Genomic DNA, 52,944 nt, shown 5'->3' on the forward strand with positions numbered 1-52,944 from the left:
AGATGGTGATGCCAGGGGACAGCGTGAACGTAGACGTGCAGTTGATCGTGCCGGTGGCGCTGGAGCAGGGCAGCCGGTTTGCGATCCGCGAAGGCGGGCGCACGGTGGGCGCGGGCGTCATCACCCAGATCGTCGAGTAAATAACGCAATTGCCGGGCCGGCGCGACAGCAGATTGCCTGCGCGCCGGCCTGCCAGAACAGGTGTGGTATGGCCAAGAAACTGAATCGCGAAGTGGTGACGCTCGCCTGCACCGAGTGCAAAGAGCGCAACTACACGACGGCAAAGAACAAGAAGAACGATCCGGGCCGCATGGAGATGAACAAGTTTTGCCCGCGCTGCCGCGTCAAGCGGCTGCATCGCGAAACCCGGTAAACCAGTCATCAAGCGGGGCGGGAGGCCAATCCCGCCCCGTGGACTCTATGACGGGGCTCCAGGCGGTCTGGACTGTGCTGGGGCCTCGTTGATTGCAGGAGCGCGGTACACTCATGTCCAATCTGATGAACAGCGACAACGCGGTGATTCGCTATCTGCGTGAAACGCGCGCGGAGATCGGCAAAGTCGCCTGGCCCACGCGCCAGGAAACGCAAAACCTGAGCCTGATCGTCATCGCCGTGACCGTGGCCATGAGCGTGCTGCTGGGCCTGCTGGATTTTGTGTTTGCGTCGCTGGTTCAGCTGCTGCTGAACCTGATCAAGTAGCGGGACAAAAAGTTAAAGCATGTCCGAGCAAGATCAACTCCCTCAGGAAGCATTGAAGCCGACCGAGCCAACCGAGTCGGCCGAACTGGTGGTCGCGGAAGCGCCGGCGGAAGATGCTGTCGCGCCTGTTGTGCCTGCCGCGCCTACGCGTCGCCGCGTCTGGTACGTTATCCACACGTACTCCGGCTACGAGGTTAAGGTCAAGAAGGCGATTGAGCAGCGCATCACCGAAATGGCGATGCAGAACGAAATCTTCCAGGTCGTGGTGCCGACCGAGGAAGAGGTCGAGATCAAAGATGGTCACAAGCGCACGGTCGAGCGCCGCGTCTTCCCGGGCTATGTACTGGTCGAGATGTTGGAGTTCGTCGACAACGACCCGAAGTCGGACGACGCGTGGTACCTGATCCGGCAGACCAACGGCGTGACGAGTTTCGTCGGCGAGGGCGCTACGCAGCCGACGCCGCTGTCGGCGTCGGACGTCGAGAAAATCATGGGGCGCATGCACCAGGCCCAGCCGAAGGTCAAAATCAATTTCAAGGTCGGACACAGCGTGCGCATCACCGACGGCCCATTCGCCGATTTTGTCGGCACCGTAGACGAGTTGATGGTGGACAAAGGCAAGGTCCGTGTGCTGGTGAACTTCTTCGGCCGCGAGACGCCCGTCGAACTGGACTTCATCCAGGTCGAGAAACAGTAACCTGCGACCGGCGCGGCGCAGGCCGCCGCCGGCCCATTAGTCAGGGGAGTGCACGCGCGCCGTGCACGCCAGCACCCTCAAGGAGAAGCGATGGCGAAGAAAGTTCTCGTCGAAGTCAAACTGCAGATACCGGCCGGCAAGGCCACGCCCGCGCCGCCCGTCGGCCCGGCGCTGGGCCAGCACGGCATCAACCTGATGCAGTTCTGCAAAGAGTACAACGCCCGCACGGCCCAGTCGGCCGGGCAGGTTATCCCGGTCGTCGTGACGGTCTACTCGGACCGCTCGTTCACGTTCGTCACGAAGACGCCGCCCGTCAGCGACATGATCAAGAAGGCGATCGGCGCGGCCAAGGGTTCCGGCGCACCGAACAAGACCAAAGTCGGCCAGTTGACCCAGAAGCAGTTGCGCGAGATCGCGCAGGCCAAGATGCAGGACCTCAACGCCAGCAGCGTCGAGGCGGCGATGAATTTGATTGCAGGCACCGCGCGCAGCATGGGCGTGGACATCCAGTCCTAGTCCGCGCGCGAGCGTGGGAGAGCCGCAGGCTCGCCAACACCACCAAGGAGAACAGATGGCAAAGCACGGAAAGAAGTACCTGGCGGCCGCCAAGCTGGTCGATCCGATGAAGGAATACACCCTGTCGGAAGCGGTCGGCCTGATGAAGCAGATCGCCTACACGAAGTTCGACAGCACCGTCGAAGTCCACATGCGCATGGGCATTGACCCCAAGCAGGCGGACCAGTTGGTGCGCGGCGTCGTAAGCCTGCCGAACGGCACCGGCAAAGTGGTGCGCATCGCGGTCTTCGCCGATGGCGAAGGCGCGACGCTGGCGCAGGAAGCCGGCGCCGACGTGGTCGGCGGCGACGATCTGATCAAGCGCGTGCAGGAAGGCTTCACGGATTTTGACGTGGCGGTCGCGATCCCGTCGATCATGGGCAAGCTCAGCCGCCTCGGCAAGGTGCTCGGCCCGCGCGGCCTGATGCCGAGCCCGAAGGCCGGCACGATTGCGCCGGCGCAGGACCTGCCGCGGCTGATCCGCGAACTGCGCGGCGGCCGTGTCGAGTTCAAGGTCGACAAGACCGCCAACATTCATGTCGGCGCCGGCAAGACCTCGTTCAGCGAGCAGGCGATGCACGACAACCTGCAGTCGCTGTTCGACGCCATCGCGCGGGCCAAGCCGGCCGCGGTCAAGGGGCAGTACGTCAAGAGCATCTCCATCGCACCGACGATGGGCCCCGGCATCAAACTGTCCGTCAACGATGTGATCAAGAGCTAGTATTCCCGCGGGCCGCGCGCGGCCCGCGTTTCCCAACCGCATACTGACTTTGCTGTTGACCGCAGGCGCCCCTTTGGGGCTTAATTCTGGCCTGCCGAAGTGAAGACCCGAATCACCCGCGGCGGCCGGCTGGCCGCCCGGCCTGAAAAGTCTTTGCGTCGGCACGGCGCAAAGACTTTTCTATTTGGAGAGGAGGTGAATCCATGACCTTTACCAAGCAGGAGAAGGAAGAGCGGATTGTCGAAATCCTGGAGCAGGTCAAGAAGAGCCAGGTTGTCTTTGTAACCAACTACCAGGGCATGACCACCAAGCAGACCGACTCGCTGCGCGGAAAGCTGAAGAAGGCCGATTGCGGCTACCGGGTCGTCAAGAACACGCTGGCGGCGCGCGCGCTGAAGGACGCGGGTCTGCCGGTGCCGGACAAGATGTTCGACGGGCCGGTCGGGCTCGGTTTTGCCTACAGCGACATCGCGGCGTCAGCCAAAGCGTTCGGCGAGTTCGCCCGCGAGGCGGACAAGTTCCAGATGAAGGGCGCCATCCTCGGGCAGCAAGTGATCGAGGGCAAAGCGGCGATCGAGCGGTTGGCGAGCATGCCGACCCTGCCGCAGGCGCGCGCGCAACTGATCGGACTGATCAGCGCGCCGGCCAGCCGCCTGGCGGGAGTTATCGCCAGTGGTGTGCGCCAGGTCGTCAACGTCGTCAAGGCGTACGCGGACAAGGAAAACGCGCCGGCCACTGCGTAAGCACGGCCCGCAGACTAATCAATCGAACTGCAAATCACGAAAGGAAGATGTCATCATGGCAGATCTTGCCAAGCTCGTCGAGGAACTGTCGACGCTGTCGGTCCTTGAGGCCGCGCAGCTTACGAAGATGCTGGAAGAGAAGTGGGGCGTGAGCGCCGCCGCGCCGATGGCGATGGCCGCCATGCCGTCCGGCGCCGGCGGCGCCGTCGCGGCCCCGGCCGCCGTCGAGCAGACCGAGTTCGACGTGGTCATCAAGGCGGTCGATGCCGCCAAGAAGATCCAGGTCATCAAGGCCGTGCGCGAACTGACCAACAACGCGCTCGGCTTGAAGGAAGCCAAGGAAGCGGTCGAGACGCTGCCGAACGCCTTCAAGAAGGGCGTCAGCAAGGAAGAGGCCGAAGCGGCCAAGACCAAGCTGACCGATGCCGGCGCGACGGTCGATATCGTCTAGTCTCCGTCCGGACTGAAGTAAATAGCCCCTTCGGGTTTCCTAAACCCGAAGGGGCTTTTTCGTCGACTGTCAGGCTGAACGCGAAGGCTCATCCTATTTTGTTGGCTCTCCTGACTTGAACGGGATAGATGCGTCGGCTGAGCTTGTCGAAGCCACGCGAAACCGTCGCCGCCGGAACAACTGGCCTACGACAAGCTCAGGCCACGGCAGCTTGCGTCGGCTGAGCCTGTCGAAGCCGCGCGAAACCGTCGCCGCCGCAACAAGTGGCCTTCGACAAGCTCAGGCCACGGCATCTTGCGTCGGCTGAGCCTGTCGAAGCCACGCGAAACCGTCGCCGCCGCAACAAGTGGCCTTCGACAAGCTCAGGCCACGGCATTTAGCGTCGGCTGAGCCTGTCGAAGCCGATTCGTGCATGCCTGGTCAGAAACTTCGGCGCGCTAACCAGCCACTGGCAAGCGATGCGGCAGATTTTAGATCCTTCGCGCACGCGGCAAACGCAAGGCACGGGGCATTGCCTTCGCGCTCAGGATGACAGTTTCTGCCGCATCGCCTACCGGCCCCAGTCGCGCGTGTACAGGAAGTCCGCGCCGATGGTCCGTCCGCTCACTTTGGCGATGAGCGGCAGTGCGCGCTTGAACTGGAAGCCGCGTATGCGCGCGTTCAGCCCGCGCACGACCGCCGGGTTGAAGCCGGCGGCGATCACGCTGTCTTCAGGTTGCCGCTCGTCCACGAGCATATACAGGATCTGGTCGGCCAGCTCGTAGGTCACGCCCAGTTCCGTCTCGTCGGTCTGCCCGGCCCACAGGTCGGCGGTGGGCGGCTTATCGATGACGGCGGCCGGCACACCGAGCGCGCGCGCCAGTTGCCGGATCTGCGTCTTGTACAGGTCGCCGATCGGGTTGAGCGCCGACGCCATGTCGCCGAACAGCGTGCCGTAGCCGAGCAGCAGTTCCGTCTTGTTGCTGGTGCCCACCACCAGCCCCTTGAACGCCTCCGACTGGTCGTACAGCACGATCATGCGCGTGCGCGCCATCACGTTGCCGCGCCGCACGTTGCTCAGGTCGAGATTGGCCTGCAGGTATGGCTCGACCATCGGCGTGATCTCGATCTTGCGCACGGTCACGCCGAATGCCTCGGCAACCGCTCGCGCGTCGCCCTCGCTGGCCGGGCTGCTCGTGCGGTATGGCATCAGCACGGCCAGCACGTTCTGCGGGCCGAGCGCCTGCGCCGCCAGCGCGCACGAGACGGCCGAGTCGATGCCGCCGGACAGCCCGATCACCGCGCGCTGGAAGCCGACCTTATGAATCTCCTCGCGCAGGAAGTTGACGAGCACCGCTTGCACCAGTTCCGTGTTAATGGACAATCGTTCGAGTATGGTGGACATGGGGGCTACCAGTTGGATTGCCGGACACGCTCAAGCTCGCCGATGACCAGATCGAGCTTTTCGTCGCGCAGGATCGGCAGCGTGGCGCGCGCATGGCGCAGCGTCGCGCGGTCGATGGTCACCGGCACCAGCGCTTCTTCCAGCAGCGGCGCGGTGGCGGCGGTGCGGCCGTCGGGCGCGGTCACGCTGCTGTGCCCGAAGAACGTCACACCGTCCTCCACGCCGACCCGGTTGACGTGCACGACCCAGACCGTCAGCAGTTCCGCGTAGGCGCGGTTGATCAGGTGCAGGTCGTCGGTGTTGGCCAGCGTGGACAGGTCGGCGCGCACGCCGTAGCCAGGATTGGCGGCGATGTGCAAGATGATGTCGGCGCCGTCTTGCCACAGCACCACGCCCGACGAGAGATGCCAGGCATCCTCGCAGATCAGGAAGCCCATGCGCCCAAAGCGCGTGTCGAAGGCGCGCAACTGGTCGCCCGCGCCGAAGAAGCGCGCATCGTCGAACAGCCGGTAGGTGGGCAGGTAGACTTTGTGGTGCAGGTGCAGTAGTTCGCCGCTCGACAGGTATGCCGCGGCAATCGTGAAGCGGTGCCGCTCGTCCTCGCACACAAATCCGACCGCGATGTCGATGGCGTGGCTGGCGCTCAACAGTTGCGCGAACACCGGGTCATCCATGTCCGGCCGGATGGCGGCCTGCGGCACGAGGTCGCGCAAGTAGTAGCCAGTCAGCGACAACTCGGGAAAGACGATCAGATCGGCGCCGTCGCTCGCGGCGCGCTGGATCCATTCCAGGTGCGTCTTCAGATTGGCCTCGATGTCGCCGAGGCGCGGGCTGATCTGCGCCAGCGCCACGCGGAAACGCGTTTCGTCGCCGCCCATTGATTGCGGCCCGTTATCCGGGATGCTCATTCAGTGGTTCCTCTCCGCGCCGGCGCGTGACCGCGCCAGCATACCGGCCATTATAACACAGGCGCGAACATGCAGGGCGACTCACAGCAATTCTCATTTTGGCTTTGGACGGGTACTTTCCAATGCCGGCTTGCTATGAACTGGCCCCCTGGTGCTTGTGACGCAAGCTGGCTCGACAAGAAAGCGGCGTTGCCCTCCCCCGTTAGCTTTTCCCCTGCTCCCCCGCGCGCGCGGGGGAGCAGGGGCCAGGGGATGAGAGGGCAACCTGGCGGCCGGCTCCAAAATAAGAATTGCTGGGCGACTCAAAAGTCGTTTGACAATGTGAGAACCCGTGCCCTGAGCGGCACACGACGCCGTCGAAGGGCACGACAATGCACGCACGCTTCGACAGGCTCAGCGTGCGGCTCGGCGCATTATGGCTATACACTACGACAATTGATTGGCCCTGCGCGGACATGGCGGTGGTATAATAAACGAACGAAGCTTGACGCACAGCGGGACGGCGAACCGCATATCCGAATCAGCGAGGGCGACTATGGTAGGGCCGAAATTTGCGTTTTTCCACAACCGGATTGTGCCGATCGGCGAGGCGCACGTCAGCATCATGACGCATGCGTTCAACTATGGCACCGGCGTGTTTGAGGGCATTCGCGGCTACTGGAATGAGGAGCAGTCGCAGCTGTATGTCTTCCAGTTGCAGGCGCACTACGCGCGCTTCCTGCGCTCGTGCAAGACACTGATGCTCAACATTCCGTACAGCGCCGACGAACTGTGCGCCATCACGCTCGACCTGCTGCGCCGCGAGGAGTACAAGACCGACGTGTACCTGCGGCCGCTCGCCTATGTCGCCAGCGAGGGCATCGGCGTGCGCCTGCACGACATGAAATACGACTTTGCCCTGTTTGCCCTGCCGTTTGGCAAGTATCTCGACGCGGGCGGCGGCGCGAAAGTTGGCGTCTCGTCGTGGCGGCGCATCGATGACAATATGATCCCGGCGCGCGCCAAGGTGACCGGCGCGTACGTCAACTCCGGCTTCGCCAAGTCCGAGGCGATGATGAACGGCTTTGACGAGGCGCTGGTGCTGAATCAGGACGGGCACGTCTCCGAAGCGAGCGCGGCCAACTTCTACATGCTGCGCGACGGGCGCGCCGTCACGCCGCCCGCGTCGGACAATATCCTCGAAGGCATCACCCGCGAGGTGGCGCGCGACTTGCTGCGCCGCGATATGGGCATCGAGGTCGTCGAACGCTCGATCGACCGCACCGAACTGTACCAGGCCGACGAGGCGTTCTTCTGCGGTACTGGCGTCGAGATCGTGCCGATCATCGAGATCGACCGGCGCGCGGTCGGCGAGGGCAAGACCGGCCCGGTCGTCAACCGCCTGCGCCACTTGTACAATGAGGCGGTGCGCGGCAAGCTCCCGCAGTACGCGCACTGGTGTACGCCGGTCTATGCGACGGTGGTTGTGGCACCGGCCGCGGCCGCGACAGTGGATGTCTAGTAAGCTCCCGTAAGACCGAAAGACAGCCTCGCCGGCGCATTGAGCGCCGGCGAGGCTGTCTTATTCCACACGGACCGCGTCGCCCACCTGCGCTTTGAGAGTGCGGGCGGCGTCTCCTTCGCACACGGCAATCTCAAGGTAGCCGGTGCTGCCGATCAGCGCCATCACCTCGCCCGGCGCGCCGTCGGCGTATGTTCGCTTGACGCCCGACACGAGGCGCGCGCCCAGCCACACGCTGGCTGCCGCCGGCACCTGCTCGGCGGCGATGTTGCTGATGCAGTTGCCGAAGTGGTCGATGTGCACAATTTCGCCGGCCAGTGCGCGGCCGTCGGCGCGCGGCAGCGGGAACGACGCATTGACGTAATCACCGATGACCGTGCCGAGCAGGGTGATTGGCACGCCGAGCGACAGGTGCGCCGCCACCGGCGCGAAGACGTCGCGCCCGTGGAAGGTCGGACTGACATACGGACGCCAGTACCGTTGCGCGGTCAGGTGTACCACGTACCAGGCCGCCTCGCCGCCGCCGTGCTGCGCGGCGGCCAGCGGCAGCAGTCCGTTGTCCGGGCCAATGAAGATCTGCCCGTCGCGTTCCAGCGCGATCGGCCGGCGCGGGCCGCCCACGCCGGGATCCACGACGACTACATGGATCGTCCCGCGCGGGAAGTAGGGCGCGGCGTTCATCAGCGCAAAGCCGCCGGCCTGGATGGCCCGGGGCGGGACGTCGTGGGTGACGTCCACGATAGTGACGCCAGGATTGAGGCTCAGGATTACGCCCTTCATGGCGGCGACGTAGCCGTCGCGCGTGCCGAAGTCGGTGGTGAGGGTGATCGTGCGCATAGCGACCATTATACAACAGATGGCTGCGGCGAAAGGGTATACCGCCAAACAGTCGAAACCCGCGAGTCCGTCACGCCGGCATGTCGTTGTCCGCCGACCATCGCTGGCATCCAGATCAGCATATGGCAAGCGCGCAGGCTGCGGACGGGTACGCCTGGATTCCGGTGTGCGCCGGAATGACGTCTGGCTGAGCGCGCTCCGGCAACATGCGGATGTTCCGACACCGTGTGCCCGCGCCATGATGGAAACGCCAATAGAATCAGGGCAAAACGCATTTTGAGCATTTCCGGCGCCACCGCTTCTCTGGTATAATAGAACAGATGAACAGGTCGAAGATGGGCGTCATCGACGCACTCGGCCTCGGCTTCGAACTGGTGCTCCGCTCCCTGTGGGTGCTGGTCATTCCCGTCGCGCTGGACCTCTTTTTCTGGCTCGGTCCGCGTTTGTCGGTGCGGCCGCTGTTCGACCGGCTGGTGCGTTTCATGGCGCTGGGCGCCACGTCGGCGCCCGGTCTGTCGGTCAGCCCTGAGGATATCCAGCGCTTTGTGTCGCAGATCGGCGCGAGTTTCAATTTGTTCGGGCTGTTGGCTACAGACTTTCTGGGCACGCGCTTCCTGCCGGTGCCGGTGATCAAGGCGTTTGTGCTGGCCGATGCCGATGCGCCGGGCACGGCGGTGATCGGCAACCCGCCGGTCTTCGTGCTGGATAATCTGGCGCAGGTCGCGCTGCTGGCGGCGCTGTTACTGCTGGCCGGCCTGCTGATCGGCGCGCTGTACATGACGCAACTGGCCGACCGGGTGCGCCCGGCCGGCGTGTCGCAGCGCTCGTTCCCGCGCCGGGTGCTGGGCGCTTGGTTCTGGTTTGTCTGCCTGGGCCTGCTGGTGCTGGGCGCCTATGCCGTCATCGGCATCCCGTTTGCACTCGTGCTCGGCCTGGTGTCGCTGTTTAGCGCGGGGCTCGCTTCGGTGTTTCTGATGATCGGCTGGGTCGCCGCGATCTGGGTGATCCTGTACGCCTGGTTCGTCGTCTACGCGATTGTGCTGGGCGAGACCGGCCCGCTGCGCGCGTTCTGGTGGAGCGTCAACGTCGTGCAGCGCAACCTAAATGCAGTGCTGTTCTTTATCCTGCTCAACGTGCTCATCGCTGCCGGGCTTTCGATCGTGTGGGGCATGCTGGAAGCGTCGTGGCTGGGCAGCCTGGCCGCCATTGCGGGCAATGCCTTCATCGGCAGCGGGTTGACCGCCGCGACCTTCCTGTTCTTTCAAGACCGGTTGATCTTTTGGCAGGAAAGCATCGCGCGCTCGCGCGCTGCCGCAGCCAACGGGCGGCCCGGTGGGGCGCCGCAGTCCATGGGTCGTTGATTCACTGATTCGGAGGGGTGGCGTGACGAACGACGTACAACGATACGACGCTTCTAGTATCCAGGTGCTCGAGGGGCTTGAGGCTGTCCGCAAGCGCCCCGGCATGTATATTGGTTCGACGGACATCCGGGGCCTGCACCATTTGGTGTTCGAGGTCGTGGACAACGCAATCGACGAGGCGCTGGCCGGCGTCTGCGACACGATCACGGTCACGATTCACAAGGACCTGAGTGTGTCCGTGCAGGACAATGGCCGCGGCATCCCGGTCGGGCCGCACCCGACGCAGAAGGATGGGCAGGGCAAGCCGATGGACACGCTCGACGTGGTTATGACGATCCTGCACGCGGGCGGCAAGTTTGGCGGCGGCGGCTACAAGGTCGCCTCCGGCCTGCACGGCGTCGGCGTCAGCGCCGTCAACGCCCTCAGCGAATGGTTCGTCTCCGAAGTGCGCCACGATGGGCATATTTACCAGCAGCGCTATGAGCTTGGCAAGCCAACCGGTAAGGTTAAAGAGGCCGGCAAGATCAAGAAAGACGACAGCTACGAGCATGGCACGCTGCAGCGCTTCAAGCCCGACCGGGGCATCTTCAAAGAGGCAATCGACTACAAATTTGACGCTCTGGCGCAGCGCTTTCGCGAGATGGCGTTCCTGACGCGCGGTATCACGATCTCGCTGACCGACGAACGCGACGGGCGCGAGGCCACCTGGCACTTCGAGGGCGGCGTCAAGTCGTTCGTGCGCTTCATGAACAAGAACCGCAACGTCCTGCACGACAAGCCGATCTACATCGAGAAGCAGGTCGAGGGCACCAACGTCGAAGTCGCTATCCAATACACGGACGGCTTCAGCGAGTCGACCTTTTCGTTCGCCAACAACATCAACACCGTCGATGGCGGCACGCACCTGACCGGCTTCCGCTCGGCGCTCAGCCGCACGCTGAACGCCTTCGCGCGCAAGGTCAGCATGCTCAAGGAGAACGAGGAAAACTTCTCCGGCGACGACGTGCGCGAAGGGTTGACGGCGATCATCAGCGTCAAGCTGACCGATCCGCAGTTCGAGTCGCAAACCAAGTCGAAGCTCGGCAACGCCGAAGTGAAGGGGCACGTCGAGTCGGTGACGGCCGAGGCGCTGCAGACGTTCCTGGAAGAGAACCCGCGCGAGGCGAAGTCGATCGTCGAGAAGGCAGCGCTGGCGTCGCGCGCGCGCAACGCGGCGCGGCAGGCGCGCGACCTCGTCATCCGCAAGTCGGCGCTGGAAAGCATGACGCTGCCCGGCAAGCTGGCCGACTGTTCCGAGCGCGACGCGGCCAAATCCGAGCTCTACATCGTCGAGGGCGACTCGGCCGGCGGCTCGGCCAAGCAGGGCCGCGACCGCCGCTTCCAGGCGATCCTGCCGCTGCGCGGCAAGATTCTCAACGTCGAGAAGTCGCGGCTCGACAAGATCCTCGGCAACAACGAGGTCAAGGCGCTGATCACCGCGCTCGGCTGCGGCGTGGGCGAAACGTTCGACCTGAAGAACCTGCGCTACCACCGCGTCTTCATTATGACCGACGCCGACGTGGACGGCGCGCACATTCGCACGCTGCTGCTGACGTTCTTCTTCCGCTACATGGAGTCGCTGATCGAGCACGGGCACCTGTATATCGCCCAGCCACCGCTGTACCGCGTGCAAGTGGCTAAGGACGTGCGCTGGGTATATAGCGACGAGGAGAAGGATCAACTGGTCAAGAAGGCCGACGGCAAGAACGTGTCGATTCAGCGCTACAAGGGTCTGGGCGAGATGAACCCCGAACAGCTCTGGGACACGACGCTGAACCCGGAGAACCGCACGATCCTGCAGGTGTCGATCGAGGACGGCGTCAAGGCCGACAGCACCTTCGACATGCTGATGGGCAATGAGGTGCCGCCGCGCAAGCGCTTCATCCAGACGCACGCGCGCAGCGTGCAGAACCTCGACGTGTGACAACGGACAAAGGAACGGACAAACGGACAGCGGGGCCAGAGTTCCCTGGAGCGTTCAAGCCGCGAAGATGCACGCGTGCGGAACCTCAACGCGTGATGCGAGGTCGATGCTGAAGAACAGACATGCCGTGCCGGGTCTCCCGCCACGGCATGTCTGTTTTGGGAGGCGTCACGATGGTCACGGCCACAGAGGCGTTGCAGCAGTTGCTCGACGGCAATAACCGTTTCGCATTGTCGCGGGCAGCCCATCCGCGCCAGTCGGGTGTCGACCGCATCCGGATCGCACGTGATCCGCAGCCGTTCGCGGCGATCCTCGCCTGCGCGGACTCGCGCGTGCCGCCCGAACTGGTCTTTGACCAGGGGCTGGGCGATCTGTTCGTCGTGCGTGTGGCGGGCAACGTCGTGGACGACGTAGTGCTGGGCAGCCTGGAGTACGCCGTCGAGCGCTTTGGCATTCCGCTTGTGGTCGTGCTCGGCCACCAGGAGTGCGCCGCCGTGGAGTCTACGATCCAGGCCGAGCGCGTCGGGCACATCGGCAACCTGGTCGACGCGATCCGCCCGGCGGTCGAGCAGGCCCGCCGTCAGACCGGCGATCTGCTCGAGAATGCGATTACGACCAATATCCAGATGGGCGTCCAGCAGTTGCGGAAGGCGCAGCCGCTCCTCGCGCGCATGAGCGACGCCGGGACGTTGCGCATCGTGGGCGCGCGCTACGCGTTGTATACGGGGCTGGTCGAGGTGGTGTAGGGCGGGACAACGGACGGGTCAACGGATGAGAAAACGGATAAACGGATCGGTCCGACCGGTAGGGGGCGTATCGCGGCGCGTCCGTCATTCCGTCGCAAGCCGGAATGACGGACGCGCCGGAGTGACGTACTACTCTGGAGTGTTGCCGCCGATCTCATCCGTCTATCCGTTCAGCATCCGTTGTCCCATTCTGATGACGTTACGCTTCAAAATCCCCAAGCATCACGACGATCACAGCTTGTAATGGCGGCAGGTCTTCGTGAACGGTGCGCCAGACTACTTCTGCATCTACACCGAAGTAGTCATGGATCATCTTGTCACGCATGCCGGTCGCGCCGCGCCAGTTCAGCAGCGGGTACCTTGCGCGCACGTCCGGGGGAATGTGACGCGCTGCCTCGCCAATGATCTCCAGGGCGCGGACAACGGCATATAGCTTCTCTTCGTTTTGCAGAAACTCCTCGCATGTGATGTCGCGCACAAATCGCTGTGCTTTGTCAGCGTTCTCCGCGATATCGCGAAGGAAATCGCCGATGGCGCGTGGCGTGCTCATACGGCGATCATTTCGGCCAGGATGCGCCGGCCGATTTGCGGTTTGAGCGCGCGCTTCATGACGAGGTCTACTTTGAAGCTGGTCGCCTCGCTCAGGAGGTCTTCCAGCGCGATGTACTCGAAGAACGACGGCGCACGGTCGAACTCGACCAGCACGTCGAGGTCACTATCGGGGCGGGCATCGCCGCGCACGCGCGATCCGAAAAGCCACAGCGCGTTGACGCCGAAGTGGTCCCGCAGTTCCGGCAACAGCGCGTGCAATTTGGCTAGTAGGGCGTCGGTGGTTAGGTCGGTCACGGTCATAGGCGTTCTCGTCACCTGCAGTAACTGATGCGGCGTGTCCCATCTTGGCACGGCGCGACCATATTGTAGCCCGAATCGGGACAACGGATAAAACAACGAACAAAACGGACGGGTCAACGGATGAGCTAACGGATAAACGGATGACACGCGTCCGGCGACTGCGTCCGTTTGTCCGTTTGCTGTCCGTTGTCGCATCCGCTTATCCGTTCAATATCCGCTGACAAACCGCTTCCACCATCGCCGGCGAATCATCGAACGCCGCAATGGTGCACGGCGCGTCGGCGAACAGGTCGAGGTCGTAGGGGTCGCGCATGGCGACGAGCACAACCGGTTTGCCGGCGGCGAGCGCTTCGCCTGCGAACGCCTGCTGCGCCGGGAAGTGCAACGCCTGTCGCAGCGCCACGATCAGCCCGCGCGCATCCACCAGCATGCGCTGCGCCTCGGCCATCTGTGCGTCGTCCGGGCCGAACGGCAGAACGAGGCCCGCCAGTTCGGGGTGTTCTCGCTGCAACTGCGCCAGCAGTTTACCCTGCCCGGCTGCAATGCCTTCGGCGATGGTCGCCTTGCCCAACGCAAACTCGACGCACACCCAGTCCCGCAGATCGCGTACTGGCAGCAGCCTTCCGGTATCGCGCACTTGGATCGCCCGCGCGGCAATCTGCCGCGCCGTTTCCCAGTGTTCCGCCGCACCGAGACCGGCCAGATCGAACGCGGCCGGCACGCGCACCTCTGCCCGCAGGCGCCGCGTGCGCTCTACGGAGCGCTCGACTTGTGCCATCGATAATCGTCCCTCGCGCACGGCCTGCTCCAGTACGGCGAGCGTCTCCGCGTGCTGCACGATCGGCACCACAAGGTCGCACCCGGCAATGGCCGCCTCTGTGGCCGCTGTGGGTATGCCGTATGTGGCGGCCACAGCGTCCATGTCGAGCGCGTCGGTGATCACGACCCCATCGAAGCCGATTTCGCCGCGCAATAGGCCGGTCAGGATGGCGCGCGAGAGCGAGGCCGGGCACTCGGCATCGAGTGCGGGCATCAAAAGGTGTCCTGGCATGACCATGCGCACGCTCGCCGCGACCGCCGCGCGGAACGGCGCCAGTTCGACGTGTTCCAGCCGAGTGCGGTCGGCCTCGATACGCGGCATCGCCGCGTGCGAGTCCACGCGTGTGTCGCCGTGGCCGGGGAAGTGCTTGGCGCACGCCGCGACGCCTTCTGCCTGCGCCCCCCGCAGCCACGCCACGCCGATCGCCGCGACGCGCTCGGGCGTTTCGCCGAATGAGCGTGTGCCGATGACCGGGTTGGCGGCGTTGATGTTCACGTCGAGCACTGGCGCCAGCGCGACGTTCAGCCGCATGGCGCGCAGTTCGCGGGCGGTCGCCTGCCCGGCAGCGCGCGCCAGTGCGGGGTCGTTGGCCGCGCCGACAGCCATCGCGCTCGGCAGGTGCGTGGCGGGCGGTGGCAGGCGCGTCACGCGCCCGCCCTCCTGATCGGCGGCAATCAGCGGCTCCGGCGCTAGTTCGTGCAGGCGGGCGATCAGCGCGCGCGCCGACTCGATATCCGGCGTGTTGCGCGCGAACAGCACGAACGACGTGATGCCGTTGCGCGTGATGAACGCTTCCTCGTCCGCGCTCAACGTCGCGCCGAGCGGGTTGAAGCAGATCAGTTGTGCGAGCAGGCTCATGGCTTCACGATCTTGCCCATCACCACCGCGCGGCGCGCACCGGTGACCGATGGCAGATTGTTCGGTTCGCCGCGCCAGGCGCAGTACGCGAGAATCGCGAACGCAAACGCCTCTTTGGCCTGCGCGGCGATGCCGAAGTCCTCGTGGCGCATGATGCGCGTGTGCATCAACTGCGCTCCGATCATGCGCACCAGCGTCGCGTTGTGCGCGCCGCCGCCGCCGAGGATCAACTCGTCAGGCTCGGCGGGCGCGCGGCCGGGCAGCGGATGCCGCAGGGCGTCGGCGATCGACTGTGCGGTGAGCGCCGTCGCCGTGGCGACGATGTCGGCCGGGGCCAGGCCGCGTGCGCTGCCCTGCGCCCAGAACTCGCGCGCGTAGGCTTGGCCGAACAGCTCGCGGCCGGTCGTCTTGGGCGGCTGCCGTCGAAAGTACGGCTGGTCGAGCCGTTCCTCCAGCCAGCCGCCATCGACCCGCCCGCTGGCCGCGATGCGCCCGTCGCGGTCGTACGCTTCGCGCCCGTCGGTCATGTGCGCGACCAGGGCGTCGATCACCATATTGCCGGGTCCGCTGTCGAACGCGATCACCTCATGCGGCGCGCAGCCCGGCGCCAGCAGCGTCACGTTCGCGATGCCGCCGATGTTCTGCACAGCGCGGAACTTTGTGGCATCGCGGAACAGGATGTAATCCGCGAACGGCACGAGCGGCGCGCCCTGGCCGCCCGCCGCCACGTCAGCCACGCGGAAGTCGGCCACGACCGGCACACCCACGCGTTCCGCGATGACCGCCGGCTCGCCGATCTGCAGCGTCGCGGTCACGCGCCCCGCGTCGTCCACGTCATGCCAGACGGTCTGCCCGTGCGAGCCAACCAGGTCGATTTGCGACAGTGGGATAGCCGCCTCGCGCGCGGCCGTCATGACCGCGCCGGCCAGCGCCTCGCCAAACGCAAAGTTGAGGCGGCACAGCCGATCCACCGAACTGCCCGCCGGTGTGCAGGCGGCCAGGATTTCTTCTCGCAGCGCCGGCGCAAAATCAACGTGTGTGTGCGACAGCAAACGCCACTGCAGTGCCGCGCTGGACCCGTCGAAATCGGCCAACACCGCATCGATACCGTCGGCCGAGGTGCCGGACATTAGACCGAGAACTTTCATTGTGAGGTGTCCATGTGAACCAGACCAACTTGTACTGATTGTCACAAACTGCCATATTGCGCTTGACGAAAACGCGCAATGCGGCGTTATAATTTACAGTAATGCCACATTCAGTCGCTCACCTGGTCAGCGTGCTGTTGATGCTGATCGCGAACATTTCGGCGCACGCCGACGCCCAATACGCCGCCAGCGCGGCGGAATCTGCGCGCACCCAGGTCGTTGCCGCCGCCGAGACGCCTGCGCCGCCCCCCGAGAAGCGGATCGAGGTCATCCTTGAAACCCAGCGTCTGATCGGATGGGAAGGCGACCAAAAAGTTTTCGAGTTCGCGGTGACGACGGGGCAGGAAGGCCAGCCGACGCTAACCGGCGAATTCGAAGTCCTTGACAAAGAGGAGAACCCGTACTCGTATGCCTGGGCGTTTGACATGCCGTACTGGCTTGGCATCTACCAGGTGGGCGAATTCGAGAACGGCTTCCACGGCCTGCCGGTTGACAGCGACGGCGAAGAACTGTGGGGCGACGCGCTCGGCGTGTACCCGGCGACGCACGGTTGTATTGTGCTGGCGCGCGCCGACGCCCGTCATCTCTTCGAGTGGGCGGATGTCGGCACCAAAGTCGACATCCACGACTGATCACGCCACCTGGATCAGCGCCCAGCGCTCGCCGTCGGCTCGGACCTTCCCCATCTTCTCCAGCCGGCTCAGGTGCGCGCGCACGCTCCACCCGGCCGCGCCGTGCAAGCTCTTATCCACGTCCTTGTAGATCTCCGCGACCATCGCCTCGATGGTCTTTGGCCCTGAGCTGAGCTGGGCGATGATCTGCCGCTCGCGCATCAGCCGGTGCTCGATATACTCATCGATCTTGGCGCGCGGATCGGCTATCATCGGCCCGTGGCCGGGCGCGATCAGCTTCGCCGGGTACGCCTTCAACCGCTCCAGTGAGTCGAGGTAGTCCGAAACGTTGCCCTCAGGCGGCGCGATGACTGACGTGCCGATGCCGAGGATCGTATCGCCCGCGATGAGGACGCCGTCCGGCTGGTGGAAGAAGCAGATGCAGTCGCCCGCATGCCCCGGCGTGTGGATCACGGTCAGATGCTGGCCGTCCAGTTCAAGCGTCTCGCCCGGCGTCAGGCGGCGGTCGTAGCCGTCCTTGAACGCATAGATTGGCGCGGGCGTGATCTGCCGGAACGAGATCAGCCCATCGGTGTGATCGCTGTGCGTGTGCGTCAGCAGGATGGCGCGCAGCGCCAGCCCGTGCACGCGGATGCTGGCGGCCATTGCCGCCAGGTGCTCCGCTTCATCGGGTCCGGCATCGATCAGCCATGCGCCGGTTGATCCGCTCACGATGTAGCAGTTCGTGCCGTCCAGCGTCATCGGCGACGGGTTGTGCGCACGGAAGCAGGTGATGTGCTCGGAAACGGGGATCATGGTTTGGCTCCGGAAAAGGGTGGGACCAGTGCCCAACGCGCGGCCGACTCGACCTCGATGCGCGCCAGTTCCAGCCGCGTCGCCCAGTGGCGCGGGTCGGCGTCCATGCGCGCGATCCACGCCTCGCGACTGCCCAGCGCGGCGACCTGATCGGCGTAGCGGTCGAGCGTTTCAAACTCCAGTCCTTCGGTCGCGAGATAGTCGAGCTGCAGGCCGTCATGCCGCTGGAGGTGCAGCGGCCACGAGCAGTCGTTGCCGATCGTGTCGTCATCGCACGCGGCGAGCATGGCGGCGGCGCGGCGCGACATGCCGCGCGAGGCGGCGCCGACGTCCCACGATCGCCCCGACGCCAGCGCGAACGCATGGTTGATGATCGCCTCGGTGTCGCGCTGCACACGTGGGTGCGAGTCGAAGGCGCGCGGCGTGCGGCCGAGCACGCTGAAGTCGCTGCCACACAGGCGGTCGAGCACGCCGTGCAACTCCTCGCCGTGAAACTCGGCCCAGTGCAGCACGCGGTCGAAGTCGCACAGGTGCGCGTGCGTTGCGCCGGGCGCGGCGCTCAAGGCGAGCGCCACCGCTTCGCGCCGGCGACGGCCCAGGTAGTGAAAGCCGTCGAGTGTGGCCGGGTCGCTGATCTGCACAACTGCGCCAGCCTCGCGCAGCACGCGGGTGGCGTGCTCCGGCGTCGCGGCCGTGACCATCACGGCGATGCCGGCGTACAGGGCGCGCAGGCACGGCAGGACGCGTCGCATCTGGTCGGCCAGGCGGCCTTCGGGGTCGTGGTGAGTGGTGGCCAGCGCGACCGTCATGCGCCCGCCTTGCGGCTGCGGTAGAACTTGATCTGCACACGCTCCAGCGTTGCCAGCCCCTCGTGTATCGCGCCGTCGATCAATGGCCAGAACGCGTCGATCTTCTCGCGCGTATCGACGATCTCGACCACGATCGGCAGGTCCTCGGACAGTTGCAGGATCTTTGCGCTGTGGATGCGGCTGTGCGCGCCGAAGCCGGTGATGCCGCGCAGGACCGTCGCACCGGCCAGTCCGTGCTGGCGCGCCTGCTGGACGATCCACTCGAACAGCGGCATGCCGTCCTGCTTGTCGCTTTCACCAATGAAGATGCGCAGCAGATGACCTTCTTCGGGCAGAGTAGTCATACGCGTCTCCGTCGCGCCGCTCATACGGCGCGCGCCAGCAACATGCCGAGCCAGACGGCGATCAGCCCGGCGATAACCTGCAGGCCGACATTGGCCAGTGCGGGCACGATCTGCCCGTCGCGCAGGAACGCAAACGTCTCGTAGCCGAACGTGGAGAACGTCGTGAACCCGCCGCAGATGCCGACCAGCACGAAGGTGCGCTGCTCCGGCGTGATCTCGCGGCCGGTGTCGACCAGTCCCATGACGAACCCGAAGACGAGGCAGCCGGCGATGTTGATTGCCAGCGTCCCGTACGGGAACCACGGCCGGTCGAGCGCGTCCTGCACCCAGCGCCCCACGCCGTAGCGGAGCGTCGCGCCGATCGCGCCGCCGATGGCGGTCAGAACGTAGTGTTGCATCGGATCAGGCGCGCACGCGGTTGACGGCGCGCTGCCACCCGGCGTACAGCGCCTGCCGCTGGTCGGCGCCCATGCGCGGCTCGAAGACGTGCTCCGCGCGCCACTGCGCCTGGATCTCGTCCATGCCGGACCAGGTCTGCGCGGCCAGCCCAGCCAGGTACGCCGCGCCGAGCGCCGTCGTTTCGAGCACGGCCGGGCGCTCCACGCGCACGCCGAGCACGTCGGCCTGGAACTGCATCAGCCAATCGTTGGCCGATGCGCCGCCATCCACGCGCAGGGCGCGCAGCGGCGCACCGGCATCGGCCTCCATCGCCTCCAACACGTCGCGCGTCTGGTATGCGATCGCTTCGAGCGCTGCGCGCGCGACGTGCGCGCGGTTGGTGCCGCGCGTCAACCCGCTGAGCGCGCCGCGCGCCTGCGCGTCCCAGTATGGCGCGCCGAGCCCGACGAAGGCCGGCACGAAGTAGACGCCGCCCGTGTCGGCGACCGACTCGGCCAGTGCCTGCGTGTCGGCGGCGCGGCTGATGATCTTCAATTCGTCGCGCAGCCACTGCACCACGGCGCCGCCAATGAAAACCGAGCCTTCGAGGCAGTACGTCGTGGCCGGCAGTCCCCAGCCGATCGTCGTCAGCAGGCCGTGTTTAGACGGGATCGCCTGCGTGCCCGTGTTCATCAGCATGAAGCAGCCAGTGCCGTAGGTATTCTTGGCCAGTCCGACGTCGAAGCAGGCTTGCCCGAACGTCGCCGCCTGTTGGTCGCCGGCGACGCCGCGTATCGGGATCGCCGCGCCGAACAGCGCCGGGTCGGTCGCGCCGAAGTCGCCGGACGAGGGGCGCACCGCCGGCAGCAAGGCGCGCGGGATGTCGAGCGCGGCCAACAGTTCATCGTCCCAGTCGCCGCGATGGATGTCGTAGATCAGTGTGCGCGATGCGTTGGACGGGTCGGTCGCGTGCACGCGCCCGCCGGTCAGCCGCCAGATCAGGAACGTGTCGATGGTGCCGAACGCCAGTTCGCCGGCGGCCGCGCGCGCGCGCGCGCCCGGCACGTTGCGCAGCAGCCAGGCGAGCTTGGTGCCGGAGAAGTACGCGTCCAGCACCAGCCCGGTACGTTCGCGGAACAGCGGTTCGCGGCCGGCGGCGCGCAGTTCGTCACAGAGCGGCGCGGTGCGGCGGCACTGCCAGACGATCGCGTTGGCGATCGGGCGGCCGGTCGCGCGCTCCCAGACGACGGTCGTTTCGCGCTGGTTGGTTACGCCGATGGCGGCGATGCCGGTCGCGCCGAGACCGGCGTGGCGCAGCGCCTCCTGCGCCACATGCAACTGCGACTGCCAGATCGCTTCGGGGTCGTGTTCGACCCAGCCCGGCTGCGGATAGATTTGTGCGAACTCTTGCTGTGCGCTGCCGGCGGCACGGCCGGCGCGGTCGAATACGATGGCGCGCGATGAGGTGGTGCCTTGATCGAGTGCGAGGATATGTTGGGTCATGCTTCGGCTCCGGCGGATGCGTTCAATGCGCGCGGCAATTGTGCCGCGTATAAAAGCGATGCTACAATGCTTGCTACGATCATACCGAGATTGACGGGACGTGTCCAATCGCCCGTCAGGGAGTCGGAGGGAGAAGCAGAAACATGGATCCAAACGCCAAAAAGACCGCACTGCGGTCGATCACCTACGGATTGTATGTGGTGACCAGCGCCTCGCCGTCAGAGCGGGGCGCGTTCCTGTGCAACTGGCTTACGCAGTGCTCGTTTACACCGCCGCTGATCGTGATGTCGGTTGAGAATGAAGCGCAGTCCTTGAAGGTGATCCGCGAGAGCGGTCGTTTCGTCGTCAACACGCTGGAGCGCGGACAGGTTGAACTGGCCAGCTGGTTTGGCCGCCACTCGGCCAAGGTCGGCGACAAGCTGGCGAAGCGCGTGCTGATGGCGACACCGTCGGGGCAGCCGGTCCTGCCCGAGGCGCTCTCCTGGTTTGAATGCGCCTTTACGGCGCAGTTGCCCGCGGGCGATCATGTCCTGATCGTGGGTGAAGTCGTGGATGCGCTGCTGATCCGCGACGGGCAGCCCATGCAGTTGTCCGAGACCGGTTACAAATACTCGGGTTGACGGTCGCATGTCATCGTCAACCCGCGAGTTGCGCGACCACGTCCGCGAAATCGGCAAACTGGCCGAGGTCGTCGGCGCGCTGAGCAAAGAGTTCGATCGCCGGCCGAGCGCGGACGTGCTGGTGGTGTTGAAGGCGCGGATCGAGGCGCTGGACGCCGAATGGTCCCGTGCCGAAGTAATCCTCTCGGGCGGCTCGCGCTAACGCCGTTCAGCGGCCGTTTCCCGCCTCGCGGCGATTCGCGCTTTTCAGGTGACCCTCTATGACGGAAGACGTTGTGAACCGAGCCGTTTCGTCGCGTGCCGCAGACCGCGCACCTCGCACTGCCCCGCCGCAAATTCTCGCTCACGAGCGCGGCTACGCCGTTGTGCTCTCACTGCTGTTTTTCGCGCTGTGGGGCGTGCCGCTGTGGGGCCCGTTTCTGATGCCGGCCGTGCTGGCCTATGTCGTGGCAGCCTACAACTGCTACTGGACGGCGCAGGCGCTGTACGGCGCCTGGTGCGCGGTGCGCGGCCTGCGCATCATGGCCCGGTGGATGCGCATCGACTGGCAGGCGCGTTACAAACAGACGGGCCGGCCCGTGCAGCACGTCGTCGTGCTCCCCAATTACGACGAGCGCATAGAGATTCTGCGCCAGACGCTCGACCGGCTGGCGCTGGCGGAGTACCCGCGCGAGCAGATCAGCGTGGTGTTGGCGATGGAGGATCGCGAGACGGGCTCCCAGGAGAAGGCCGAGTTGCTGAGCGCGGAATACGCCGGGCGCTTCGGCCATTTCTGGATCACGCTGCACCCGTTGCTGCCGGACGAAACAGCGGGCAAGGGGGCTAACCTGGCGTACTGCCTGCGCCAGATCAGCAAGCGCGCCGAGGAACTGGGCTGGGATCCATCGCAGGTGATGGTGACCACGCTCGATGCCGACACGCGCCTGCACCCGCAGTTCCTTGCGGCGCTGGCGGTGCGTTTCCTTGAGGTCCCCGACCCGACACGCAAGTTCTTTCAGGGCATGCTGATGCTGATCAACAACGTCTGGGACGTGTTCGCGCCGACACGCGTGCTGGCCGCATTCTGGACGTTTACCTATGTCGCTGCGTCCACGCACTACCAGCGTATGACCACCGCCGTGTACTCCATGAGCCTGCGGCTGCTGCAGGATGCCGGTTACTGGGACCCGCGCGTGGTGGCGGAGGACGGGCACATTTTCTTTCGCGCGTTCTTTGCGCTGCAAGGGCGCCCAGACATCGAGCAGATCTTCCTGCCGGTCGGGCTGGACGCGGTGCGCGCGCCGACGATGTGGCAGTCGCTCGTGGTGCAGTTCCGGCAGATGCAGCGCTGGGCCTGGACGGCGTCGATCTTGCCATTTGTCCTTGATGCCTGGCTGCATCGCCGCGCTGTGCCGCTGTCGCGCAAGTTTGCGAAGGTCCTGCCGTATGTCGAGGGACTAGTGATCATGCCCTCGTCGTGGTTCGTCATCACCTTCGGCGTCCTGCTGCCGCCGTTGTTGAACCCGCAGATGCCGACCGACGTCTTTGGCGTGCCGCTCGCCGTGCTGGCCCCGCTGATTCTGTCCCCAACGCTGATCGGCGTGGTGGTGGCGCTGTCGGTCAACATCATGCTGCGCAACCAGTTCGCGCAGCGCAGCGCCCGCGTGCCGTGGCCGCAGCGCGTCGTGGAATCGATCGAATGGGGCCTGATGCTGTTTGTCGCGGTCTTCTACTTCGGCATCCCCTATGTGCAGGCCTACTGGCGCATGATCAGCGGCAACGAACTGCACTTCGAGCGCACGCCGAAATAGCGACTAGCCGCTAGCGACTAGCGACTAGTCGCTGGTTCAGCGCCGGATCAATGGCAGGTACAGGTCGTATTGGACGCGCTCGTCGAAGCCAATATCGAAGCCGCCGCCGGTCGGGCGCGTCTGGCCGTCGAAGTCCACCGTAACGAGGACATCGGTTGCGGCATTGATGGCCGGGCTGCTCGCTTGCAGACGGTAGTTGTCCGTCGCCGGTGAGACGAACAGCGGGTCGGCCGCGAAGGAACTGCCGCCGCTGAGCACAGTGCCGCTGATGTTAGCCGTGTTGCCAAAGAACAAATTGAAGTTCTCGAAGACGTTGCCGTTCGCGCCCTCCACAATTCCCACGGCGTGATTGGTGATGATGTTATCCATCACGCTGACGGTGCCGCTCAGAATGGCCACTGCCGATCCGGCTGTCAGCGAATCGCTCACGATGGTGTTGTAGTAGAGTTTGCCGTTGCTCACCGTGCCGGTGATGGCGATGGCGCTGCCCGTCGAGCCGAGCACGCTGTTGCTGGCCAGGTTCTCGGCAAACAACGAGTTCTGGATCATCGCATCGGGCACAAACTGCAGAACCTGGCGACTCTCATAGATCGCGCCGCCAGCGACCCCGGCGCGATTGCGCACGAAGCGCGAGCGATAGACTTCGAGGTCGCTGGTCGTCTGAATCGCCCCGCCTGTGCCAATATTGCTGGCCGTGAAGTCATCCAGTTTATCGGCGATGTTGCCTTCAAACAGCGAGACATCGATGCGACAGTGCCCGTCGCAGGCCATGGCACCGCCGTGATTCGCGCGGTTGCGCCGGAAAGTCGAGTTGAACGCGTCACCGTTGCCAAAGTTTGAGCCTCTGACATACACGGCCCCGCCGCGCCCCCTGTTGAATGCGGGGTTGCCGCTGGTGTCGATGATGACGAAATTGCCCTCAAACGTACTGCTTTCGGCATACAGGCTGCCCTGCGCGTAGATGGCCCCGCCGTCCATGCGGCTTTCGACCGAGTTCGAAATGAACTGCGAATTGTAAGCGGAGATCGTTCCCCCGAATACCGCGCCCCCGCCGTCGCAGCAGTCGGCGTAGTTGCTGATGAACGTGCTGTTCTGGATGTTGATCGAACCGCCCCAGATCGCTCCGCCTGCGCCACAGCACTGCGACACATTGTTGAAGAACGTGCTGGTCATGACAACGGCGTTTTGCGCCCGGATTGCGCCGCCGTCCCATGCGCGGTTGTTGTCGAACTGGCTGCGCATGACATTGAGCGTTGCCAGCGGCGCATCGAGCGCGCCGCCGCCGTTCACGGACTGGTCGTCTACATTGCCGTCGAACAGGCTGTCCACTACGTTGCCCGTACCGCCGGCCAGGAACACGGCGCTGCCGCCGCCGAAGATGTTGGCGGCCGCCCCGTTGCGAATGAACTGCGAGTTGGTGATATTGATGCCCGCATAGGCGAACACGGCAGAGCCGTCTTCGTCCGCCGCGTTGCCCTCAAAATACGAGTCAGCGATATTGCCGTTTTTGAGAAACAGTGTCCCGCCGCCGCAGAAGTTGTTGCAGAACCCGCCCGCGCTGTTGCTGATGAATCGGCTGCCGGTGACGGTCGCCGCGGTCGCCGTCAGTACGCCGCCGAAAACAGAGGCGCGATTGCCGGTAAACACGCTACTGACAAGCAGGATGTTCGGCGTTGAGATGACGCCGGCGAAACTCGCCGAGTTGCCCTGGAAATGGCTGGCCGTCACGGTCAGCGGACTGCCGGCATACGCGCCGCCGCTGCTGAGCGGGGCCGAATTGGTCAGGAAGATGCTTGACGTGATGAAAGCCTGGCCGCGCACAGCCAGCGCGCCGCCGTTGCCCCGGCTGGCGACGTTACGCTCGAACGTCGTGCCGCTGATGTGCGCCGTACCGCTGACGAGCACCGCGCCGGCCAGCGTCGCCGTGCTCGTGACGACATTCGCCCTGATTAGGCTGCTCGTGATCGTCGCCGTGCCGCTCAAGACGACCAGCGCACCGCCCCCGATCGCGGCGGTATTGCTCATCAATGCGGAGTTTTGGATATTCGCCGTGCGCGTGGCGACCACCGCGCCACCCAGCGGGGCGGTGCTCGACATGATGGTCGCGCTGCGTACATTGACCAGGCTGCCGAGCGCCGTGCCGCCCGCGTTGACGGCGCGATTGCTGCTGAACAGCCCAACGCCGTTGGCGCTCAACGTGACGGTCAGCGGTGAGTACGCGGCGCCGCCGTCGTGGCCCGCCACGCAGCGGACGGCGTCTGCGCTATTGTAAGTAACGGAAGTCAACGCATACGCGCAACCACCGTCGAGGGCCGCGCTGTTCGGGCCGGTATCGTGCACGTTAAACGTGACGTTGCCCAGTGCATAGACCGCGCCGCCATTGCGTGCGCTGTTGCCGGTCGAGGAACCGCGGCTCAAGAACACGTTGCCGTCGGCGTAGACGGCCCCGCCGTCGGCCGCCGTTCCGCCGCCGGCCAGGTTGTTCTGAAATGCCGGACTGTTCAATAAACTGACGCTGCCTAACGCACGCACCGCGCCGCCGTGGCCTTGCGCCGTGTTGCCGGTGAAGTTCACGACCAGCAAAACACTCGTGCCGGAGTTGTCGCGGATATCGCTCGTGGCGTATAGAGCGCCGCCCTCGCCGGTGAGTGCGTCATTGCTGTTAAACGTCACCGCGCCAACCAGCAGGACGCCCGCCGCGTACACCCCGCCGCCGTGCGTGATCGCGCTGCTATTGCTGATCAGCGTCTTGCTGACGGACGATGTGCCGCCGAGCACAATCGTCACATTGCCCGTGGCATAAATGCTCCCGCCATGGCCCGCGCGCGCGGTGTTGCGATCCAGCAGGGCGTTGAACATCGTCAGCGTGTCCGTCGCCCAAAGGCCGCCGCCGTTGTCGGCCGCGTTGGAGATAATGGCCGTTGCGCTGATGATCGCCGGGCCGGTGGCGAGGATGCCGCCGCCGCTGCCCTGCGCCATGTTGTTTTGCACCAGGCCGCCCAGCATGAACAGCCCGCCATCGGCGCGCACGCCGCCGCCGTTGGTGCTGGCCGCCGTAGTTGAATTGGAGATGACGGTCACGCCGGTCATCGTCAACGGGCCGTCCACGCGCAGGGCGCCGCCGGGATTCAAGGACGTGTTGCGCTCAAATACGCCCCCGTTGATGATCACGCTGCTGCTGGCGCGCAGGCCGCCGCCTGCGCCGCCCGGATCGCGGTTGCCGATCACGTTGACGTTGGTCATGGTCAGCGCATCGCCCGCGTAAATGCCGCCGCCGCTGTTCACGCTGTTTGTATTGCTCAACACGTCCACGTTCAACAGCGTGAGCGGCGTCCCGGCGCCCGCGGAGAGGCCGGCGCCGAGCCCGCTTCCGCTCGTGAGCGAGCCGCTGAACACGCGCAAATTGGCGATGGTCACGCCGGCGGCGATGTTAGCGCCGACGCTGATGACGCGCTGAGCGCCCAGCGCCTGGAGTACCGTGGCGGCCGGGCCGGCGCCTTGCAGCACGATGGCGCGTGTGATGATCAGTTGATTGGTGACGTAGGTATTGGCGGCAACGTTGATGGTGTTGCCTGCCGCCACTCCGCTGATGCATGCCTGAAGCGTGGTGTTGCACGGGGCGCTGCCCGGATAGTTGAATACCGCGCTCGGCGCGGCGGGCGGGCGCCAGTCGCGCTCCGCGAGTGCGACCGAGGCAAACGGTAGAAGAAAAACGGCGAGCAGTCCGACCAGGATGAACAGTCTGTGGCTCATCAGGTTCCCCCTCCCAGGGTGTTCTGACGTGCGTTGCGTGGATGGTGGATTATATGTTATGAATCAGTTGTTGTCACATTCGTGCCCGTCCTCCCAGCAATTCTCAGTTTGGCATCGGACGGGTACTTTCCAATGGCGGCTTGTCATGCGCTGGTGCTCAGGTGTTTATCACGCAAACCGATTCGACGAGTAAGTAATGCTGCCCTCCCCATTCACTTTTCCCCTTCTCCCCCGTGCGCGGGGGAGAAGGGGCCAGGCTCCCCCGTGCGCGGGGGAGAAGGGGCCAGGGGATGAGGGGGCAGCTTGGTGGCCAGACTCCAAAATGAGAATTGCTGCCGTCCTCCGCGCCAAACACAAAGCGCCCCGTCACAAGTCAATGCGACGGGGCGTGAGGAATTGGTGTGACGCGGCGGCTATTTCCTGGCCGGCACGGCGTCGATCGCGCCGATCTGTCGATAGCGGTACCTGGCCAGCGCGTCGGCCGCCGCTTTCAGGCGGGGATACGCCACGCCCAGCGCCGTGCCGCTGCTGGCGGCCAGCATCTCCTCAAGCGCCTGGTTGAACTGCTTGAGCAGCTTCTCGGCCTGCGGGTCGAGGGGCGGGTTTGCTTTGTTCACGTTCGCAACTCCATTCACGGTGGGTAGGGATGCTGGTCAGTGCGGCGCGGCGGCTTGCGGCAGAGTCGCCACGTGCAGGGGCACGCGCCCCAGCTCGTCTGCGCCGGCGCTGACGATAAACTCGTACCGGCCCGGCTGTGGCAGGACCAGCCCGTTAAACACGAAAATCTGGTTGACGCGGACGTTTTCGCCCGCGCGGCTTTCGGGCACGGCCAGCGTGCCCGGCACCGCAAATAGCTCGCGCGCGTCGGCGTCGCTGAACGCCACCCGCAGCGGGTGCACGCCGCTCTCGAACGGCGTCGCCTCGATGCGCATCACAAGCTGCATCGACGCATGCACGGCCGGAAACTGCGGCGCGTAGAGCTGCTCGAAGATGCCCATCATATTGAGTTTGCCGTCCGCCGTGACATTGGCGCAGTCGGCCAGCAGAGCCAGCATCAATTCCATGACCGTCCAGCCGCGTATAGATATGGGACGGGAGTGGATGGGAGTCGAACCCACCGAGGCCGCTTAGCGCCCTCCAGCGATTTTGAAGACCGTGGCGCCCACCGGGACACAACCACCCCCGCACAAGCATAGCGAAAATCACTGCGAGCGTCAAACGCTTTGCGCGAAATACCGCGCGGTTCGCTGCGCGCGCAAATTGACAACTTGCGTTTGTTTTTGTATCATGCTTCACAAATCAAGGGCGTGGCCCTTGCTTTTTTGTGCCCGTCCGTGCGCTTCCGTATAACTACTTCCAGTTCGACAAGGAGTCGTCAGGATGCAATTGCCTTTTGTGCCATTCAAATTGCGCCGACCGACAACGCCCGAAGTCATTGACTTCCTCACCAAGAACCGCGTGTGGCGCTCGTTCTTCCGCCATGGCTACCCGGACACCAAGCGCAACCAGGCCCTCTTGATGCAGACCAATGTGTTCCTGCATCTGTTCCCCGTCAAGGTGCGCGTGCACTCGCTCAAGGCGACCTACACGTGGGCGCTGGGCCTGATCTCATTCTACCTGTTCCTGATTCTGACCATCACCGGCGTGCTGCTGATGTTCTACTACGTGCCCGCCGAGGACCGCGCGTACCAGGCGATGGTCAAAATCATGTCCGAGGTGAACTTCGGCCTGCTGATGCGCAACATGCACCGCTGGGCTGCGCACGCCATGGTGCTGGGCGTGTTCCTGCACATGTGCCGCGTCTTCTACACCGGCGGCCACAAGGAGCCGCGCGAGTTCAACTGGGCGATCGGCGTCATTCTGCTCTTCGTCACGTTCTTCCTCTCGTTCACGGGCTACCTCCTGCCGTGGGACCAGTTGTCGTTTTGGGCTGTGACGGTCGGCTCGTCGCTCGGCCAGTACGTGCCGCCCGAAGAGATCGTCGGCAAGTTCAGTATCCTGATCCTGCGCGGCACGCCCGAAGTGTCGCAGGAAACGCTGGTGCGTTTCTACACCCTGCACGTCGTCGGCTTGCCGCTGGTGGCCGCCGTCCTGCTCACGATTCACTTCTGGCGCATCCGCAAGGATGGCGGCCTGTCCGGCCCGTACGGCAAGCAGGAATAGCGCCGAACCGAAGCGATCCGAGGAGAATCCGACATGTCCATTGAATCAAAAGATTACGGGGGCCCGCTTCGCCCTCTGCTGATCGCCGGCCACGAGAAGACGCTCGAACGCGTCGAGTTGCGCCCGGACGATCAGGTGATGTCGTTCCCGTACATGATTGTGCCGAGCATCGCCGTCGCGTTCGGGACGGTCGTCGTCATGACCATCTGCTCGATCCTGGTCAACGCGCCGCTCAAGGAACTGGCCAACCCGGACCACACGCCGAACCCGTCCAAAGCGCCGTGGTACTTCATGAACCTGCAGGAACTGCTGTTGCACATGAACCCGTCGCTGGCCGGCGTCATCATCCCGACGAACCTCGTGCCGCTGCTGCTGATCGCCATCCCGTACATCGACCGCAAGGTCGACAACGTCGGCCATTGGTTCATGACGCAGAAGGGCAAGGAGATCGCGCTCTTCTCGTTCATTTACACTTGGGTGTCCGGCATTGCGCTGGTGCTGTTCGACTCGTACTTCACGCTGGATCCCGAGTTGGACAAGGTGCCGCGCTCGGGCGGCGCGTTCAAGGCGGTCGCGGAATACCTGGTGAAGCACCAGGGCGCGCCCGAGTGGCTGACCACATCGCCGACCATCAACGGCTTTGCCATTCTGCCGTACCCCGACTGGCTGACTGGCTGGGTCTTGCCGTTTAGCTGCATTATCGGGCTGGCCCTGCTGCTGTGCATCATCGTGCGCATGCGCTGGAAGGGCGGCATCGAGGAGATGATGCTCGCGCTGTTCACGGGCTTCGTGGCCACCTATTTCCTGACGACGATCCTCGGCGCGCTGTTCCGCGGGCCGAGCCAGTTGCTGGGCTGGCCGTGGGGACATCCCAACGGCTATAACCCGATTGACGATCTGCTGTAATACGAACCTTTCGGCGGCTCGCGCATCCGGTCGGGCCGCACATTTCTGGAGGTAGTCCATGACTCAAGCGACCCAAACCGCGCAGAAGGGCGGAGGCCTGACGCGCCGGCAGTTCCTGGCGATCGGCTGGACCGTGGCGGGCCTGGTCGCAGCCGGCGAGGCCGGCGTGGCGACCCTGTCATTCATGTATCCGCGCCTTGCTCCGGGCTCGTTCGGTGGCGTGGTCAATATCGGCGCGCTGGGCGATATTTTGAAAGATCTGCCCGACGCGAAGGCGAAACCGGCCGACCGCTTTGTCAACAGCGGCCGCTTCTACCTGACTCGTACCGATGACGGCATTCTGGCGCTGTATCGCAAGTGCGTGCACCTCGGCTGCGTGGTGCCCTGGAACGTCACCGAAGACCAGTTCCACTGCCCGTGCCACGGCTCGCTGTATGACCGGCGCGGCATCGTGTTGGGCGGACCGGCGCCGCGACCACTCGATATCTTTCCGATCAAGGACGACGGAGCCGGCAACCTGCTGGTCGATACCGGGAAGGTTACAAAGCGCGCGGATTACCAGCCTAGCCAGGCTTTCCCGGTGAACGGTTAGACAGCCAGTCGGCCTGCGAGGAGCCCGTTTCCCCATGCAAAAGAATCAAGCGACATATACCGGTGTCATTCTCTGGTCGTTCGTGGTGCTGCTGATTGCCGCGCCTGGTTATCTGGTTTTCGACCTGCTGTACCGCCAAAGCGCCAAACAGGAAGCATTCCTGGAAGAAGATATCAAGATGGGGTCGTACGTGTTTGCCTCATCTCAGTGCTGGAACTGCCACGGGTTCGTTGGCCAGGGCGGCGTCGGTTTGCCGCTGAACAAGACCGAAGAACTGCGCGCGCGCGAAAACAAGCAGCCGTTCATCATCAACACGATCACCCGCGGCCGCCTGAACACCCAGATGCCGGTGTGGGGCAAGGCCGAAGGCGGTCCGCTCGATGCGCAGCAGATCGCGGCGGTGCGCGCATTCCTTCTCGATGGCACCCACTGGGGCCAGTACTGGGATATGGACCCCAAAGTGCTCAACGCCGACGGCAAGATTATCGAAGGTAAGGTTGGCGCCAAGACGTGGAAACCGACCGAGACGTACCTGAAAGACCACGCGTTACTGCCGCCGTGCGCAGCGGACGATCTGGTCTGCAAGGGCAAGATCGTCTTCGGCGGCCCATGCCAGGCGTGCCATAACACCAACGCCGAGACCAAGGTGGGCCCCGGGCTGGCTGGCATCTTCCAGAAGGACAAGTTACCGAACGGCAAGCCGGTCAACGATGCGAATGTGATGGAGTGGATCCAGAAGGGCTCGGCGTCGTACAAGACCGAGGGCGCTCCGTTCATGCCGTCCTACGAACTGCAGGTCAAGGGCGACGATCTGAAGAACGTGATCGAGTATCTGAAGACGCTGAAGAAGTAGACGGTCGAACCGGGTTATTCCAGCGTCCCCGTCGAGTTGACAGGCGGGGACGCTTTTTTTGTTCACACGTGGACTCTTCGGAATGGCATTTGACACTGCCAGTTAGTGACGATAGAATGAATGCATCCCTTCTCACTGGCGGTATACTTCTATGAATACACAAGTCATTGCCACACCCAACGCCCCGGCTGCCATTGGACCGTATTCGCAGGGCAAAACGGTCGGCGGCTTCATCTTCACGGCTGGACAGATCCCGTTGGACCCGAAAGACGCGTCCAAGCCGTTCCCGCCTACCATTCAGGAGCAGACGCACCGGGTCTTCCAGAACCTGGCGGCGATCCTGGAAGCGGCGGGCAGCGATCTGGAGCACGTCGTGAAGACGACCGTGTTTATGACCGATCTGTCCGAGTTTGCGGCGATGAATGAGGTGTACGCGCAGTACTTTAAGCAGCAGCCGCCGGCGCGCTCGACCGTGCAGGTTTCGGCCCTGCCGCGCGGCGCGCGCGTTGAAATTGAAGCTATTGCGGTGGCCAGGGGCGGTTAGCGCCGCCCGTCGCGCCGTTGTGGCGTAGCCGAGGGCTGGGGGGAGTTCCCCGGGGTACATCATGTCCAATAAATTCGACCGTTTTACCAAGAAGGCCAGACAGGTTCTGACGTTTGCGCAGGAAGAAGCGCAACTGATGAACCACGGCTACATAGGCACCGAGCACTTGCTGCTCGGCCTGGTGCGCGAGCAGACGAGCATTCCGGCTAAGATTCTGAGCGAACTGGGTGTCGACCTGCAGAAGACGCGTGATATCGTCGAGGAGATGGTTGGCAAGGGCAAGCGCGGACAGTTCGGGCGCGTCAGCCTGACGCCGCGCACCAAGCGCGTGATCGAACTCGCCGTGGACGAGGCCCGCCGCATGGGCCACCACTACATCGGCCCCGAGCACCTGCTGCTCGGCCTGGTGCGCGAGGGCGACGGCATCGCCGCCGACGTGCTGCAGACGCTCGGCCTGAATCTGGAGAAACTGCGCGGGCTGGCCCTGCAGCAGATGAAGGAAATGCCCGCGATGGCGGGCGAAAAGGCGCCGGCCGCCAAAGGTGACAAGAAGAACGAGACGCCGCTGGTCGACCAACTGGGCACCGATGTCACCGCGCAGGCACAGGAAGGGCAACTCGATCCGGTCATCGGCCGCAAGAACGAGATCGAGCGCGTGATCCAGATATTGTCACGCCGCCGCAAGAACAACCCGGCGCTCATCGGCGAGCCGGGCATCGGCAAGACGGCGATCGTCGAGGGGCTGGCGCAGCGCATCGTGAGCGGCAACGTGCCGGAGAACCTGCTGAACAAGCGCGTCGTGATGCTCGACGTCGGCTCGCTGGTGGCCGGCACGATCTACCGCGGCCAGTTCGAGGAGCGCCTCAAGCGCGTCATCGACGAGATCAAGCAGTCGAAGAGCATCCTGTTCATCGACGAAGTGCACATGCTGGTCGGCGCGGGCGCGGCCGGCAGCTCGGTGGATGCGGCCAACATCCTGAAGCCGGCGCTGGCGCGCGGCGAGTTGCAGTGCATCGGCGCGACCACGCTCGACGAATATCGCAAGCACATCGAGAGCGATCCGGCGCTGGAGCGGCGCTTCCAGCCGATCCACGTCGAAGAGCCGAGCATCGCCGAGACGATCCAGATCCTGCGCGGCGTGCGCGAGCGTTACGAGGCGCACCACAACCTGAAGATCTCCGACGAGGCGCTGGAGAGCGCGGCCAACCTGGCGGCGCGCTACATCGCCGACCGGTTCATGCCCGACAAGGCGATCGACCTGATCGACGAGGCATCGGCGCGCGTGCGGCTGTATCGCGGCACGCCCAAGAAGCCCGCCGTCGCCGCCGATGGCGCGGTGCGCGAGAAGGATGCCTTCGATCTGCCTGCGCTCGATGCGGACGACCTGCCAATTCCCGACGGCGCGGACGACGTGCAGATGAACCTGGGCACGGCGTGGGACCGCCCCGCCGAGACGCCCGGCCCGATCGTCAGCGCCGAGGACATCGCCGAAGTGGTCTCCATGTGGACCGGCGTGCCGGTCACGCGTATTGCCGGCGAAGAGTCGGCCCGGCTGTTGAGCATGGAAAGCGACATGCACCACCGGGTGGTGGGGCAGGAAGATGCCATCAAGGCGATTGCCAGGGCGGTACGCCGCTCGCGCGCCGGCCTGAAGGATCCTAAGCGGCCGATCGGCTCGTTTGTGTTCCTGGGACCAACCGGCGTCGGCAAGACCGAGGTGGCCAAGGCGTTGGCCGAGTTGCTGTTCGGCAGCGAGCAGGCGCTGATCAAATTGGACATGTCGGAGTACCAGGAGCGCCACACCGTCAGCCGCATGATCGGCGCGCCGCCGGGCTACGTCGGCTTTGACGAGGGCGGGCAGTTGACCGAGATGGTCCGCCGCCGCCCGTACTCCGTCGTGCTGCTCGACGAGATTGAGAAGGCGCACCCGGACGCGTTTAACGTCCTCCTGCAGGTCATGGAAGACGGCCAGTTGACCGACGGCAAGGGCCGCCGCGTAGACTTCCGCAACACGATCATCATCATGACGTCCAATGTCGGCGCCGACCTGATCAAGCGCGAAACGAGCCTGGGCTTCACGGCCACGCGCAGGGACGACTCGATCGACACCAAGGCGCGCTACGACAAGATGAAGGACAAGGTGCTGAAGGAGCTCAAGGACCTGTTCCGGCCGGAGTTCCTGAACCGCGTGGACAGCATCGTCGTGTTCTCGGCGCTGACGCGCGACGAGATCAAGCAGATCGTCGACCTGGAGTTGAGCAAGCTCCGGCCGCGGCTGCTGGAGCATCAGATCACGCTGTCGATCGCCGAGCCGGCGCGCGAGTTGCTGGCCGAGAAGGGCTACGACCCGGCCTTCGGGGCGCGCCCGCTGAAGCGGCTGATCCAAAGCCTCGTTGAGGACCCGCTGTCGGAGGGCCTGCTCTCCGGCAAGTTCCGCAGCGGCGACACGGTGCTGGCCGAGCGCGCGGGCAACGAGCTTGACTTGCAGCCGGTCGGCCGCCCGGATGGCGGCGAGGGGCAACCCGAAGCTGCGCCGCGTGAAGCCGAACCGGCGCCGAGCGTGTAACCAGCCGTCGGCAACGATAACCTGGCGAGGCCGTAAGGCCTCGCCGGTTCTTTTATGCCCGCCACACTCCGTTTCGAGCCTGTCACCTGGTGGAACCGGCGCGACTTTGTCCGCCTGACCCGCGAGACGCTCTGGAGCCCGGCCTGGCCGGGCGATGAGCGCGTCTGGCGCGAACTGGAGCATGGCCCCGAAACGGTTCGGCGCGGCGCGCGGCTGATCTACGACGGGCGCACGCCCGTCGGCCGCGTCATCGTTCCGCACATCGGCGACTGGCTGATCGTGCGCGACCTGTCATTGCGCGACACGTCCGGCCTGCCCGAGCGCGCCGCCGATGCGTTACTCGACCTGGCGGCGCGGCAGTCCGCCGCGTACGTGCGCGCGAGCGTGCAGGGGCCATACTGGCCGGCACTGGCGGCGCGCGGCCTGCGCGAGCAAAAGCGCCGCACGACCATGCGCCGGGACTTGCGGACGCTGCCCCCCACATTCACCGCCGCCAACACCCGCCACCCCGATGCCGCCGACTGCGATCTGCTCGGCCAGTTGCTGTTCGCCGCGTATGCCGGCACTGCGGACGACGATGGCGAGGACGTGGACGTCTGGACCTCGCATGCCTACGACATCATCGGCGGGCAGTTTGGACCGTACGTTCCGGCGGCTTCATTCGTTACCCCGGTGGACGCGCCATACCATTGCGCGGCGCTGGTGGTAGATTGCGCGCCCGGCTGCGGCGTGCTGGGGCAGGTGGCGACACGTCCCGAGCAGGCCAATCGGGGCCAGGCTCGCCGGCTAATCGGTTATGCGCTGGCCGCACTGGCGGGCGCGGGCTACCACACCTGCTTCCTCGAAGTGACGCTCTCGAACGCCAATGCGATTCACCTCTACCGCTCGCTCGGCTTCGAGATCGTGGGCCCGGAGATCTTCTTCGGGTACAAGTGGCTGCAAAAGCAGAAGGACCATTCAATAGTCGAAGTGTAGGCTGAAAATCCGACGACGCGGGCGCTGGGCTTGTCGAAGCGCGCATGTCCCTGCCCTTCGACAAGCTCAGGGCACGATCGCATAGTGGACGTTTCGACTTACGCATCGCCTCGGTAAGTAGGTGCTTCGTATTGCGAAGTATTTGTAAAATCGCGGCGCTATCGCTAAAATACATTGGTTTGCCGTCGCTTTCCCGGGGGCAACATTGAACGGCACGATTGCGTTCACGTTTGCCCCTTTTTTCTGTCGATTGGCCATGCGTTTGCGTATCATGACGTACAACATCAAAGCGGGACGTTACCATCCCGATGGGCTGGAGGCCGCCGTGCGCGTGGTCAAGCGCCACGCGCCGGACATCCTGGCCCTGCAAGAAGTCGATGAGGGGATGCCGCGCACCAACGGCGTGGCGCAGACCGATTGGTTGGCGCGCCGCCTGCGCATGCGCGGGTTGTATGCGCCCGCGCTGGAGCGCGATGGCGGCCGCTACGGCATTGCGCTGTTGACGCGCCTGCCGGTGCAGGCGCACGAGCGCCGGTTGCTCTTCCGTCCGCAATACCCGGATACCGACCGCCGGCCGCGCCATGACAGCGAGCCGCGCGTGGCGTTGGCCGCCGTGCTGGACAGCGCAGCGGGCCCGCTGCGGGTCTTCGTCACCCATATCGGCCTGACGCCGGATCAGCGTTCCGTACAGGCGCGCGAGGTGGCGGCGTTCGCGGACGGCTGGGGCGGCCGCGCGCCCGCATTGATCGCCGGCGACTTCAACTGCGATCCTGATGCACCCGAACTGGAGGCGCTGCGCGCCGGCTACACGGACGCCTGCGCCCTGCGCGGCGTGAGCGGCGACGCGCGCTTTACGTTCCCGTCGGGTGCGCTCGGCGCGCGCGCGCCCGAAGGCTGGCGTGGCGCCATTGACACCGTCTGGGTATCGCCGGGCCTCACGGTTCACGCGGCGCGGGTCGCCGCCGATGAGTCGTGCGCCAGCGACCACCAGCCGGTCATCGTGGACTTCTCCATCGGGGCCTGACCGGCCCGGCCTCTCCGGACTTGCGCAGCGTGTCACTCCGAACCATGTTCAACTTCTCATCGGCGCCGCCGGATGCGACGCCGGTCCAGCGGCGCAACTTCATCAACGTGCAGGTGGACGCGGTCGGCGTCGGCCTGGCCAGCGCGGCAGCGCCGTTCCTGCCGGTGTTTCTGGCGCGCCTCGGCGCGAGCAACACCGAGGTTGGCCTGCTGACGGCCATGCCCGGCTTCACCGGATTGATCATCGCCATCGCCATCGGGCGCTTCCTGCAGGGACGCAAACAGATCGTGCCGTGGTTCAGCGGCGCGCGGCTGATTGTGCTCTCATCCTATGCGGCTACCGGCCTCGCGCCGTTCATCGTGCCGCGCCAGTACCTGGTCGTGTCGATCCTCGCCATCTGGGCGCTGGCGACCATCCCGCAGACGATGGTCAATGTGGCGTTCTCGGTGGTGATGAACGCGGTCGCCGGCCCCACGGGGCGCTATGACCTCATGAGCCGCCGCTGGTCGATCCTCGGTCTGACGACGGCGCTGACGGTCGTGATCGTCGGGCAGGTGCTGGACAGCATCGGCTTTCCGTTCAACTATCAGATCGTGTTTGTGGCGCTGTCGCTCGGCGGCCTGGTCAGCTACTATTTTTCGAGCCACATCAGCCTACCGGATGCCGAGCCACCGCCGCGCGTCGAGGGGCAGTCGGCGCGGGCGCGCGTCAAAGGCTACTTCGCGCTGATTCGCAGCGAACGCTCGTTTGTCGTCTTCGCGGCGAAACGGTTCGTCTTCCTGTCCGGCTCGCAGTTGGCCGTGCCGCTGTTCCCGCTATATTTTGTGCGCGAGGTACACGCCAGCGACGCCTGGATCGGCCTGATCAACACGGCGCAGTCCGCGATCATGATGGTCGGCTACTTCGTCTGGATGCGGCAGACGCGCACGCGCGGCACGCGCTTCGTGCTGGTTAGCACGACCATGGGCCTGTCACTCTACCCGCTGCTGACGGCGTTCACGCACCAGGTCGAGTGGATCGTGCTGTATGCCGCGCTGGCCGGTATCTTCCAGGCCGGCGTCGATCTGGTGCTGTTCGACGAGCTGATGAAGACGTTTCCCGCGAAATACAGCGCGACCTTCGTTTCGCTGGCGCAGAGCCTGCAAAACCTCTCCTCAATGCTTGCGCCGCTTGTCGGCACGCTGCTCTCCATGTATATCGGTATCAGCGGCGCGCTGGTGGTCTCGGCGGCGATTCGTCTGCTGGGCTGTGCGCTGTTCGCGTGGGGCGGGCCGGAGCCTAAGGCGGCCGCCGCGGGCGCTGCGCTGCCCGCCGAGACGCCGGACCGCTGAGCGGTGATCCTCGTCCGGAAAGTTGTCGCGACCATAGCGCGCGAGCATGGCGGCGGCCGCGAACTGTTCGTCTTCACACATGCGAACTGATGGGGGTATGATGCAAAACAGTCGGACCTGCCATATACCCGCGTCAGCGTTGGGGCGGCTCGCGAGCCGCCCGGTTCGCGGGCGCATCACGATGCGCCCCTACACGGATGCGCTCCGACAGCTTGTCGGTTCGCCTGATTTGACGATGTCTTGTTGACATTGGCCGGTTTGGCATGTGGAATTGGGGAGTTTCCTGGTCATGAGCTTTGAGTCCCTCGCGCCTCTGCGCTATCGCAATTTCCGGCTGATCTGGTCGGCGCAACTGATTTCGGCCGGCGGCATGCAGATGCAGCGCGCCGTCATCCTCTGGCATATCTATAAGCTAACCGACAACGTCTCGATGGCGGCGATCGCGCTTGGCCTGATTGCGCTCTTCCGCGCGCTGCCGGCGATCCTGTTCTCGATGATCGGCGGCGTCATCGCCGATGCGCGCGATCGCCGCCGGGTGCTGCTGATCACCCAGAGCGCCATGATGCTGATCGCGGCCGGACTCGCGCTGTCGACCTTCATGGGCGTCGTGTCGGTGCCGCTCATCTATCTCGCAGTCTTTCTGACCGGTGCGGCCGGCTCGTTCGATGGCCCGGCGCGCCAGTCGATGGTTGCCACGCTGGTACCGCCGCGCTACCTGGCCAACGCGTTCAGCCTCAACTCGGTCATGGCCGAGGTCGGCTACATCGCCGGCCCCGGCATCGGCGGCCTGCTGATCGGGCTGCTGGGCACTGAGGGCATCGCGTATATCTACGTGATCATCGCGGCGTCGTTCCTGGCGATCATCGTGGCGCTGACACTCATGGCGCCGCTACCAGTTGCGGCTGAGCCACTACGCTTTGGAGACGGGGCGGCCGGCGCGCGCCAGTTTGTCGCCGCGCTTGTCGAAGGCGTGCAGTTCATGCGCCGCTCGCCGGTGGTCATGTGGGCGATGCTGACCGACTTCTTCGCCAACTTCTTCGCTTCGGCCAACACGCTGATGCCGATCTTCGCGGACCAGTACCTGAAGGTGGGGCCGCAGGGTTACGGTCTGCTGCTGGCCGCGCCATCGATCGGCTCAATCAGCGCCGCCATCATTATGTCACTCCGCCCGGTGCGCCACAATCCGGGTCGCATCATCCTGGCCGGCGTCTTGCTGTTTGGCCTGGCGACGACATTGTTCGGCCTGTCGGTGTTGGTGGAGCCGTTGATGCGCGCGGTGGGCGGCCCGTTGGTCATCCTGGGCGTGCCGGTGGCCTTTGTGTTTGCGCTCGTGACGTTCGGGCTGACGGGCACCGGCGACACGATCAGCATGATCCTGCGGCAGACGGTGCGCCAGTTGGCGACGCCCGACCGGCTGCGTGGGCGCATGACGGCGATCAACACGATGTTTGCGATGGGCGGGCCGCAACTGGGCGACTTGGAAGCGGGCATCGTGGCCAGCCTGTGGGGCACGCCGTTCGCGATCGTCAGCGGCGGCATCGGCTGCCTGCTCGCTGTGCTGGTGGTGCTGCGCTGGGGCGGTCCGCTGGTGAATTACGACGGCGCGCATTTGCGCGCGCCGCACGCCGAGGACGCGCCGCCGCCCGCACCGGCGGCCGCTCCCGCCGGAGAGTAGCGAGGGATAATGACGATCCGGTGCATGACGTACAATATCCTAGACGGCGGCCGCGGGCGCGCGGACGCCATGCGGGCGGTGCTGGACGCCGCGCAGGCCGACATTGTGCTCTTGCAGGAAGTGGCCGAGGCCGAGGTCGTTACCCGCCTGGCGGCCGCACTGGGCTATGCCGGCTTCGTCGCGGAGGCGAACCAGCCACGGCACAAGATTGCGCTGTTATCACGCCTGCCGGTACTTCATCACGCGGCGGCGCACCCGTTCCCGCTGCGCAGCACGCTCCTCGAAGCACGACTCGTTCTACCAACGGGCGCGCCGTTGCATATTTTCGGCGTGCATCTGGTCGCGCCGTCGCACGTCGAACTGTTCGAGCGTTGGCGCATCCTTGAGCTGGGCGTAATTCTGCGCCGCGCGACGGTGGCCCCGAACGAGCTATGCCTGCTGGCCGGCGACTTCAATGCGATTGCACCCGGCGATCGCGTCGATCTAGCGCCGCTGCCGGGCTGGCTGCGCGCCGCGATCCGCCTGCAAGGGGGACGCGCGTCCACCGGCGCTATCGCGTCGCTGTGCGCGGCCGGCTGGCATGACGTGTACCGCGAACTGCACCCCGACGACGATGGATTTACTTTACCATCTGTCTGCCCCAATGCGCGGCTGGATTACGTGTTCGTAAACGATGCGCTGCGCGGGCGGCTCACTGCCTGCGATGTGCTCGATGCGCCGGAGGCCGTGCGCTCGGCGTCGGATCACTTGCCGGTGATCGCCGAGTTTGCCCTGTAAACTGGTACGCCAAAACCACCACAAAGTCACCAAGACACAAAGAAAACCTTTGTGCGTTTGTGTCTTGGTGTTGGATTGCTTGTGTTGAGTTCGATGTCAAAATCTGATTCCCTCGCCGCTCTGCGCATTCGCGACTTCCGCCTGCTCTGGACCGGCCAACTGATCTCGCAGATCGGCACGCAGATGCAGCGCGCGGCGATTCTGTGGCACGTGTACAAGCTGACCGGTGACGTGTCGCTGGCGGCCGTCGCGCTCGGTTTGATCGCTCTGTTCCGCGCCGCGCCGGTGATCATTTTCTCGATGATCGGCGGCGTGGTGGCCGACGCGCAGGACCGCCGCCGCGTGGTGCTGGCGACGCAGAGCACGATGGCGCTGACGGCGGCGCTGCTGGCGCTGAGCACCTTCAGCGGCCATGTATCGGTGCCGATCATCTACGCGGCGGTGTTCATGACGGCGGCGGCCGCCGCGTTCGACGGCCCGGCGCGCCAGTCGCTGGTCGTCAACATCGTGCCGCGCTCGGTGCTGCCTAATGCCTTCAGCCTGAACTCCATCATCGGGGAGGTGGGGCGCGTCGTCGGCCCCGGAGTCGGCGGTCTGCTGATCGGGCTGGCCGGCGACGGCATCGGCATCGTCTATGCGCTCAACGCGGCGTCGTTTGCGGCGGTGATCGCGGCGCTGCTCGTCATGAACCCGCCGCCCGCGCCCGCCGAAGCGGAGCCTTCGCCGCGCGCGGTCGGCACGCCGCGCGGCAAGCAGTTCTTCGTGGCACTGGCGGAGGGCTTCCGCTACCTGCGTTCCTCGCCGATCATCTACTCGGCGATGCTGATGGACTTCTTCGCCAGCTTCTTCGCCTCGGCCAACACGCTGATGCCGATCTTCGCCGACCAGATCCTGAAGGTCGGCCCGACCGGCTATGGCCTCCTGCTGGCCGCGCCGTCAATCGGCTCGATCGCCTCCGGCGTGTTTATGTCGTTCCGGCCGCAGTTCGAGCGGCCCGGCCGCATCATGCTGTCGGCCGTCGGTGTGTTCGGCCTGGCGACGACACTCTTCGGCCTGTCGGTGTTTGTCGAGCCGCTGGCGCGCGCACTCGGCTGGCCGCTCGCGATTGGCGGTATGTCGATCGCGATGATCTACGCGCTGCTGACGTTCGGCCTGACCGGCATGGGCGACACGATCAGCACGATCCTGCGCCAGACGATCCGCCAGATGGCGACGCCCGACCACCTGCGTGGGCGGCTCACGGCGATCAACGTCATGTTCGCGATGGGCGGGCCGCAGCTCGGCGACCTGGAAGCGGGCATTGTCGCGGGCTTGTGGGGCGCGCCGTTCGCGGTCATCAGCGGCGGGGTCGGCAGCCTGATCGCCGTGGTGCTGGCGGCGCGCTACGCGCGTGCGCTCGTGAACTACGACGGCGCGCACCTGCGCGAGCCACTTGCACCTGACGCGCTGCAGACAGGGCCGGCCGGCAAGTAGGGCGATACGAAAAGGCCGCGACCGTCGGTCGCGGAGGGCGCCCACCTCGCTTGCATTGTGACAACCACGTTGGCAGATCCGAGGTACGTGACTGATCATCGGAACCAGTATCAAACACCAGCGCTTGTACGCAAATGAGAGTGACTTGCTTAGCACGCTATTGGGGAATACAATCTTCAATGGGGAGCGTACAATTGAGGTCATGTTGCGTCTTTGCGATGGCGGAGGATAGTCGACTGACATCGAGAGGGTTTTGCAAGGGCGCTCTTCAATCCTTTATGCTCTCAGTCCAACTAGAAACAATGCAAGCGTCGCACATCCCAACGATGATCTGTTGGAAAGAGATAAGACCATGTTGGTGATAAATATATCGCGAACCCTGATGCACTATCTCGAAGCCAAATTCCAGTAAGCCACTGTGCCGCCATTCACAAGGATAGCCTCATGCCTAATAGAGCGACTGAAGAAATTATAAAGAACCAAGTATTCCTCGGATTGCCTTGGAAGAACGTCCGGCCTCACTATGAGAAAGCAATAGAGAAGCTTGAAAAGAAATACCCTCTCGCATTTACCATAGTGGGGAGAAGTGATTCTCAAAATGCAGACGACTTGTTAGAGGTGATCAAGGCGCGCATCCGTTCTTCCAGCTATGCTATCTTCGATGCCACGAGGGGAAACGCGAACGTGTCTCTGGAATTTGGGTACGCGGAAGCCTTGGACATTCCCAGGGTAATTTACTTGAGCGTTCACGGGGCAGCACATCAGCGGTCGACCGGCAGTATCATCTCGGATCTCAGCGGCAGGCGACGCGTTCAATACACCACTGAGCCAAACCTGATTTCTCAACTTGACGCATTTTGCCATGAACACGATTTCACCAAGCGATTCGAGAAAACCCTCACGGCGTCGTTCGGCAGCCTTAGACGAGGGAGGAAGAAGAGCTTACGAGCGCTTACGCTTAAGACTATTCACTATCTGACAGGCAAAGCACGTGTGCGAAGGGATGATCTGGTCCAGCATTTGGAGGCAATTGGCTACCCAGGGAAAGATATTGAGGCTGCGATAAAGAGCTTGCATAATCGCGAGCTGATCATCGTGGACAGGGGGACGCTACTCAACCGTAAGAATCGGATGACTGGTGCCGGCCTGACACCGAACCTACGTCTGGAGGACAAAATACACACAGGGCGCCGGATCAGCCCGGTGCCCTGTGCATGTGTCCGTGTGGCCGTCGCCTAGTTACGCCTCGATCGGCTTCTGGGTGCCGGCGCGCACGACCGCACTCAGCGCCTGGCGCTTCTGTTTCTCCCGACTTGTTTTCATTCGGCTCCCAGTAGGATTGCGTCCATGATACCTGACTGACAGTTGCTGGGACTTACCCTATCAAGCGACACGACCAGCGCCAAATGAACACCAACACGCGTCTCTCGCGTTTTCCGGTTTTGATTCTCTTTCTGACTTTGAGCGCGGTCGGAGGCGCGTGCGCTGCCGTAACCGGAAACGCGGATACGGCAGCATCGAGTGCAACTCCATTCCAGCGAACGCTCACTCCGAATCAGAGGACGACGATATCGCCTACGGCGACGCCAGTGCAAGACGTGGGGGTCGCATTCCGTTTGTCTGTGGGGAGCTTTCGGGTCTATCAAGTGACCCGCTATCAAGCGTACCCCATTCCGGAAACCATGACGGTAACCCGCGTGGTCACGGACACGGTTGTCAACGTCGAAACCATCGCGCCGTATGTCGTCGCGACTATTCATCGCAGCGAGCACGCTGAAACGGCGGTGGCCGTCCCCGCGAGCATGCTGGATATTTTGATGCCGGCCGGTTCGCGCAACTATTGGCTGATCGCGAAGGGGAACCGGTTGTATCGCCAGGACAACAAACTGGACCTGTCCGCGCTGGATGAAGCGCTGCTGGAATTAGTGTTCCCTCTCACTCTCGGGGCGCAGTGGTACCAAAGCGACCTACTGGCGAAAAGCAACCCCACACCCCGGGCCGACGCATACATGCTGCGCAAAGTAACGGACGTCGGCGCGGTTACCGTGCCGGCCGGCCATTTTGATAGTTGCTACTTCCTGCAAGAAGAGTGGGCGGGTACAACTTTCGAGAATTGGTATTGCCCGGCAGTCGGATGGGTGGACCGAAAAGCCGATCATCACGGGACGCCGGAAGGTTGGCGCGAGGTTCTCATTCACTATCAAATGAACAGGTAGCCGACGCAACATGCGAACGGCGAAGTCGGTCCGACTCCAGGCTCAACGCGTAATGAGCATGATCGGAAAGTCGTAAACAAAAAGACCTCGCGGGTTTCCAAAACCCGTGGGGTCTTTGGTTGCTAAACGCACCTACGCGTCGATCGGTTTCTGCGTGTCGGCGCGCTCCATAACGGCTACCGGCGCCTTCTTCGTCATGATCAGCCCGTCCTCGCCGGCATCCACCAGCACGCGGTCGCCTGCCTTGAACACGCCGGACAACAGCTTGCTGGAGAGCGGCGTTTCGATTCACGCATAAGAAACTAAGGCGGTTTCACCGTTGGCAACGGGAGTGGCGGAGTAATGCCTGGCAAAGGCAGTGTCGGCACAATCACGGTCGGCACAACTGTTGGCAAATGGATCGTAGGCGGCAGTGGGATAGCGGCCGGCGGGGTTGGCGTCTTCACAGGCAGGGTCGGCACACTCACGGTTGGTGCAACCGTCGGCACAGGTATCCCGGGCGGCAGTGGGAGGGATGCCGGCGGGGTTGGCGTCTGCACCGGCAGCGTGCGCTCAGGCAGGGTCGGGCTTACGGTTGGCCCGGGCGGCGTGAGGCCGGGCGCGGGTGTTTTCGGCGCAGTGGCGGGTTGAGTGACCGGCTGCCCGGTCGGTTCAGGCGTAGGAAACGTCAGGAGTCGCTCACTCGCAGCTTGTGACAGGGTCAGTGCGCGCCGGATCGCGCTTGCTGAGGGCGCCGGGACCTGCTCTGCCAGCGCGCGCAAATGCGCTTGCTGGCGAGCCAAGCGGTCGTGCAGCGCTTGCGCCAGCAGACGAGATTCCTGCCCGGGTCGAGATTCGAGGGCCGCAATGGCCTCGTTCACGGCGTTCCCGTATTCGCTGACCGCTTGTTCGGCCAACTGGGTTTGTCCCGTCGTTGCGAGCGTCTCTGCCTCGCTCAAGCGTCGGTCAGCCCGAGCCATGAGAATGCGCGTCCGGCTCGCGGGGTCGTTGGGCAGGGCGAGTTCAATGCGCTCGGCTGCCCGTTTGACGGGATACAGTGCATCGCCCGGCAAACTCAATTCTGCGGCGTATGTGGTGGCGCTCAACAACAACAGCGCCGCTGCCACTATCGCCGTCGCCCACCTGTAACGTGGTTTGGCCAGTTCCATCATCGCCGCGTTCACGTGCGCGATCAACCCTGCACGCGGCGCCGGGAGATTCTGAATCCGCCCGCGCAGTTCCGCCTTGAACGCAGCGCGCGCCGTTACGTCCGGGACCGTCTCAATGGCCTGCGCCACTGCCAAGAGCGCCTCGAGCGCTTCGGCCTGTGCCGGATATTTCGCCAGGCAGTCTCGCACCGTCGATTGGCCGGAGCGAATAGCCTCTAAACAATCTTCCAGAATCACGTCCATCTAATGCCGGTCCTGTTCGGGCTGGCGGAGGAGACGTTGCAGCGCGTTCAATGCACGAAATTGCAAAGCCCGTACTGCTCCCTTGTCTTTTCCCAAGATTTCTCCCACCTGCTCCGTGCCGTATCCCTCCAGGAATTTCAAAATGATCACCTGTTGCTGATCATCGGTCAAGCGCGCGATGGCTCTTTGGAGCCTTTCACGCGTGAGATGCAGTTCCGCCCAGTCGTCAAAGCTCGGCATGCGTTCGTCGGCAAGCGGCAATTCGTCAAGGGGCGCTTCGGCGCGTCGCGTTCGATAATGATCCACGATGAGATTGTGCGCGATGCGATACAGCCACGCGGCAAAGGGCCGCTCGGTCGGTTGGTAGTCGCCGATGCGCTCCCATGCCTTGAGAAATACCTGCGAGGTTAAATCCTCGGCGACGGGAACTAACCCGACCTTATAGTAGACGTACTTGAAGATTCGGTCGATGTAGAGGTCGTACAGTTCGGCGAATGCGTCGGCGTCCCGCCGGACCGCGCGCCGGACCAACGCGCGCTCGTAGTCTACCATCCCGACTGCACCCCGTGAATGTACGACATCGTCCATCCCCTATAACGAATCTGCATGGATTTTGTTACGGCCAGCGGCTCACATATTAAACTGCTACTTTTCGCTTTGTCAAAGGCACGAGCATTGAGATCATGCCTCGGGCATCTTTTTTGCTCGCCCGTAACATTTCCCCTCCCCGTTCGTTGTCATATATGAAGCAGTCTAAATTCCTGTCAGGAGGGAGTTCCATGATAACTGTGCGAATCCTCGTGTCGGTTGTGTTGATGGCTGGCGCAAGCATGTTCGCGCCGTCGGTCCAATCGTTCGTCGCCAACGTAGCGACCGACGTGAGCCAGCGCGTGACGACGGAAGTGAAGTTGCCCGGCGTTTCCGCGAATGCGGACACGCTCGTGAACGCTAACACGGAGGCGCAGGGGGCCGTCCGGGCGAACACACAGGCGCAGACCGGCGCAAATGTGCAACCCCAAACGAATGCGAACGCGCGAACCAGCGGGAGCGTGAACACGCCAGCGCAAGCGAACGCCAACGTCCAGGCGCAAGCGAACACGAACGCACCAGCCCAAGCGAACGTGAGTCCGAACGCGCAGACGAAGGCGAACGCCAACGCGCAAGCAAACGCCAACGTCCAGGCGCAAGCGAACGTGAGTCCGAACGCACAGACGAAGGCGAACGTCAACGCGCCAGTGAATTCCGAGGTGGAAGCGAACGCTAAGGTTGCGGCAGCCATCGCCGCGCACTTCAACGTCGCGGCGTCCGAGGTCCTGGAAATGCACGCTGCCGGTCTGGGCTATGGCGAGATCGTCAAAATCCATGCGCTCGCCAAAGCATCTGGCAAATCCGCTGCAGCAATCAAGGCGATGCACGCGTCCGGCATGGGCTGGGCGGAAATCGCGCTGGCGCTGAAAGTCCCTCTGCAGAATCTGGACGTGAACCTGGGTGGGATCGTTTCGACCACGTTGCCATAGCCCTGTTGCCGGCAAAAGGCACGCAGAAAAAGAGAGACCTCTGTCGACAGAGGTCTCTCGCTTTCCTCCAGCGACGCCCGACCACCTGCGCGGGCGGCTCACGGCGATCAACGTCATGTTCGCGATGGGCGGGCCGCAGCTTGGCGACCTCGAAGCGGGCATCGTGGCGGGGTCGGCAGCCTCATCGCCGTGGTGCTGGCGGCGCGCTACGCGCGTGCGCTCGTGAACTACGACGGGGCGCACCTGCGACTAGCGACTAGCAACTAGCTGCTAGCAACTAGCGACTAGTTATGAGTTTGTGCCAGTTTGTGCCACTTCTATTGACTCCCCCCCCATTCGTGGTATGGTGTAGCCAGATCGTTGCTGACAATGATGCCTCGCGGTAAGTAGCGTGTACAAGGAGGCCATCATGCGCGCTTTACCCCGTTCCACCCGTACCTGGTTGCCGGTCGTTGCGCTCGTCGTGTTGTTTGCGCTGGTCGGTGCGTTCGTAGTTAGCGTGCTGCCCGGCGGCGGCTCAGCCCCCGGCGCGCCCCCTTCTGTCATAGCCACGCGCATCGCCATCGTGACCGGTACAGCCACGTCGATCACGGCGACGGTTGCGCTCACCCCAACCGCGACAGCGACTCTAACCGTGGCGCCGGTTGTCAGCACAACGGCGACGGCCACGCCCAAACCGACGGCAACCACGGCACCGACGGCCACCGCCACGATTGCAGCCAACCCAGTATTGACCACCACCCGGTCTGCTACGGCGGACTGGAAGGTGTACGAGAATCCCGAGCATGCATTCCGCGTCAAATACCCCCCTCAATTCGCATATAGCATCCGCACGCCTCCGCTCGGTCCTGAGATATTGTACTACATGAGCTTCTACGACGGCTCGAAATACCAGTCGCCATTTTCGGGTCAAGCGCCAGCGATTAATCTTGCTGTCCTGGCTAATCCGCAGAAATTCGCGGGGGACGACTGGGCCAAGGCGCATCTCTTCACGACGCCGAACTCCGTACAATACACTTTTCAGTTCGAATCATATCAGATCGCTCGCACATTTTCTGTCAGCGGCATTCAATCTACCAGACTCACTGCCGTCTCAGGCGAAGGAATCACAGGTCATGTGATCTTAATTCCTTTGCTCAGCGAGTCGAAGATGATCTACCTCTCTTACTTTATGGATCCTCCCGCCCTCGAACCTCTGTTTGACGCGATAACATTGACGCTGGAACGTACTCGCTGAAGCTTGAAATGGACTTCACACAAGGAGGTGCCTCCTCATGCGACGAGCCTCTAATCCCTTCGCGCTGCGACTATGCATTGCGATGCTTGGAATTCTTGTTACATTGGGCGCGCCGAAACAGGCTATAGCATCAGATCCGCCCGGTTACATGTTGCCGTGGACCGCCGAGCAATGGAAAACCGTGACACAAGGCTGGAATACGGGCACCCATACGGGAACCAACCATCAATATGCCTACGATTTCTACTTGACCGAGAATATCTCGGTGCGGACGGCGCGGGCCGGCACCGTGGCTTGGATTAAGGACACCGAGACTACCTGTCTTAATGATCCGTATGCCACTGGAAATGGCGTTGTCATTAATCATGACGACGGCACAGCGACGTTGTACATGCACCTGGCGCCGAAGCAGAACGGCCAGCCCTATGGCGTACTCGTCGTTGGGGGAAACAAGGTGCATCAGGGCGCGATGGTCGGCCGCAGCGGTAACACGGGCTACGTCTCACCTTGTTATCCGGACGGGACAGGCGGCTACCATCTGCACTTCAACCATCAAAGCCAGGGCGGTCAGCCATGGACTACATCGCAAGCGGTGTATTTTGAGGAGTATCCGGGGTGGATACTGAACGCCGGCAGTTCCTACTTGTCCCGAGATTATGATCATGTCGTGATGGTAGCCGACGCGCCATTGCCCGGTGCCTATACAGGGCAACTGCTGCACCTGCGCCCGCAATCTCGCGGCGATGATTTCCGCATCTACCCGATCAGCGGCGGCCCAAGCCCATGGGATGGCTGGAACGACGACCCCAGCGCTGTGCATGTGCCGCACGGAGTCAACGTCACGCTCTATGCCGACATCAACTACGGCGGCTATGCCGAGAACTTTTCCACGACCGACAAATGGCTGCCCGATAATCCGGTTGGCAACGACAACGTCTCTTCGATGCGCTATGATGGCGTGTGGCTATTCCAGCACCTCAATTACAATGCGGACGTCAACTACGAGGCGAAAGCCGAGTTCTTTACCGGCTATGCCGACTACCTGCCCAACAACTACATCGGGAACGATTCCGCTACGTCGCTGACCGTTGGTCACAACTGGCAGGTGACGCTATACCAACATGCGTGGGGTACTGGTAATCAACTCGTCCTGGGTGAGGGCAACTACCCCGACCTGCGTCAGCACTATTGCGGTTGCGGCGGGGATGGTACCTGGAATGATCAGGCGTCATCCATCCGGGCGGCTCGTGTCGGACCGTAGACCAGAACCATCCCAAGATGATGCGTGGGCAAGTGCCAATAGCACATTCCTAAAGTGACTCGTTGGCGCTGGTCTCCGTTGACCGAGAAATATAGAGACCCCACGGGTGTCCAAAACCCGTGGGGTCTTTGGTTGCTAAACGCACCTACGCGTCGATCGGCTTCTGCGTGCTGGCGGTTTCCATAACCACCGCCGGCGCCTGCTTCGTCATGGTCAGGCCGTCCTCGCTGGCGTCCACCACCACATGGTCGCCTGCCTTGAACACGCCCGAGAGCAACTTGCTGGACAGCGGCGTCTCCAGCGCGCGTTGGATCAGCCGCTTCAGCGGCCGCGCCCCGTACTGCTGGTCGTAGCCGTTCTTGCCTAGCCACTGCCGGGCTGCCTTGGTCAGTTCCAGCGACAGGCCGTGCTCGACGATCCGCTTGGCGACTTCCTTGACCTCGAGGTCGACGATCCGCACGATATGTTCCGGCGTGAGCGCGTGGAAGATGACGATCTCATCGATCCGGTTCAGGAACTCGGGCCGGAACGTCTTCTTGAGCTCGTCGGTCATCTTCTCGCGGAAGTGCGCGTCGGCGACCTGCGCGTCCGCGGTGCGGAAGCCGAGCGCGCCGCCCTTGCTGACCGTCTGCGTGCCGACGTTGGACGTCATGATGATGAGCGTGTTGCGGAAGTCCACCGTCCGACCGTGCCCGTCGGTCAGCCGCCCGTCGTCGAGGATCTGCAGCAGCGTGTTCCAGACCTCCGGGTGCGCCTTCTCGATCTCGTCGAACAGCACGACCTGATACGGTCGCCGCCGCACCGCCTCGGTCAGTTGCCCGCCCTCGCCGTAGCCGACGTAGCCAGGAGGCGCGCCGACCAAGCGGCTGACGGTGTGCATCTCCTGGTACTCGCTCATGTCGACGCGCACCATCGCGTCCTGGTCGTCGAACATGTACTCCGCGAGCGCTTTGGCCAGTTGCGTCTTGCCGACGCCGGTCGTGCCGAGGAACATGAACGAACCGATCGGCCGGCGTGGGTCCTTCATGCCGGCGCGCCCACGGCGGATGGCGTCGGAGACGAGCCGCACCGCCTCGTCCTGCCCGACGAGTCGCTGGTGCAGGCCGTCCTCCATGTGCAGCAGCCGGTCGGCTTCTGTCTCCAGCATGCGCTTGACCGGCACGCCGGTCCACGACGCGACGATCTCGGCGATGTCCTCGCCGTCCACGATCTCGTCGAGCCCGCGCTCGCGGCGGAACGCGCCCGCCTTCTGGTTAAATTCGGCTTCCAGCTTGATCCGGTCGGCTTTGACGCGCGCGGCGTGCTCGTACTCGGTCTTTTGCGCGGCCTGCTCTTCTTCGGCCAGCAGCGTCTGGATGCGCGCGCGCTGCTCGCGCAGATCGTGCGGCAGGTCGAAGATGTCGATGCGCAGCTTGGCCGCCGCCTCGTCCATCAGGTCGATCGCCTTGTCGGGCAGCGAGCGCTCGGTGACGTAGCGGTGCGACAGCCGCGCGGCCGCGTCGAGCGCGCTGTCGTCGATCTTGATCTGGTGGTGCTGCTCGTAGCGCGGACGCAGCACGCGCAGCATCTGCACCGTGTCGTCGACCGACGGCTCCTCGACGTAGATCGGCGCGAAGCGGCGCTCCAGCGCGCGGTCGTTCTCGATGTGGTTGCGGTACTCGTCGGCTGTGCTCGCGCCGACGCACTGCAATTCGCCGCGCGCCAGCGCCGGCTTCATCATGTTGCTGGCGTCGAGCGAGCCCTGCGCCGCGCCGGCGCCGACGACGTTGTGCAACTCGTCGATGAACAGGATAATCTCGCCGTTGGCGGCGCGTGTCTCGTCCAGCACGGCCTTCAGCCGCTCCTCGAACTCGCCGCGGAAGCGCGAGCCGGCCACCATGCCGCCGAGGTCGAGCTCGATCAGGCGCTTGTTCGTCAGGTTGTCGGGCACGTCGCCGCTGACGATGCGCTGGGCCAGCCCCTCGACGATCGCCGTCTTGCCGACGCCCGCCTCGCCGATCAGCACCGGGTTGTTCTTGGTGCGGCGCGCCAGCACGCGCATGACGCGCATGATCTCCTCGTCGCGCCCGATGATCGGGTCGAGCTTGCCCGCCCGGGCCAGCGCGGTCAGGTCGCGCCCGAACTTCTCCAGGCTGCGGTACTTCGTCTCGGCGTGCGGGTCGGTGATTTTCTGGCCGCCGCGCACCTGCTGGATGGCGCTGAGCGCGCGGTCCTTGCTGATCGCCGACTCGCGCAGGATGCCGGCCGCGGCGCCGTCGCGCTCGCCGACGATGGCGAGGAAGATGTGCTCGGTCGAGATGAACTCGTCGCCCATCCGGCGCGCTTCCTCTTCCGCGCCGTCCATCACACGCTTCAGGCGCGGCGTGACGAAGATCTGTGCCTGGCCGAACGACGATGACGGTGTGAAATAGGTCTTGGCCGTCGCCTGCAGCGCGTCGTCGATGCGCCGCCGAATGTACTCGCCATCGGCCTGCAGGATATTGACGACCTGCGTAATCACGCCTTCCGGCTGCTCCAGCAGCGCGAGCAACAGGTGCTCCACATCCAACTGGCTGTGCTTATAGCGCACCAGAATCTCTTGCGCGCGGGCAATCGCGTCCTGCGCGCGCTCCGTGTACCGGTCAAATCGCATCATAATGCATGCCTCTTTCCGTTTCCTCCCAGGGTCTTTTCAAAGTCGGATTTGCCCTCTCCCTAACCCTCTCCCGCGACGCAAAAGCGGCGTCGCAGGCGAGGGAATGGACGTCTTCCCCTGTTCGCTGCCGTTGCGAACGGGGGAAGGCAGGGATGGGGGCAGCGCAGGCCTGGACTTTGGAAAAACCCTGCGTTTCCTCCCCGATAACCAAAACGCCGGCGCAGACGAGCTGTACCGGCGTCACTTGCTGTCTTGGCATTTATTATACGACAGCAACAATCAGAATTTCGTTAGAACCCGCCTGACCAACCGGGTAGTTTGGGCGCCCTTCGACCCCGTCTGCTCAGTGCGTTGGCTGAGCTAGTCGAAGCCATCCACCCTTCGACCGTTCGACCCCGTCTGCGCGGGGCGGTACGGCAGGCTCAGGGTGCGTGCCTTACCAGTTCAGCCGTCGTACCGGCGTAACCTCCACCACCACGGTGTACGTCTTGTCGGTGCGCACATCCCAGTCGTATTTGGTCTTAAACTGGTCGATGACCATGGCCGGCGTCGCATCCAACTCAAGTACCTGCGCCGTGCCCTCCAGGATGACTGGCGCGGAGCCGTCTTCCAGCGCCAGCGACACGCGCGAGTTCTTGCGGATGTTGCGCACCTTGACGCTGTCCGGCGCGGTGCAGAGGTAGATGCGGCCGTCGTGCGCGATGAACCAGATCGGAACCAGGTGCGGCGCGCCGCCGGGCCGCACGCTCGTCAGCCAGATGTTGCGCTCTTCGCGCAGTTTCTTGTCGATTTCGTCAGATGTCAGGGGCATGGGGGCGATTATACCATTGATATGCCATTGACCTTACCGGTCTTCAAGACCTACAGCAGTTCTCATTTTGACGTCTTGCCAGCAGGTTGCCCCCCTCATCCCCTGGCCCCTTCTCCCCCGCGCGCGCGG

The 52,944-nt window shown here is 64.1% G+C and carries 53 protein-coding genes and 1 tRNA gene; 34 read left to right on the forward strand and 20 right to left on the reverse strand.

Annotated elements, in window-relative coordinates; translation table 11 throughout:
- From tuf to rplL, 8 genes are all read left to right on the forward strand, one after another.
- A partial coding sequence (gene tuf / locus HZB53_18215) for an elongation factor Tu (protein ID MBI5879589.1) occupies nucleotides 1–140 on the forward strand: 140 nt, incomplete at its 5' end.
- Nucleotides 141–208: 68 nt separating this feature from the next.
- Entirely contained in the window at nucleotides 209–373 is a 165-nt protein-coding gene (gene rpmG, locus HZB53_18220; protein MBI5879590.1) for a 50S ribosomal protein L33, read from the forward strand.
- A gap of 125 nt (nucleotides 374–498) precedes the next feature.
- Nucleotides 499–699, forward strand: coding sequence for a preprotein translocase subunit SecE (gene secE, locus HZB53_18225; GenBank protein ID MBI5879591.1), 201 nt, complete (start codon nucleotides 499–501; stop codon nucleotides 697–699).
- A 19-nt stretch (nucleotides 700–718) separates the two neighbouring features.
- A complete protein-coding gene (nusG, locus tag HZB53_18230; GenBank protein ID MBI5879592.1) occupies nucleotides 719–1,396 on the forward strand; it encodes a transcription termination/antitermination factor NusG in 678 nt (225 codons plus the stop codon).
- A 90-nt stretch (nucleotides 1,397–1,486) separates the two neighbouring features.
- A complete protein-coding gene (gene rplK / locus HZB53_18235; GenBank protein ID MBI5879593.1) occupies nucleotides 1,487–1,912 on the forward strand; it encodes a 50S ribosomal protein L11 in 426 nt (141 codons plus the stop codon).
- 55 nt (nucleotides 1,913–1,967) lie between these two features.
- The gene (locus HZB53_18240) at nucleotides 1,968–2,672 is read left to right on the forward strand and encodes a 50S ribosomal protein L1 (protein ID MBI5879594.1); all 705 of its coding nucleotides are present in this window, start codon (nucleotides 1,968–1,970) and stop codon (nucleotides 2,670–2,672) included.
- Nucleotides 2,673–2,875: 203 nt separating this feature from the next.
- Entirely contained in the window at nucleotides 2,876–3,415 is a 540-nt protein-coding gene (locus HZB53_18245; protein ID MBI5879595.1) for a 50S ribosomal protein L10, read from the forward strand.
- Nucleotides 3,416–3,470: 55 nt separating this feature from the next.
- The gene (gene rplL / locus HZB53_18250; protein ID MBI5879596.1) at nucleotides 3,471–3,866 is read left to right on the forward strand and encodes a 50S ribosomal protein L7/L12; all 396 of its coding nucleotides are present in this window, start codon (nucleotides 3,471–3,473) and stop codon (nucleotides 3,864–3,866) included.
- A 550-nt stretch (nucleotides 3,867–4,416) separates the two neighbouring features.
- Here the strand turns inward: rplL and HZB53_18255 are convergent.
- Together HZB53_18255 and HZB53_18260 are read right to left on the reverse strand one after the other, a co-directional pair.
- Complete coding sequence (locus HZB53_18255; GenBank protein ID MBI5879597.1) at nucleotides 4,417–5,250, reverse strand: NAD+ synthase; 834 nt, start codon at nucleotides 5,248–5,250, stop codon at nucleotides 4,417–4,419.
- A 5-nt stretch (nucleotides 5,251–5,255) separates the two neighbouring features.
- On the reverse strand, nucleotides 5,256–6,158 hold the full coding sequence (locus HZB53_18260; protein ID MBI5879598.1) for a carbon-nitrogen hydrolase: 903 nt from the start codon (nucleotides 6,156–6,158) through the stop codon (nucleotides 5,256–5,258).
- Between the two features lie 535 nt (nucleotides 6,159–6,693).
- On the opposite strand from HZB53_18260, the gene HZB53_18265 reads away from it, so the two are divergent.
- Nucleotides 6,694–7,659 carry a branched-chain amino acid transaminase gene (locus HZB53_18265; GenBank protein MBI5879599.1) on the forward strand — a complete coding sequence of 322 codons (966 nt, stop codon included), beginning with the start codon at nucleotides 6,694–6,696 and terminating at the stop codon, nucleotides 7,657–7,659.
- A 60-nt stretch (nucleotides 7,660–7,719) separates the two neighbouring features.
- Here HZB53_18265 and HZB53_18270 read toward each other — a convergent pair whose 3' ends face one another.
- Complete coding sequence (locus tag HZB53_18270) at nucleotides 7,720–8,505, reverse strand: SAM-dependent chlorinase/fluorinase (GenBank protein MBI5879600.1); 786 nt, start codon at nucleotides 8,503–8,505, stop codon at nucleotides 7,720–7,722.
- Between the two features lie 311 nt (nucleotides 8,506–8,816).
- Here HZB53_18270 and HZB53_18275 point away from each other — a divergent pair, with 311 nt between their 5' ends.
- The 3 genes from HZB53_18275 (at nucleotide 8,817) to HZB53_18285 (ending at nucleotide 12,566) form a co-directional block, all read left to right on the forward strand.
- Complete coding sequence (locus HZB53_18275) at nucleotides 8,817–9,857, forward strand: hypothetical protein (protein MBI5879601.1); 1,041 nt, start codon at nucleotides 8,817–8,819, stop codon at nucleotides 9,855–9,857.
- Nucleotides 9,858–9,879: 22 nt separating this feature from the next.
- The gene (gene gyrB, locus HZB53_18280; GenBank protein MBI5879602.1) at nucleotides 9,880–11,820 is read left to right on the forward strand and encodes a DNA topoisomerase (ATP-hydrolyzing) subunit B; all 1,941 of its coding nucleotides are present in this window, start codon (nucleotides 9,880–9,882) and stop codon (nucleotides 11,818–11,820) included.
- Nucleotides 11,821–11,993: 173 nt separating this feature from the next.
- Nucleotides 11,994–12,566, forward strand: coding sequence for a carbonic anhydrase (locus tag HZB53_18285; GenBank protein ID MBI5879603.1), 573 nt, complete (start codon nucleotides 11,994–11,996; stop codon nucleotides 12,564–12,566).
- 199 nt (nucleotides 12,567–12,765) lie between these two features.
- Here HZB53_18285 and HZB53_18290 read toward each other — a convergent pair whose 3' ends face one another.
- From HZB53_18290 to HZB53_18305, 4 genes are all read right to left on the reverse strand, one after another.
- Complete coding sequence (locus tag HZB53_18290; protein ID MBI5879604.1) at nucleotides 12,766–13,116, reverse strand: DUF86 domain-containing protein; 351 nt, start codon at nucleotides 13,114–13,116, stop codon at nucleotides 12,766–12,768.
- The gene (locus tag HZB53_18295) at nucleotides 13,113–13,418 is read right to left on the reverse strand and encodes a nucleotidyltransferase family protein (GenBank protein MBI5879605.1); all 306 of its coding nucleotides are present in this window, start codon (nucleotides 13,416–13,418) and stop codon (nucleotides 13,113–13,115) included. Before HZB53_18295 ends, HZB53_18290 begins: the two co-directional genes overlap by 4 nt.
- 199 nt (nucleotides 13,419–13,617) lie before the next feature.
- On the reverse strand, nucleotides 13,618–15,096 hold the full coding sequence (gene nagZ, locus HZB53_18300; GenBank protein ID MBI5879606.1) for a beta-N-acetylhexosaminidase: 1,479 nt from the start codon (nucleotides 15,094–15,096) through the stop codon (nucleotides 13,618–13,620).
- Entirely contained in the window at nucleotides 15,093–16,244 is a 1,152-nt protein-coding gene (locus HZB53_18305; GenBank protein MBI5879607.1) for an anhydro-N-acetylmuramic acid kinase, read from the reverse strand. The genes nagZ and HZB53_18305 overlap by 4 nt, the downstream gene beginning before the upstream one ends.
- A gap of 101 nt (nucleotides 16,245–16,345) precedes the next feature.
- Between HZB53_18305 and HZB53_18310 the strand changes: the two genes are divergently transcribed.
- Nucleotides 16,346–16,876 (forward strand): L,D-transpeptidase, encoded by a 531-nt coding sequence (locus HZB53_18310; GenBank protein ID MBI5879608.1) that lies wholly within the window; start codon nucleotides 16,346–16,348, stop codon nucleotides 16,874–16,876.
- Here the strand turns inward: HZB53_18310 and HZB53_18315 are convergent, their stop codons facing one another.
- The 5 genes from HZB53_18315 to glpK are packed head-to-tail and all read right to left on the reverse strand — an operon-like array spanning nucleotide 16,877 to nucleotide 20,705.
- The gene (locus HZB53_18315) at nucleotides 16,877–17,671 is read right to left on the reverse strand and encodes an MBL fold metallo-hydrolase (GenBank protein ID MBI5879609.1); all 795 of its coding nucleotides are present in this window, start codon (nucleotides 17,669–17,671) and stop codon (nucleotides 16,877–16,879) included.
- Nucleotides 17,668–18,480, reverse strand: coding sequence for a hypothetical protein (locus tag HZB53_18320; protein ID MBI5879610.1), 813 nt, complete (start codon nucleotides 18,478–18,480; stop codon nucleotides 17,668–17,670). The genes HZB53_18315 and HZB53_18320 overlap by 4 nt, the downstream gene beginning before the upstream one ends.
- Entirely contained in the window at nucleotides 18,477–18,824 is a 348-nt protein-coding gene (locus HZB53_18325; protein MBI5879611.1) for a DUF190 domain-containing protein, read from the reverse strand. The genes HZB53_18320 and HZB53_18325 overlap by 4 nt, the downstream gene beginning before the upstream one ends.
- A gap of 20 nt (nucleotides 18,825–18,844) precedes the next feature.
- Nucleotides 18,845–19,222 (reverse strand): fluoride efflux transporter CrcB, encoded by a 378-nt coding sequence (crcB, locus tag HZB53_18330; protein ID MBI5879612.1) that lies wholly within the window; start codon nucleotides 19,220–19,222, stop codon nucleotides 18,845–18,847.
- 4 nt (nucleotides 19,223–19,226) lie between these two features.
- The gene (glpK, locus tag HZB53_18335) at nucleotides 19,227–20,705 is read right to left on the reverse strand and encodes a glycerol kinase GlpK (protein ID MBI5879613.1); all 1,479 of its coding nucleotides are present in this window, start codon (nucleotides 20,703–20,705) and stop codon (nucleotides 19,227–19,229) included.
- 143 nt (nucleotides 20,706–20,848) lie between these two features.
- On the opposite strand from glpK, the gene HZB53_18340 reads away from it, so the two are divergent.
- The 3 genes from HZB53_18340 to HZB53_18350 are packed head-to-tail and all read left to right on the forward strand — an operon-like array spanning nucleotide 20,849 to nucleotide 23,115.
- Nucleotides 20,849–21,325 (forward strand): flavin reductase, encoded by a 477-nt coding sequence (locus tag HZB53_18340; GenBank protein MBI5879614.1) that lies wholly within the window; start codon nucleotides 20,849–20,851, stop codon nucleotides 21,323–21,325.
- 7 nt (nucleotides 21,326–21,332) lie between these two features.
- Nucleotides 21,333–21,527: a hypothetical protein gene (locus HZB53_18345; GenBank protein MBI5879615.1), complete on the forward strand. Its 195-nt coding sequence runs from the start codon at nucleotides 21,333–21,335 to the stop codon at nucleotides 21,525–21,527.
- 58 nt (nucleotides 21,528–21,585) lie between these two features.
- Nucleotides 21,586–23,115 carry a glycosyltransferase family 2 protein gene (locus tag HZB53_18350; protein ID MBI5879616.1) on the forward strand — a complete coding sequence of 510 codons (1,530 nt, stop codon included), beginning with the start codon at nucleotides 21,586–21,588 and terminating at the stop codon, nucleotides 23,113–23,115.
- A gap of 36 nt (nucleotides 23,116–23,151) precedes the next feature.
- Here the strand turns inward: HZB53_18350 and HZB53_18355 are convergent, their stop codons facing one another.
- The 4 genes from HZB53_18355 to HZB53_18370 all read right to left on the reverse strand — a co-directional run bounded on the left by HZB53_18355 (nucleotide 23,152) and on the right by HZB53_18370 (nucleotide 28,052).
- On the reverse strand, nucleotides 23,152–26,868 hold the full coding sequence (locus HZB53_18355) for a hypothetical protein (GenBank protein MBI5879617.1): 3,717 nt from the start codon (nucleotides 26,866–26,868) through the stop codon (nucleotides 23,152–23,154).
- 413 nt (nucleotides 26,869–27,281) lie between these two features.
- A complete protein-coding gene (locus HZB53_18360; protein ID MBI5879618.1) occupies nucleotides 27,282–27,485 on the reverse strand; it encodes a hypothetical protein in 204 nt (67 codons plus the stop codon).
- A 36-nt stretch (nucleotides 27,486–27,521) separates the two neighbouring features.
- Nucleotides 27,522–27,932, reverse strand: a complete 411-nt coding sequence (locus HZB53_18365; GenBank protein MBI5879619.1) for a hypothetical protein — start codon at nucleotides 27,930–27,932, stop codon at nucleotides 27,522–27,524.
- Nucleotides 27,933–27,960: 28 nt separating this feature from the next.
- Nucleotides 27,961–28,052 (reverse strand) — tRNA-Sec (locus HZB53_18370).
- 196 nt (nucleotides 28,053–28,248) lie between these two features.
- On the opposite strand from HZB53_18370, the gene HZB53_18375 reads away from it, so the two are divergent.
- From HZB53_18375 to HZB53_18445, 15 genes are all read left to right on the forward strand, one after another.
- Nucleotides 28,249–29,031, forward strand: coding sequence for a cytochrome b N-terminal domain-containing protein (locus HZB53_18375; GenBank protein ID MBI5879620.1), 783 nt, complete (start codon nucleotides 28,249–28,251; stop codon nucleotides 29,029–29,031).
- Between the two features lie 33 nt (nucleotides 29,032–29,064).
- Nucleotides 29,065–29,937, forward strand: coding sequence for a menaquinol-cytochrome C reductase (locus tag HZB53_18380; GenBank protein MBI5879621.1), 873 nt, complete (start codon nucleotides 29,065–29,067; stop codon nucleotides 29,935–29,937).
- A 58-nt stretch (nucleotides 29,938–29,995) separates the two neighbouring features.
- Nucleotides 29,996–30,529 carry a Rieske 2Fe-2S domain-containing protein gene (locus HZB53_18385; GenBank protein ID MBI5879622.1) on the forward strand — a complete coding sequence of 178 codons (534 nt, stop codon included), beginning with the start codon at nucleotides 29,996–29,998 and terminating at the stop codon, nucleotides 30,527–30,529.
- A gap of 34 nt (nucleotides 30,530–30,563) precedes the next feature.
- The gene (locus HZB53_18390; GenBank protein MBI5879623.1) at nucleotides 30,564–31,382 is read left to right on the forward strand and encodes a c-type cytochrome; all 819 of its coding nucleotides are present in this window, start codon (nucleotides 30,564–30,566) and stop codon (nucleotides 31,380–31,382) included.
- Nucleotides 31,383–31,533: 151 nt separating this feature from the next.
- A complete protein-coding gene (locus HZB53_18395) occupies nucleotides 31,534–31,926 on the forward strand; it encodes a RidA family protein (GenBank protein ID MBI5879624.1) in 393 nt (130 codons plus the stop codon).
- A 61-nt stretch (nucleotides 31,927–31,987) separates the two neighbouring features.
- Entirely contained in the window at nucleotides 31,988–34,492 is a 2,505-nt protein-coding gene (locus tag HZB53_18400) for an ATP-dependent Clp protease ATP-binding subunit (GenBank protein MBI5879625.1), read from the forward strand.
- Between the two features lie 54 nt (nucleotides 34,493–34,546).
- Nucleotides 34,547–35,467 (forward strand): GNAT family N-acetyltransferase, encoded by a 921-nt coding sequence (locus HZB53_18405; GenBank protein MBI5879626.1) that lies wholly within the window; start codon nucleotides 34,547–34,549, stop codon nucleotides 35,465–35,467.
- A 256-nt stretch (nucleotides 35,468–35,723) separates the two neighbouring features.
- Nucleotides 35,724–36,491, forward strand: coding sequence for an endonuclease/exonuclease/phosphatase family protein (locus tag HZB53_18410; GenBank protein ID MBI5879627.1), 768 nt, complete (start codon nucleotides 35,724–35,726; stop codon nucleotides 36,489–36,491).
- Nucleotides 36,492–36,520: 29 nt separating this feature from the next.
- Nucleotides 36,521–37,822, forward strand: a complete 1,302-nt coding sequence (locus HZB53_18415) for an MFS transporter (GenBank protein MBI5879628.1) — start codon at nucleotides 36,521–36,523, stop codon at nucleotides 37,820–37,822.
- A gap of 289 nt (nucleotides 37,823–38,111) precedes the next feature.
- A complete protein-coding gene (locus HZB53_18420; protein MBI5879629.1) occupies nucleotides 38,112–39,497 on the forward strand; it encodes an MFS transporter in 1,386 nt (461 codons plus the stop codon).
- A gap of 24 nt (nucleotides 39,498–39,521) precedes the next feature.
- Nucleotides 39,522–40,274: an endonuclease/exonuclease/phosphatase family protein gene (locus HZB53_18425; GenBank protein ID MBI5879630.1), complete on the forward strand. Its 753-nt coding sequence runs from the start codon at nucleotides 39,522–39,524 to the stop codon at nucleotides 40,272–40,274.
- A gap of 93 nt (nucleotides 40,275–40,367) precedes the next feature.
- A complete protein-coding gene (locus HZB53_18430; protein ID MBI5879631.1) occupies nucleotides 40,368–41,747 on the forward strand; it encodes an MFS transporter in 1,380 nt (459 codons plus the stop codon).
- Nucleotides 41,748–42,000: 253 nt separating this feature from the next.
- Nucleotides 42,001–42,159: an abortive infection family protein gene (locus HZB53_18435; GenBank protein MBI5879632.1), complete on the forward strand. Its 159-nt coding sequence runs from the start codon at nucleotides 42,001–42,003 to the stop codon at nucleotides 42,157–42,159.
- Nucleotides 42,160–42,191: 32 nt separating this feature from the next.
- A complete protein-coding gene (locus tag HZB53_18440; GenBank protein ID MBI5879633.1) occupies nucleotides 42,192–42,986 on the forward strand; it encodes a hypothetical protein in 795 nt (264 codons plus the stop codon).
- 167 nt (nucleotides 42,987–43,153) lie between these two features.
- The gene (locus HZB53_18445) at nucleotides 43,154–43,963 is read left to right on the forward strand and encodes a hypothetical protein (protein MBI5879634.1); all 810 of its coding nucleotides are present in this window, start codon (nucleotides 43,154–43,156) and stop codon (nucleotides 43,961–43,963) included.
- Nucleotides 43,964–44,265: 302 nt separating this feature from the next.
- On the opposite strand, the gene HZB53_18450 is transcribed toward HZB53_18445, so the two are convergent.
- Together HZB53_18450 and HZB53_18455 are read right to left on the reverse strand one after the other, a co-directional pair.
- A complete protein-coding gene (locus HZB53_18450; GenBank protein ID MBI5879635.1) occupies nucleotides 44,266–45,354 on the reverse strand; it encodes a hypothetical protein in 1,089 nt (362 codons plus the stop codon).
- Nucleotides 45,355–45,906 (reverse strand): sigma-70 family RNA polymerase sigma factor, encoded by a 552-nt coding sequence (locus HZB53_18455; GenBank protein MBI5879636.1) that lies wholly within the window; start codon nucleotides 45,904–45,906, stop codon nucleotides 45,355–45,357.
- A 278-nt stretch (nucleotides 45,907–46,184) separates the two neighbouring features.
- Here HZB53_18455 and HZB53_18460 point away from each other — a divergent pair, with 278 nt between their 5' ends.
- From HZB53_18460 to HZB53_18470, 3 genes are all read left to right on the forward strand, one after another.
- Nucleotides 46,185–46,871 (forward strand): hypothetical protein, encoded by a 687-nt coding sequence (locus HZB53_18460; protein ID MBI5879637.1) that lies wholly within the window; start codon nucleotides 46,185–46,187, stop codon nucleotides 46,869–46,871.
- Nucleotides 46,872–47,280: 409 nt separating this feature from the next.
- Nucleotides 47,281–48,108 (forward strand): hypothetical protein, encoded by an 828-nt coding sequence (locus tag HZB53_18465; protein MBI5879638.1) that lies wholly within the window; start codon nucleotides 47,281–47,283, stop codon nucleotides 48,106–48,108.
- 37 nt (nucleotides 48,109–48,145) lie between these two features.
- Entirely contained in the window at nucleotides 48,146–49,369 is a 1,224-nt protein-coding gene (locus tag HZB53_18470; protein MBI5879639.1) for a peptidoglycan DD-metalloendopeptidase family protein, read from the forward strand.
- 145 nt (nucleotides 49,370–49,514) lie between these two features.
- Here the strand turns inward: HZB53_18470 and HZB53_18475 are convergent, their stop codons facing one another.
- Both HZB53_18475 and HZB53_18480 read right to left on the reverse strand, forming a co-directional pair.
- Nucleotides 49,515–52,001, reverse strand: coding sequence for an AAA family ATPase (locus HZB53_18475; protein MBI5879640.1), 2,487 nt, complete (start codon nucleotides 51,999–52,001; stop codon nucleotides 49,515–49,517).
- Between the two features lie 439 nt (nucleotides 52,002–52,440).
- A complete protein-coding gene (locus tag HZB53_18480) occupies nucleotides 52,441–52,815 on the reverse strand; it encodes a pyridoxamine 5'-phosphate oxidase family protein (protein MBI5879641.1) in 375 nt (124 codons plus the stop codon).
- Nucleotides 52,816–52,944: the final 129 nt, after the last annotated feature.

The sequence above is a fragment of the Chloroflexota bacterium genome (genome assembly GCA_016235055.1).
GTDB lineage: Bacteria > Chloroflexota > Anaerolineae > JACRMK01 > JACRMK01 > JACRMK01.

Bases quoted from the DNA above. Each gene is read 5' to 3' on its own strand.
- HZB53_18480 (MBI5879641.1), bottom strand. From the start codon at position 52,815: ATGCCCCTGACATCTGACGAAATCGACAAGAAACTGCGCGAAGAGCGC.
- rpmG (MBI5879590.1), top strand. From the start codon at position 209: ATGGCCAAGAAACTGAATCGCGAAGTGGTGACGCTCGCCTGCACCGAG.
- HZB53_18410 (MBI5879627.1), top strand. From the start codon at position 35,724: ATGCGTTTGCGTATCATGACGTACAACATCAAAGCGGGACGTTACCAT.
- HZB53_18340 (MBI5879614.1), top strand. From the start codon at position 20,849: ATGGATCCAAACGCCAAAAAGACCGCACTGCGGTCGATCACCTACGGA.
- nagZ (MBI5879606.1), bottom strand. From the start codon at position 15,096: ATGAGCCTGCTCGCACAACTGATCTGCTTCAACCCGCTCGGCGCGACG.
- crcB (MBI5879612.1), bottom strand. From the start codon at position 19,222: ATGCAACACTACGTTCTGACCGCCATCGGCGGCGCGATCGGCGCGACG.
- HZB53_18310 (MBI5879608.1), top strand. From the start codon at position 16,346: ATGCCACATTCAGTCGCTCACCTGGTCAGCGTGCTGTTGATGCTGATC.
- nusG (MBI5879592.1), top strand. From the start codon at position 719: ATGTCCGAGCAAGATCAACTCCCTCAGGAAGCATTGAAGCCGACCGAG.
- HZB53_18265 (MBI5879599.1), top strand. From the start codon at position 6,694: ATGGTAGGGCCGAAATTTGCGTTTTTCCACAACCGGATTGTGCCGATC.
- HZB53_18440 (MBI5879633.1), top strand. From the start codon at position 42,192: ATGCCTAATAGAGCGACTGAAGAAATTATAAAGAACCAAGTATTCCTC.
- HZB53_18305 (MBI5879607.1), bottom strand. From the start codon at position 16,244: ATGAAAGTTCTCGGTCTAATGTCCGGCACCTCGGCCGACGGTATCGAT.
- HZB53_18460 (MBI5879637.1), top strand. From the start codon at position 46,185: ATGTTCGCGCCGTCGGTCCAATCGTTCGTCGCCAACGTAGCGACCGAC.
- HZB53_18290 (MBI5879604.1), bottom strand. From the start codon at position 13,116: ATGAGCACGCCACGCGCCATCGGCGATTTCCTTCGCGATATCGCGGAG.
- rplL (MBI5879596.1), top strand. From the start codon at position 3,471: ATGGCAGATCTTGCCAAGCTCGTCGAGGAACTGTCGACGCTGTCGGTC.
- HZB53_18390 (MBI5879623.1), top strand. From the start codon at position 30,564: ATGCAAAAGAATCAAGCGACATATACCGGTGTCATTCTCTGGTCGTTC.
- HZB53_18315 (MBI5879609.1), bottom strand. From the start codon at position 17,671: ATGATCCCCGTTTCCGAGCACATCACCTGCTTCCGTGCGCACAACCCG.
- HZB53_18260 (MBI5879598.1), bottom strand. From the start codon at position 6,158: ATGAGCATCCCGGATAACGGGCCGCAATCAATGGGCGGCGACGAAACG.
- HZB53_18275 (MBI5879601.1), top strand. From the start codon at position 8,817: ATGAACAGGTCGAAGATGGGCGTCATCGACGCACTCGGCCTCGGCTTC.
- secE (MBI5879591.1), top strand. From the start codon at position 499: ATGAACAGCGACAACGCGGTGATTCGCTATCTGCGTGAAACGCGCGCG.
- HZB53_18475 (MBI5879640.1), bottom strand. From the start codon at position 52,001: ATGCGATTTGACCGGTACACGGAGCGCGCGCAGGACGCGATTGCCCGC.
- rplK (MBI5879593.1), top strand. From the start codon at position 1,487: ATGGCGAAGAAAGTTCTCGTCGAAGTCAAACTGCAGATACCGGCCGGC.
- HZB53_18395 (MBI5879624.1), top strand. From the start codon at position 31,534: ATGAATACACAAGTCATTGCCACACCCAACGCCCCGGCTGCCATTGGA.
- HZB53_18405 (MBI5879626.1), top strand. From the start codon at position 34,547: ATGCCCGCCACACTCCGTTTCGAGCCTGTCACCTGGTGGAACCGGCGC.
- HZB53_18355 (MBI5879617.1), bottom strand. From the start codon at position 26,868: ATGAGCCACAGACTGTTCATCCTGGTCGGACTGCTCGCCGTTTTTCTT.
- HZB53_18365 (MBI5879619.1), bottom strand. From the start codon at position 27,932: ATGGAATTGATGCTGGCTCTGCTGGCCGACTGCGCCAATGTCACGGCG.
- HZB53_18295 (MBI5879605.1), bottom strand. From the start codon at position 13,418: ATGACCGTGACCGACCTAACCACCGACGCCCTACTAGCCAAATTGCAC.
- glpK (MBI5879613.1), bottom strand. From the start codon at position 20,705: ATGACCCAACATATCCTCGCACTCGATCAAGGCACCACCTCATCGCGC.
- HZB53_18375 (MBI5879620.1), top strand. From the start codon at position 28,249: ATGCAATTGCCTTTTGTGCCATTCAAATTGCGCCGACCGACAACGCCC.
- HZB53_18320 (MBI5879610.1), bottom strand. From the start codon at position 18,480: ATGACGGTCGCGCTGGCCACCACTCACCACGACCCCGAAGGCCGCCTG.
- HZB53_18385 (MBI5879622.1), top strand. From the start codon at position 29,996: ATGACTCAAGCGACCCAAACCGCGCAGAAGGGCGGAGGCCTGACGCGC.
- HZB53_18270 (MBI5879600.1), bottom strand. From the start codon at position 8,505: ATGGTCGCTATGCGCACGATCACCCTCACCACCGACTTCGGCACGCGC.
- HZB53_18455 (MBI5879636.1), bottom strand. From the start codon at position 45,906: ATGGTAGACTACGAGCGCGCGTTGGTCCGGCGCGCGGTCCGGCGGGAC.
- HZB53_18420 (MBI5879629.1), top strand. From the start codon at position 38,112: ATGAGCTTTGAGTCCCTCGCGCCTCTGCGCTATCGCAATTTCCGGCTG.
- HZB53_18465 (MBI5879638.1), top strand. From the start codon at position 47,281: ATGCGCGCTTTACCCCGTTCCACCCGTACCTGGTTGCCGGTCGTTGCG.
- HZB53_18245 (MBI5879595.1), top strand. From the start codon at position 2,876: ATGACCTTTACCAAGCAGGAGAAGGAAGAGCGGATTGTCGAAATCCTG.
- HZB53_18450 (MBI5879635.1), bottom strand. From the start codon at position 45,354: ATGGACGTGATTCTGGAAGATTGTTTAGAGGCTATTCGCTCCGGCCAA.
- HZB53_18285 (MBI5879603.1), top strand. From the start codon at position 11,994: ATGGTCACGGCCACAGAGGCGTTGCAGCAGTTGCTCGACGGCAATAAC.
- HZB53_18400 (MBI5879625.1), top strand. From the start codon at position 31,988: ATGTCCAATAAATTCGACCGTTTTACCAAGAAGGCCAGACAGGTTCTG.
- HZB53_18445 (MBI5879634.1), top strand. From the start codon at position 43,154: ATGAACACCAACACGCGTCTCTCGCGTTTTCCGGTTTTGATTCTCTTT.
- HZB53_18240 (MBI5879594.1), top strand. From the start codon at position 1,968: ATGGCAAAGCACGGAAAGAAGTACCTGGCGGCCGCCAAGCTGGTCGAT.
- HZB53_18425 (MBI5879630.1), top strand. From the start codon at position 39,522: ATGACGTACAATATCCTAGACGGCGGCCGCGGGCGCGCGGACGCCATG.
- HZB53_18345 (MBI5879615.1), top strand. From the start codon at position 21,333: ATGTCATCGTCAACCCGCGAGTTGCGCGACCACGTCCGCGAAATCGGC.
- HZB53_18430 (MBI5879631.1), top strand. From the start codon at position 40,368: ATGTCAAAATCTGATTCCCTCGCCGCTCTGCGCATTCGCGACTTCCGC.
- HZB53_18380 (MBI5879621.1), top strand. From the start codon at position 29,065: ATGTCCATTGAATCAAAAGATTACGGGGGCCCGCTTCGCCCTCTGCTG.
- HZB53_18350 (MBI5879616.1), top strand. From the start codon at position 21,586: ATGACGGAAGACGTTGTGAACCGAGCCGTTTCGTCGCGTGCCGCAGAC.
- HZB53_18470 (MBI5879639.1), top strand. From the start codon at position 48,146: ATGCGACGAGCCTCTAATCCCTTCGCGCTGCGACTATGCATTGCGATG.
- HZB53_18325 (MBI5879611.1), bottom strand. From the start codon at position 18,824: ATGACTACTCTGCCCGAAGAAGGTCATCTGCTGCGCATCTTCATTGGT.
- HZB53_18255 (MBI5879597.1), bottom strand. From the start codon at position 5,250: ATGTCCACCATACTCGAACGATTGTCCATTAACACGGAACTGGTGCAA.